Origin of the sequence: Granulicatella balaenopterae, from assembly GCF_900111135.1 — a bacterium.
In the GTDB taxonomy this organism is placed as follows: domain Bacteria; phylum Bacillota; class Bacilli; order Lactobacillales; family Aerococcaceae; genus Granulicatella; species Granulicatella balaenopterae.
In genome coordinates, this window is the sequence record NZ_FOGF01000011.1 from 1 (window position 1) to 56,105 (window position 56,105).

Consider the following 56,105-nt stretch of genomic DNA (forward strand, 5'->3'; position numbering starts at 1 on the left):
TCATATGTATCAATGAACATGTGGGGCTTAACACCAGAGTATATGGACTTATTAGAAGTAGGATTTGAAGACTTCTTCAACCAAGACCACCCAGATATGTTAAAAGTCGAATACTTATTACCGATGCATATTGGCGATTTATTAGAAGCCGATAAAGTATCCGTAAAACTATTAGAAACAAACGATAAATGGTTCGGCATGACTTACCACGAAGACAAAAAAGACGTAGCCCAAGCCTTCGACAAACTAATCTCAGATGGTTTATACCAAAGAGATTTATTTAGTGATTTATAATATTTTGGTGAGGGTTTTTAGCCCTCGCTTTTTTGTATAGAAATTTCCTTAAGTGGTCTTTTTTAGGGTGGTCAGATAATTGTATAAGATAATAGGATTATGAGTCTTTAAATAGCAGTTTTAATAATGTTTTATATATTTTTTACTGTATCTATATTTTTTTGTGGATGATATATTGTTTTATAGCGGTTTTTGTTGAAAAAATGTTTATTTTTTGTTTTTTGGATATTATTAACTAATTTTATCCGTTATTTTTATTTATTTATAGTAAATGATTTTTAGGGAAGTGTATGAATAATTTTGTAAGGCTAGTTTTGGTATTTAATCAGAATTTCCATTAACAAAAAATAGGAATTATGATAGCTTAATAGATATATAGGCTCATTTTAAGAGTTCGTTAGTTAGGTGACATAGATTTTTGGCATAAAGAAGTGAGAGTCTTATTGGGGGTAAGGTTCTTATGGAATATCGTCATTCTTAGATAGTAATCTAATAGAAAGCAAAAATAATATTATAAAAAAGTAGAAGAGGTGAAGGTGAATGGGGAAAATAACTATTCGTGTACCAAATAAAGATTTTTTTGTTAATGAAGCCAATAAATCATTGCGGACTAATTTAGGTTTTTGTGGTAAAGACAAAAAAGTAATTACTTTTACGAGCTATAGTCCTGGTGAAGGGAAGTCGACTACGGTTATTAATTTGGCGTTATCATTAACAGATATTCATCAAAAAGTGCTAATTATCGATGCTGATTTACGTAAATCTTCTTTAATGCATAAATTAAAAGCTGTTGGTATAGAAAAAGGTTTGTCGCATTATTTATCAAGACAAGCAAGAGTTGAGGATGTCATTTATGAAACAAATGTCAAAAATTTAGATATGATGTTTTCTGGTCCTTTCCCACCAAATCCCGCTGAATTATTGGGAAGTCAGTTATTTGGGATGACTGTAACATCGCTTAAGGAATACTATGATTATATCTTAATTGATACTCCGCCTATTGGAAGTGTGATTGACGCAGCGGTCGTTGCTGAAAAAAGTGATGGGGCTATTATTGTGATTGAGTCTGGCGCCATTAGTCATAAATTAGAGCAAGAAAGTATCAAACAATTAGAAAAGACAGGTTGCCCTATCTTAGGTGTGATATTGAATAAAGTTAAAAATATCGGTAAAGCCTATTACGATTAGTGTGCTTGTTTAGAATAACTAGAGGATAGATTTGTTAGCTAGAAGCCATAGATTGATAAGAATCTGTGGCTTTTTTTTGGTGTGGTATGATTTGTTTATTACCTGATTAGCTTGTATACTATTAGTGAATAAATTGAAAGGTCGTGAGTATCGTAATGGTAAAGAAAAAAGAAGAGTATTATGAAGAGGAAGATTCTCTTATGTTAGCAGAGTTTCTAGAGAGGAATGTGGCAGTGGTATCAGTTGCTGAACAAGAAGAAATTGATGCATTAGGCATTGATTTTTCCGATCTAACAGGTGAGGAAATAAGATTAGAAGAGTTATTATAAGATGTGATAGTGATTTTTATAAGCAATCCTTTGAAAAAGCTATTAAAAGAATGATGATAATAGGGACTAGGATTGCAGATGGCGTCTAAAGATAGTAATCATAGTGAGTAAGTTTGCTACATTAATAGAAGATTCTTTAGAAAATATTGTTAGGATGCTCCTTCAGTAGAAAAGGCGATGAACCAGAACTATTGATGGTGGCTTTTTTGTATATTATAGTTCGTTACTATTTTTGTAAGCGGTAAAATAATATATTTTAGCCATTCTATTATAGTGGTACTCTGTGGTATACTTAATTAACAATGCGTTCTTTGTGGCAAGTTTACATAATAAAAAGATTTAGCACCTTATATATCATTTTTTTTTTGATGTTTATCTATTTTTTATTGATTATAGTAGGTTATTTTTAGAAAAAATTTGTTTATGGGTTAGTTTTTAATGGTTTTTGGTATTATCTCTTAAATAATTCTTAAACATGCTTTCAATAAATTGTAATGGTTTTCTTTTTGTGATAAATTATGTTTGTATCTGAAGAAAGGAAGATTTGATGGATAACTATATGAAACAGTTTTTAAGGTATTTAGATGTGGAGCGTCGTTATTCTCCGGAGACTGTTAAGGCCTATCAACGTGATATTTTACAGTTTGTTGGCGAGATGAATGATGCGGGTATTTCTTCCTTTAATCAAGTAGATAGGACTTTTGTGAAGATTTATTTAGGACGATTGCATCGAGCAGAGTATAGTCGTACGAGTATTTCAAGGTTTTTATCATCGATGCGTTCTTTTTATGCATATTTGTATGAGCAGCAAGTAGTGGAGGATAATCCTTTTGCTTCAGTATCATATAAGAAGGGACAGTCCCGTTTGCCGGAGTTCTTTTTTGAGGATGAGTTGCGTCAATTATTGGATGAGTTGCCTGTTAAGACTCCATTAGAATTGCGCAATAAGGCTTTAATGGAGTTGTTATATGCGACGGGGATGCGTGTGAGTGAATTGACTTCTTTGCGCTTGAATCAGTTAAAATGGGATTTAGGTGTTATTTTAGTAATTGGTAAGGGAGATAAGGAGCGATATGTTCCTTTTGGTGAGTTCGCGCATGATGCATTAGAGACGTATCTTAATGAGAGTCGTAGTGAACTAATGGTTAAGAGACATGTGGATCATGATGTTGTTTTTGTGAATTATCTTGGTGAACCATTGACAGCACGAGGCGTTTCGTATATTCTTGACAATATTATTAAGGAAAGTAGTTTGAGTGCGACGATTCATCCGCATATGTTGCGTCATAGTTTTGCGACGCATTTATTGAATAATGGAGCGGATATGCGTACGGTGCAGGAGCTATTAGGACATGCGAGTTTGAGTTCAACGCAGATTTATACGCATGTTACTAAAGATGCTTTACAGCATAATTATGCGCAGTTCTTTCCAAGAGCGAGTCGTAGTAAGAAGCGTGAGAATGGATTAGATTTATCGCAATTCAAGCAATAACCTAGTATACTAGAAGGACGGGTAAGCAGTCTGTCTTTGTCGGATAGTCACATTAGTTTGTTAAGCACTAGAATGATTCAGCATAAGACAGTTATTTATAATAACAAGATAATAACGAATTAGTCGCCTCTTTTGAGAGTGGCTAGATAATAGATAAAGGAGTTTTTTTAATGACTACAATTTGTGCAGTAAAAAAAGGTAATCAAGTTGCGATGGCTGGTGACGGTCAAGTAACAATGGGTGAAAAAGTAATCATGAAAGGGACAGCTCGTAAGATTCGTCGCATTTTTAATGGTGATGTCTTAGTTGGTTTTGCGGGTGGTGTGGCCGATGCAATTACTTTAGAAGATATGTTTGAAGAGAAGTTAAAGCAATATAAAGGTAATTTACAGCGTGCTGCAATTGAGATGGCTAAGGAATGGCGTGTTAATGGGAATCTGCAAAAGTTAGAGGCTTTATTAATTGTAATGAATAAGGAGCAATTATTATTAGTGTCAGGTACGGGTGAAGTGATTGAGCCAGATGATGGTATTTTAACGATTGGATCTGGTGGGAACTTTGCTTTGTCTTCGGCGCGTGCTTTATTGCGTTATGGTTCTAGTGAATTATCAGCGGAAGATATTGCCCGTGAAAGTTTGAAAGTAGCATCAGAAATCGATGTATATACAAATGACTCAATTTTAACTGAGGTATTATAAGGAGCGTATTGGGATGAATGAATTAATTAGTAAAACACCTAGAGAAGTAGTAGCGGAATTGGACCGTTTTATTATTGGTCAAAATTCAGCTAAGCGTGCTGTGGCGGTTGCTTTACGTAATCGTTATCGTCGTTTATTATTAGATGAAGATATGCAAAAGGAAGTAACGCCTAAGAACTTATTAATGATTGGGCCTACTGGTGTGGGTAAGACAGAATTGGCTCGTCGTTTGGCTACAATGGTTCAAGCGCCTTTTGTGAAGGTTGAAGCGACTAAATTTACTGAGGTTGGTTATGTTGGTCGTGATGTGGAATCAATGGTGCGTGATTTGGTGGATAGCGGAATTCGCATTGTTGAAGCGCAAAAGAAAGAGGCTGTCCGAGGCGAAGCATATAATTTAGCAATTAAGAAGTTAGCTGCCATTTTAAAGCCTGGTGTGATGAAGAAGGTTGCTAATTCGCAGGTAGATTATTTTGCGAATATGGCGAAGATGATGGGGTTACCGCAAGATGCTATCGAACCTGAGATGAAGGAAGAAGTGACAGAAGAAGTTAAGTCTAGTCGTCGTGAGATTGAAAAGCAATTGCGTAATGGCGAGTTAATGAATAAAGAAGTGACCATTGAAGTAGTTGAAAAGCCAATCAAAATGGGTAATGGCGGCATGGGTATGGAGCAGATGATGGAGATTCAGTCTATGCTTGATAGTATGAAGCCTAAGAAGAAAATGAAGCGTACGGTTACCGTTCCTGAAGCGATTGAGATTTTAACGCAACAAGAAGCGGATAATTTAGTGAATATGGATGATGTGTATGCTGAAGCTTTAAAATTAGCTGAGACTTCTGGTATTATTTTCATTGATGAGATTGACAAAATTGCTGCCAAGAATCAAAATGGTGGTGAAGTTAGCCGTGAGGGTGTGCAACGTGATATCTTACCGATTGTTGAAGGTAGTGCGGTGAATACGAAATATGGTGTAATTCATACGGATCATATCTTATTTATTGCTTCTGGAGCTTTCCATGTTGCTAAACCAAGTGACTTGATGCCGGAATTACAAGGTCGTTTCCCAATTCGTGTAGAATTAGAAGATTTGACACAGGAAGACTTTGAACGTATCTTAACAGAACCGCATAATGCTTTATTAAAACAATATAAAGCGTTACTTGCGACTGAAAATATTGAAGTTGTCTTTACGAAAGAAGCTGTTTCTAAATTAGCAGAGATTGCTTTTGAGGTGAATAGTACAACTGAAAATATTGGTGCTCGTCGTCTGCATACGATTTTAGAGCGTTTATTAGAGGAACTATTATTTGAAGCGCCTGATATGCATATGGGAAATATTCAAATTACCGAAAGCTATGTTATGAGTAAATTAGGCGATGTGCAACAAGATGAAGATTTAAGTCGTTATATTTTATAATAGCTAGCTGAGTACTCATAATTATCCTTGTGAGCGTGTTGGTTGGTTAATGTGTTATTCCTGAAAGCTTGTTCTTTTGGGAAGCGGGTATAGCGCATGATCCCCTGTTTTAGCGGGGGATTACTTTTATGACATAAATGTAAACGAATTCAAAACAAAAATAGATTAGTAAAGGTGGGAATGCAATGTATTGTATTGAAAATAAATTTTTGAAAGTCCGTATCAAAGAACAAGGTGCGGAACTTTCGTCTATTATTTTAAAGGAGACTGGTGAAGAGTATTTATATCAAGCGGATCCGAAGTATTGGAATAAGCAGTCGCCGGTACTTTTTCCTTGTATAGGCATGATGCATGATGAGGAATTTGAGTATAATGGTAATACGTATCCAATGACGAAGCATGGTTTTTCGCGTGATTATCCATTTACGGTTAGTGAACATGCAGGAGATATGATTGACTTATTCCAATCAAATAAGACTTTAATGAAGAAGGATTATCCATTTCTTTTTGAATTTCATGTACGTTATGAATTAGTTAAAGATCGTTTAAAAGTAACGTATCGTATCTTTTCTCATGCGACTGAGATTTATTTTACAGTTGGGGGACATCCAGCATTTAAAGTTCCAATGGCGGAAGGTTTAGTATTTGATGATTATAAAGTTGAAATTCATAATGCAAATCCTTTAACAAAATATGCTTTAGTGGGACCTTTTGTTGATGAAGAAAATCGTCAATTTGATGCACCTAAAGGTTTTCAATTGAATCATCAACTATTTGCAGAGGATGCACTGGTTTATGAAACTCCAGGCGATACAGTGGTGCGTATTGTGACGGATAAGGACCATCGTGGAGTTGAAGTGAGCTATCAAAATATTCCCTATGTTGGTTTGTGGACTAAGACGAATAATGCGCCTTATCTATGTATTGAACCTTGGGATGGTCTACCAGATCGTGTAGTTGAATCTAAGAAGATTGAAGAGAAGCCAACATTAATGTATTTGGAACCATATTCTGAATATGAAATTAGCTATGATATTCATTGTTTCTAAAATTTGAGGGACTGATTACTAGGAGAAGTGTAGTGCTTTTTCTGGTAGTCAGTTTTTTTGTGGAAAATTTTAGATATTATTACCCCTAAAAATTTAATTAGTGTTATAATAGACTTTACATGAATTTTGGAAAAAGGTATGTGGTGAAAATGGTTAATAAAGATCAAGCGTTACAAGATTTAGTGGAGTCTATTTCAATGCGGTATTTTAGACGGAAATTCAAGCATAAAGCCTTTTATAATCCGCGTTTAAAAACGACTGGAGGCAGGTATCATTTAAGGAGTGGCGATATTGATATTAACCCATTAGTGGAGGAGATGCATGGTAGGGAAGAATTGGTTGGAGTGATAAAGCATGAGTTGTGTCATTATCATTTACATCAACAAGGTATGCCTTACCAGCATAGAGATCAAGAGTTTAAGCTGTTATTGCGTCAGGTGGGTGGTAGTCGCTATGTGAAGGATATGCGTACCAACAAAGAGTATCGTTTGCTCTATCAATGTGTTGAGTGTCAGACGGAATATTTTAGGCAGCGAAAGCTGAATACAAAAAGATATGCCTGCGGGAAGTGTCGTGGGAAGCTAGTCTTAGTTCAAGATGTATTATCATGAGTTCACGGGCTTAGCAGTATTGAAAGAATATAAGAAGAATAGTTGGGGGTTGAAGTAGTGAAAATTATTATGGTTGGCGGCGGTAAAGTCGGCGAGGTATTATGTGCCGAATTAGCAACAGACGCAAATGATATTGTGTTGATTGAGAAGAATCCGGAGAAGTTAGATCGAATGATTAATAAGTTTGATATTACGGGTTTAGTTGGTAATGGTGCAAGTTATGATGCATTGGTGGAAGCTGGTGCGGAGACAGCCGATATGTTTATTGCGGTTACCGAAAAAGATGAGATTAATATTATTGCATCGATTTTGGCTAAAAAGTTAGGAGTGACGTATACAGTTGCTCGTGTACGTAATCCAGAATATTCAATGCAATTGCAGTTTGTACGTGAGAGTTTGGGGATTTCTTTATTGATTAATCCTGATTTATCAGCAGCTCGAGATATTGCACGTAATTTTAATTATTCATCAGCTTTAAGTGTTGAGAGTTTGGCAGGGAATCGAGTAAGCCTGATTGGGTTAGAGATTAAGGGAAATTCGCCTTTAGTTGGGGCTGAGTTAAAAGATTTGCGTACTACTTTTGGAGGTATTTTAGTGTGCGTTATTCAGCGTAATGGTGAGAGTTTTATTCCTGATGGGTCAACAAGTATTGAGTCTGGGGATATTATTTATATTACGGGTGCTTATGAGGATGTATCGCCATTTTTAGATGTGTTGCATAAGCAATCAAAACCCATTAAGTCAACATTTATCGTTGGCGGTGGACGTATTGCCCATTATCTACTAAATCTATTAAATCGTAGTGGCATTAAATCAAAAGTTCTTGAGACAAATTTGGAGCGTTGTGAGAATTTGAGTGTGGATTTCCCTTATGCGGAGATTATTCATGCGGATGGTACGGATCATGATATTTTAGAAGAAGAGATGTTATCAGAGTATGATTCATTTGTGTCTTTAACAGGGATTGATGAGGAAAATATTGTCTTATCGGCTTTTGCTCAGCAGTGTGGTGTCGAAAAAGTAGTTACTAAGATGAGTCGTACAGGCATTTTAAAAGTCTTACGTAATATTGATTTACAGTCGATTGTTTCACCTAAGCAATTAGTGGCTAGTGAGATTATTCAATTTGTGAAATCACGTGCTAATACGGAAGGTTCGAATGTTGAAGCGTTATATCGTATTGCTGATAATCAAGTGGAGGCTTTACAGTTTAGAATTAATCATGGTAGTCGTATTTGTGATAAGCCTTTGTCTGATTTACCCTTAAAATCAGATATGTTAATTGCCTATATTTTACGTGGTCAAGAATTAATCTATCCAGATGGTAGTGATCAACTGCAGCCACATGATCGTGTGATTGTGATTACAACTGATAAAAGTTTAGATGATATTGACGATATTTTAGCGTAATTAATATAGTAGAAATTGGTGGTGGGAAAGTGCAAAGAAAAGTAGTCCGGTTTTTAATCGGTAAAATTTTACAGGTTGAGGCATTGTTATTGATGCTTCCATTTATTGTAAGTGTTATCTATCGTGAGTCATGGCATCAGATGTTGAGTTATGGTAGTGTCGTTCTTTTATTATTAGCAATTGGGACATTATTTAGTTATAAACAGCCAAAGCATTTTAAAATCCTAGCTAAAGATGGTGTTATTACAGTAGCCTTGGGGTGGATATTATTATCATTCTTCGGTGCTTTACCATTTGTCTTTTCAGGAGAAATCCCTAATATTTTTGATGCTTTTTTTGAGGTATCAAGTGGATTTACGACAACGGGGTCAAGTATTTTGGTGGATTTGTCTATTTTGCAGCATTCGTCTTTATTTTGGCGAAGTTTTACCCATTTAATTGGTGGGATGGGAGTATTAGTGTTTACTTTGGCGATTCTGCCTGATTCGGGATCGGATTCGGTGCAGTTAATGCGTGCTGAGGTTCCTGGTCCTGTCTTTGGTAAGTTAGTGTCCAAGTTAAGTAAGACGGCTCGTATTTTGTATGGGATTTATTTAGTGATGGCGGCAATTTTAGCATTTATTTTAGTAGTTTTAAAGGTGCCATTATTTGATGCCATATTGATTGCTTGTGGTACGGCAGGGACTGGTGGTTTTGCGGTTCATAATGCTGGCTTTTCGTTATATGATAATCAAGTATTAGTAGAATGGGTCGTAGCTGTTGGGATGATGTTATTTGGGATTAATTTTAATTTATATTATTTATGTTTATTAGGGAAAGTAAGAGAAGTTTGGAAGGATGAGGAGTTTCGTTATTATATAGGAATTATTGTAGTCGTAACGGCGATGATTATGTTTGCTTTGGTGGGCAATGGGGATACCTTTATGACGAATCTGCGTTATGTCTTCTTTACCGTCTCTTCATTAATGACGACAACCGGTTTTGGCGTATGCGACTTTGGTGAATGGCCAGTTGTAGCGCAGACTTTATTAGTATTATTAATGTTTTGTGGAGGTTCAGCAGGCTCAACAGCTGGTGGGTTAAAGGTATCTCGTGTGGTTATTTTCTTCAAATCAGCCTTAGCAGAGTTCAAACGCATGGCGCATCCTAGACGGGTAATTGTACCGAAGATGTCGGGGAAAGCTTTACCGAAAGATGTTGAGATGAAAGTAACGAATTATTTATTAGTCTATATTTTCGTATTTATTATGATTTTGTTCTCTGTTTCTTGTGAGGCGAATGATTTTACAACGGCATTCACATCAGTAGCGGCAACATTTAATAATATTGGTCCTGGTTTGGGGGATGTAGGTCCTTTAGCGAATTATTCATGGTATTCAAATTGGAATAAATTTGTCTTATCAATTGGGATGATTGCAGGACGTTTAGAGATTTTCCCAATTTTATTATTATTTTCACCAGTAACCTTAAAATCTTTTGTGAAGTCAAGTAGATAAAGAATTGAGTTAGCCGGAAAGATGGTTAGCTTTTTTAGATGGAACCAGTCATATCTATGAAGGATTTGTGCTATAATAAAGACGTAAATACATTTAGAGAATGGAGTGTTGTAAATGGCTGCACCAGTAAAACCGAACGTGACGATGAAAGAAATCGAAAAGTTAGATATTCGTTGTGGAACTATTTTGAAAGTGGAAGATATTCCTAAGTCTAAATCATTAATGAAGTTGACAGTTGATTTAGGGGAAGAAGAAGCACGTACAATTTTAGCCGGGATTAAAGGCGAACGTGAAGATCCAACTGAGATTGAAGGAAAACAAGCATTATTTATCGTGAATTTAGAACCTCGTGAAATGATGGGCTATACTTCTCATGGAATGTTGTTTGATATTGGCTTTGAAGATGGAATAACACCAGTCTTAGCAATGCCTGAAAAAGAAGTTAAAAACGGTGTGCGTGCCGGTTAATGAAGATTTTGGGCTATAGATTCGTCTGTAGCCTTTTTTATTGGTGAATTTTTTCTAGAAAAACGCTTAAAAGATAAGATAAACGGGCTAGTTTTTGCTATAATAGGGATGAATAAGAAATTTGTTAAGGATTGGGCGATGTTTTTTTGCTTAATGGTTTTAACAGAAAAAAGGGGAGTATTATGGCGAATTATAGTTATCCAATAGATATGGATTGGACGCACGAAGAGATGAATAGTGTGATTAAGTTTTTGAATATGGTGGAATTAGCTTATGAAAAGGGTGTTCCAGCCGCAAAAGTAATGGAGGCCTATAAAGCATATAAAAAAGTTGTTCCATCAATAGCCGAAGAAAAAACAATGTGTAAGCAGTTCGAAAGAGAATCTGGCTATTCATTATACCGCGTGGTTAAAGCAGCTAAAGAGAATCCAACAAAAATTATTCGCATGGCATAAAGGAGTGGATTAGATGGATTTGTTAGAGTTACATTTAGAAGTAATGCAGTGGATTGATGAAGCAAAAGCAATTATCCAAGCAGGTTTGAAGAGTGATTTAATTATCGAAGAAAAGACTGGTTATAAGGATTTGGTGACGAATGTTGATAAGCAAGTCGAACAATATTTTGTAGCGAATATTCGTGAATTATACCCTACTCATAAGATTATGGGTGAGGAAGGCTCAGGGGATAAGATTCATTCATTAGATGGTTTTGTCTGGATTATTGATCCGATTGATGGCACTTTGAATTTTGTAACTAAACAGCGTGATTATGGGATTATGATTGCTTTATATAAAGATGGTGTTGGTCAATTAGGATATATTTATGATGTGTCTCGCGACCAATTAATGTACGGGATTCGTGATTATGGGGCATATTGTGACCATAAGCGTTTGGTGAAGCCTTTTGTTAGTGATCTTTCTGAAGGGTTCTTAGATATGAATTGTTATATCTTAATGGATGCTAATGAGCGCTTTAAAAATACCATCAGACACTCAAAAGGAACACGTGCAATCGGTGCATCTTCAATTGAACATATGAATGTCTTTTTAGGTAATTCTTTAGCGTATTTATCAGAACAATTAGCACCTTGGGATGTGGCTTGTGGTATGGTGATTGCTAGAGAATTAGGTTATTTCTATCGTACATTAGATAATAAGAAGATTGACCTACTAAGTAATAAGACAAGTTTATTAGTTTGTCATCCTGCTGTTGCTTTAGAGCTCCTAAATACTTATAATTAACAAAAAATAAAGGAAATCCATGTAAATTATGCTGATTAACATTGAAAGTCAGATAGTAGAATGGTATACTTTATAAGAAATCAGACGAGGATTGATTTCCAGAAAGCTTATTTTAAAGATAAGATATTCTGTCGTGGTATTATATCACGAGATCTTCTTATTGATGGAGGTGAATTCAAACATGGCAAACAAAGCAGAATTAGTCGATCGTATCGCTAAGAAAACAGAATTAACTAAGAAAGATGTAGCTGCTACAGTAGATGCATTATTCGAAACAATTCAAGAAGCTTTACAAGAAGGCGAAAAAGTTCAAATTATCGGTTTTGGTAACTTTGAAGTTCGTGAACGTGCTGCTCGTAAAGGACGTAACCCTCAATCAGGTGAAGAAATCCAAATCGCAGCAAGCAAAGTACCAGCATTCAAAGCAGGTAAAGCATTAAAAGATGCAGTGAAAAAATAATCATTGTAAATGAAAAGTTTTAATCTCTAAGTAATTAGGGGTTAAAGCTTTTTTTGTTTTCATTCAGTCGCAAAACGTGCTATGATAAATAGGAAAACTTATTAGCGGAGGGTATTATGAGTAAAATAATTGAACAGATTGAACAAGCTTTAACAGAACAAGATATTGAAAAAGTATATGAATTATATAATGGATTTTTTGAAGATTTTGATAGTAAGAAGGATTTAGAGGAGTTAATTGAATTAGCAGAATTTTCTTTATCGATTGGCTTTTTAGAAGAATCGCGTCGTGCCTTTTTATTATTAACAGAATTAGAACCATCAGAATCAGCGTGGACAATTCAATTAGCGCAAATTATGATAGAAAATGGCGAATATGATCAAGCTTTATCAGTCTTATATGATATTCCATCAACTGATGTGAATTACCCAGCCGTATTAGTATGTCAGGCTGATTTGTATCAAGAGCAAGGCTATTTAGATGTGGCAGAACGCAAATTAATGGAAGCTAAGAATATTGCTCCTGATGAAGTGAGTTTGGATTATTATTTAGGAGCTCTATTATTTGAGGCGGAATCATTTAGTCGTAGTCAATCATTCTTAGAAAGTTATTTGAAAAAGCAAGAAGATGAATTATTTGTACAACAAGCGAAACGAATGTTAGTAGTAATTGCCATCATGGAGGATGATTTTGAGGTAGTTGAAGCTCATCTTGAGGATATGGAGATGTCTGAATTACCAACACCTTTATTATTAGAATTAGCGACACTTTATACTTATCATCATCATTTCCAAAAGGCGACAGAATTATATGCGGAAGTCTTATTGCGTGATGATGAGCCTTGGGATGCTTATTATGGTTTGGCGCAGATTTTACAAGCAGAAGGTAAGATTGAAGAATCAATTGAGCAGTTAGAAGCGATTTTATCGGCGAATCCATTCTATGTGAAAGCTTATGAATTGCAGTACAATAACTATTTAGCGCAGTCTGATTATAAGGCAGCTTTAGCATTAGCCACAAAAGAAGTTGAGTATGTGCCAGAAAGTACCGATGCGGTGATTCGTTTGGCGACCATTCAAGAGGAATTAGACTTAGATGATGATGCAGTGATGACAATTAATAAGGCGGAATATGAGCAATTATTTGATCCAAAGTTAGTCTATTTAAAAGCACGTTGTTATGATAAGTTAGAAGAATTTGCATTAGCAGCAGAGGCTTATAAAGAAGCTAGTAACTATTATGGCGATTCAATTGACTTTATAATGGATTATGCTAAGTTCTTGCGTGAAGATGGTAAGCGTGAAGAAGCATTAAAAGTGATTGATAAAGGCTTAACAATTGATCCATTGAATATGATGTTAGTTGAATTAAAATCAACTTTTGATTAAGTTTTTTGATATGAGAGACCTTAAGGAATAAATAATAGAAAGTTGTGATAAGATGTTATTTTCACCATCATTAGAAACAAAGAAACAATTTGTAGCTTGGTTAGTTAAGAATTATTCATTGCCAAGACGTGAAACATTATGGATTTTGAATTATTTATTGAATCATGATTTGATGTTGAAGCATGTACATTTTGTAGAAGATGCATTAGAGACGCCTCGTGGAATGGTATTGGTGAGTAATGTGCCAGCAGATGAATCATTTATTTTTTGTAAGGATGGCCATACATATACTAATCCAGAACAAGCTTTTCATGATTTACGGTTAAGAGGACAAGGAGAATGTTATATTAGTTTGGGATGTGCTGAAGCTTATCGTTTAATGTTGGCTTTTGGTGTATTAGAAGATAATCCCTATGCCAATAAAGAGATTGAAGTTTCTAGGGAAGTAGAAGATGAATTATCAAACTTTGAAGTAGAATTATTAGCCTTATCAATTGAAAGAGCGATTGATAAAGCGTTAGAGACTGGCGATAAAGAAACATTTTATCGCTTGAGTAAGAAGTTGGAAGAATTGTAGATTAGAGCAGGTATTAAGAGACTGCCCATAATCAGACAAAATAAAAATAACAAGCAAGGAGCAATTACATGATTGAATCTCATAAACCATTTCAAACAGCAAAACCAGTACTAGAAAAAATTATCCAAGCAGGCTTTGAGGCTTATTTTGTGGGGGGGAGTGTGCGGGATGTCTTATTACATAAAGAAATTTCGGATGTTGATATTGCATCTAGTGCGACACCTTATGAAATTAAGGAAATTTTTTCAAATACGGTTGATTTAGGGATTGAGCATGGTACGGTCCTTGTCTTAGAAGGCGGAGAAGGTTATGAGATTACGACTTTCCGTACGGAGGCTGAATATGAAGATTTTCGTCATCCGTCTGCTGTGACATTTGTACGCTCATTAGAAGAGGATTTAAAGCGTCGTGACTTTACGATTAATGCTTTAGCTTTAGGGATTGATAATCAGGTGATTGATTATTTTGAAGGGAAAGAAGACTTAGAGCGTCAAGTGATTCGATGTGTCGGTAATCCTTTAGAGCGCTTTAATGAGGATGCTTTGCGTATGTTTCGTGCGGTGCGTTTTATTAGTCAATTGAATTTCCAAATTGATCCAGCGACCAAAGAAGCCATTACGAAGCTTCACCAAAATATGGCAAATGTGGCTGTTGAGCGCATGCGTGTGGAATGGGTGAAGACTATGATGGGGATTGGTCGTAAGGCTGGTATTCATGAATTGTTGGATACCAATCTTTATACGGTCTGTCCGCACTTTAACGAGATGCGTGAGGCTTTAGTGGGATTAGGCGATAATCAGATGACGCGCTTAACGGAATTGCAAGGTTGGATTTTATTGGCTTATTATGCTGACTTATCAGACAAGCAAGTTAAGAAATTAATGCGTGATTGGAAATGTTCGAATCAATTAATGAATAACGTGGCAACAGGTCTTATGACTTTACGCAAACGACTCGAACAAGATTATGACTTCTTTATGGCCTATGACTGTCAAAAAGAGTTAGCGATGGAAGTAGAAGCAATCTTACCTTCTCTTGGTGGCACAAGTGATCAAAGGAATTTAGAGGCGGTCTACAAGGATTTGCCAATTCATCAAGTGAATGAGTTAGCCTTGAATGGCCATGATATTATCGAAATTTTAAAATTAGAGAAAAAAGGTCCAATAATTGGTAAAGCGATGAACTTAATGAAGGAAGAGGTATTAAGAGCCAAAGTAGACAACACAAAAGAAGCGTTAACAGACTTATTATTGGCGGCTGATTTTGTATAGTAATACAGATTGAGGGGGCTGTTCAGAGATAACAATGGGCGTTATGATGCAGATATAGTCTGTTTATAATTGAAATAATTCAAACAGAAAAAGCCACTTGTTAATTGAAAGAAAGCCCTTTATTATGGTACAATCTAGCTTGAAGGGATACCCTTTGAAAAGATTATTTACGAGGAGTGTTTTAGATGAAAAAAGTAATGACAGGCTTACGTTTTATTTTTAGAAATGGCGAAACATGGACTATCGATCGCAAAATGATTGGTGATTTATGGATTAAGCAAGTAACAACTTCTTTTGGTCGCATTAATGGCAGTGAATTTCAAGAAATCCACCCATGCGAATCTTTACGTATTGAAATTTTCCCAGAAGCTGATCATGTCATGTCTGAGGATATTAACTTAGGTGGCTTAGAATTAGGGATGTTTGATCGTGTACAAAAATACCGTGATATTGAAATGATGGATATTTTATACTCACGTCCCGAAGCTGAAAATACTGGTCATGAAGATCGTATTTACTTCCCATACAAACCAATTGATGAAGATGGTAATGATAATCACTACCAAAGTTCAAAAGTTGGCGTCAGAGGACATTTGTTTATTGTGATTGATCCACAACAAGGGGTAGATGATTTATACCCTAATAATTAGATAAAAGATTGAATTAGTAGTGATAGGTAATATTGCTACTAATTTTTTTAGTTTTTTATGTTTAGAACGTTTTTTAGTTTTTAATAGAAAAAATTAATGAATTTCAAGGTGTTTTCACTTTTCTTGAAAATAAATTCTTTATAAATGGACTAAATTTTAGTAGAATAGTATCTGATAGATGGGAAGTGAAAACATGAAGCAAATATATGCTGTTGTTGATATTGAGACAACAGGCCCTAAGTTTGAGTCGGGGGACCGTATTATTCAACTTGGATGTACATTAATTGAAAATAAAAAGATTGTTGCTGAATATAGCTTTGATATCAATCCAGGTCGCTCAATACCTTCATCGATTTCCAAATTAACAGGCATTACCAATGAGCAAGTAGTTGATGCTCCTTATTTTGAAGATATAGCACCAACGATTGAATCATTGCTAGAGGGGGCTGTTTTTGTAGCTCATAATATTGGCTTTGATTACCCGTTTTTAGTGAAGTCTTTTGATGAATTAGCAGGGACTACTTATGAAGCTAGAGGAATTGATACGGTTCAATTGGCTCAGATTTTGCTACCAACTCAAGCAAGTTATCGTTTATCGGATTTATCACAGGATTTAGGTTTACGTCATGAACATGCACATTCAGCTGGTAGTGATGCTTATGCTACGGCAGAATTACTACTACAACTATTAACGATTATTAATGAATTGCCATTAGTCACACTAGAAAAGTGTTTGCCTTATAGTGACTATCTTATTGGTGATACGGGGGCATTATTTGAGGTTGCCTTTGAGAAGCAAAAAAAGGCAAAGCGTCCATTAAATAAGCAGTTAGTAATTGTTGATGGAATTGCGATAAAGCAGCCACAAATAGTCCAAAAGTCTTTATCAGATAATACCGAAGATGTGACGGCACTTGATTTATATAAACGTTTGCAATGTCAACGCAAATTACATTTTAGAGCAGAACAATTTGAGTTATTACAACAATTAAGTGAGGAATTTGGGGAATCAGACCAAAAAGTAGTCTTTTATGAAGCTTCAACTGGTGTGGGTAAGACAATGGCTTATTTATTAGCAAGCTTACCTTTAGTATTTACGAATCATCAGATTTGGATTAGTAGTTCGACTTTATTATTACAAGAGCAATTACTAGAACAAGAGATTAAGCCAATCTGTGAGCAGTTAGGCTTAGAGGTGCCGATTTGTTCGTTAAAAGGACAATCGCATTTTGTGAAGTTAGATAAAATGTCACGCCTATTAAAGGAAGAACCTTTTACGATTACACAACGTACGGCGATTTCGGTGATGGGTTTATTAGTTTGGTTAACGCAAACAACGACCGGAGATATCACAGAATGTAATCGTGCGATTTATCATCCGGAAGTGTGGGAATTTATTACGCAAAGAAGTATCGACAAAGATGGTAAGCTATTGCCAGTTTCTGAGTATGATTTTTATCAGCGTTTAGTGCAAGAGGTTGCCATTAGTTCGATTGTCGTTACAAATCATGCTTATTTGTACCAGCATAGTTGTTTAACCAAAGATTTGGTGGCGGAGACAAACTTGAAGAAGGTCTTAATTATTGATGAATGTCATAAGTTAGATAGTGTGGTTCAGCAAGCGACGACGCAAGTATTTTCATTGAAGTATTTGAATATTTTACAAGAGCAGTTAATGGAGGAGCAATTCCAACGAATGACGCCGCTTGATTTTAATGAGTTACCAGTTGGATTATATAAAGTGAATCAATTATTAACAACTTTAATGATGATTCATCAAGAGATAATCGCTCACCTTGAGGATATTTTAGTTAAGCATGAAGATAGTTATTTAATGACACACAAAGAATGGGAGAATTCACCAATTAGTGGGGACTTTTCTCAGATGTTATCATTAGCTAATGAGATAGAAGAGGTTTTAGAAGAAGATAAACGTTTGGTGACGCCTAGTTCGAAGCATTATTTGAATGAAGTCTTAATGCAGCGTTTAACGAATTATTTAGCAAAGTTGGTTCGTTTTTGTCAGATACTAGAAGGTCAAGATGGAAAAGCATATTTTGGTTTAACACTAACAAAAATGACAGAGAATATGGCTTATGTAACAGTGGAGGTTCTTCACTTGCCAACGGATGAATTAGTTCAGATGATGGCACCTTTTATGAAGACCATAGGGATATCAGCAACGATACCAAGACATTCATTACTATTAGAAAATAGTGGCCTACATTTTCCGATTATATCAATGGATAAAGCACTACATCCTGAAGATAAGTCGCGTATTTATTTTATTAATGATGCTCCGACACCTAATTTTAGACAGCCAATGCGTTATGCTAATCACTTAGCTGGTGCGATTGTTGATATCGTTGAGGTAACAGAAGGAAGAGTCTTAGTTTTATTATCTTCTAAGGAAATCTTGGAATTAGTCTATCAACAATTAACCAGTTATAAGGAATTCAAGCGTACTGTATTAGCACAGGGAATTACGGCTAATAATCGTAAGTTACAGCGTCGTTATGCGGCAGATGAGAAAGCTGTGTTATTAGGTTTATCATCATTTTGGGAAGGGTTTGATATGGGTAATATTCCGATTTCACAAGTGATTATTACCAAATTACCTTTTTCTAATCCATCCTCATTGCAAGAACAATTAACTAAAAAGGCTGTTAATCAAGCTAAGAATAATTACTTTAAAAGTTATGCCTTACCGCAAATGTTACAATCTCTAAAACAAGGAATTGGACGTATGCGATATGATAAACATCAGCATAAATCAGCAGTATGGTTACTAGATAGTCGTTCAAAAACAGCTAATTATGCGCAAAAGATTGAGCGTGACGTTAGCCAATATATGGATATCTATCAAGCAAATTTAGAGGAATGTTTAGTAGCGCAAAGATATCGTAAAGAGTAAAAATAAGGAAATAGACTAGATAGATGAATTTTCTAGTCTATTTTAGTTAGAAATTTAAATCAATTTGATGAATTAGGTGGGTAAATGTGATAGAATACTATTATTGCATAAATCTTTTAGAATAAGAGATAAGATAAGGAGATGACCATGAAACGAGGAACTGTTTTTGGGATTGTTTGTATTTTATTGGCCATTATTTTTACAGCTGCTCGCGTGTTTTATGTTACAGAAGAACCAAAGATTTTAGCACAAAAAGAAGCTGTATCACTAATGAAAGAAGAAGTTCAATTCCAAGAAATAACGGATTTTTATTGGTTTAATACGAGTGAAACGTTTTACTCAATAGCCGGAACAACCATTGAAGGCAATAAGGTCTATGCGATTGTTTCACCTGAGACAAAAAAAGTAGTAGTTGTTGATCAAGCGAAGTATATTAGTGAAGAAGATGCTAAATCAATCACATTACAAGAAAAAGAACCACAAGCCGTTAAGCAAGCGCGATTAGGCATGATAGGCGAGGAACCTGTTTGGGAAGTGAATTATCAAATTTCTGAACACTCAATTGGCTATTACTATATCCTTGCTAAAAATGGTCAATGGATTAAAGATATTGAAAATATTTAATGTAGAGGTGGAGTAAAATGGTAAAAATTGCTGAGCGTGTCCAAAAGATTATGCCTTCAGGAACTTTAGGTATGGCACAAAAAGCAAAAGAATTACAAAGCATGGGGCGTGATATTATTAGTTTATCACTAGGGGAACCAGATTTTAGTGCACCTGAAAATGTAACGGCTGCTGCTATAAAAGCAATCAATCAAAGGCAATGTGACCACTATACAATGGCGTCTGGATTACCAGAGTTACGTCAAGCGATTTGTGATTATCATTTGAAAAAAGATGGCTTACAAGTAGAACCAAATAATGTAGCTGTGTATACGGGAGCAAAATTTGCTTTATTTACAGCTTTTCAAACATTAGTAGAAGCAGGCGATGAAGTATTAATCCCAGCACCATATTGGGTAAGTTATACCGAACAAATCGCTCTAGCACAAGGAAAAGCCGTGATTATTGAGACTGAATTTGAACAAGAATTTAAAGTGACAGTTGATTTGTTAGAACAATACATAACTGATAAGACAAAAATCTTATTACTAACATCACCATCTAATCCAACTGGAACTACTTATAGTCGCCAAGAACTAACAGCAATTGCAGAGTGGGCGGTAGAAAAAGGAATTTTTATTATTTCAGATGAGATTTACTATGAATTAGTATATGATGGAGCGGAATCTGTTTGTGTGGCTAGTCTTTCAGAAGAGATAAAAGCTCAGACATTAGTGATTAATGGCTTATCAAAATCTTGCGCTATGACTGGTTGGCGAATGGGCTATGCGATTGGTCCTGCAGTAGTGATTCAGGCAATGAATAAATTAACCGCTCATACAACAAGTAATCCAACTGTTGTGAGTCAATATGCAGCAATTGAAGCCTTAAGCGATCGCACTTTAGCTAGTAAACAACAAATGAAACAATTATTTGAGAAAAGAATTGGTCTTTTTGAACCATTAATGAATCAAATACCTGGTTTCAAGTGTCATAAGCCTAAGGGAGCATTTTATTTGTTTGTGAATATTTCTCAAGCAATGAATGATTGCAATTACCAAACTGCTAGTGAATTCTGTTTAGATTTATTAGAAGAAGCTGGAGTTGCATGCGTATCAGGAGATAATTTTGGTGTGGAAGGCTTTATCCGTTTAAGTTGTGCAACCAATGAGCAAGTGCTAACTGAAGCGGCTAGACGTATGCACCAATTTGTATTATCAAAAAAGCAAAATAAATAAGAATATGAAGATAGTGAGGGAATTATAGTGGAAAGAATTACAATGCGCCAAGCAAAAGATTATGTTGGGCAAACTGTCCAAATCGGAGCGTGGGTAACCAATAAACGTTCAAGCGGAAAAATCGCTTTTTTACAATTACGTGATGGGGATTGCTATTTCCAAGGTGTTGTATTAAAAGCAGATGTATCTGAAGAAGTATTTACATTATGCAAAAACTTACAACAAGAATCATCAGTAGTAGTAACTGGTGTGATTCAAGAAGATACTCGTAGCAAATTAGGTTATGAAATGCTAGTTCAATCAGTTGAATTAGTAGGTGAAAGCCATGATTACCCAATTACACCAAAAGAACACGGAACTGATTTCTTAATGGATCACCGTCATTTATGGTTACGTTCTAAAAAACAACATGCTATTATGACTGTTCGTAACGAAATTATTCGTGCAACTTATGAATTCTTCAATAAAGAAGGCTTCTTAAAAGTTGACCCACCAATCTTAACAGGCTCAGCACCAGAAGGAACAACAGAACTATTCCATACTAAATACTTTGATCGTGATGCTTTCTTATCACAATCAGGACAATTATATATGGAAGCTGGCGCTATGGCATTTGGTAAAGTATTCTCATTTGGACCTACTTTCCGTGCCGAAAAATCTAAAACTCGTCGTCATTTAATCGAGTTCTGGATGATTGAACCAGAAATGGCCTTTATGCACCAAGATGAATCATTAGAAATTCAAGAACAATATGTTGCTTTCTTAGTCCGTAATGTATTAGATAATTGTGATATCGCATTAGATATTTTAGAAAGAGATCGTGAAGTATTAGAAAAATATACACAATTACCATTCCCACGTATCTCATATGATGATGCTATCGAATTATTAAATGCCAATGGTTTTGACGATATTACTTGGGGTGAAGACTTCGGTTCACCACACGAAACATTTATCGCTAACCACTTTGACAAACCAGTCTTCATTATGAACTATCCAAAAGGTATCAAACCATTCTACATGCCACTTGCGGAAGGACGCGATGATGTAGTTGTTTGTGCTGACTTAATTGCTCCAGAAGGTTATGGAGAAATTATCGGTGGATCTGAACGTGAAGTTGACTATGCGCAATTAGAAGAAAATATTAAAAACTTTGGCTTAGATACAGCTGATTTACAATGGTATTTAGACTTACGTAAATATGGTTCTGTCTACCATTCAGGATTTGGTTTAGGATTAGAACGTACAGTAACATGGATCTGTGGTACTGAACATATTCGTGAAGCTATTCCATTCCCACGTTTATTAAACCGTATTTACCCATAAAGACAATTTTTGGAGGATGCATCAGTCTTGGTGCATCCTTGTTTTTGTATTATAATAGAAAAGAGTGAAGTAATTTAGATGAAGTTATTTCAAAATTTAGGAGGGATTTTTTTGCATCAAACATTTCAAGAATCATGGATGTATGCTGGCAGTATGGCGGCGCCTAAGTATTTGATGGCGCATTATCGTGATTTACAATTAACGGGGGATGAGGTTATCTTTGTGATTGCTTTATTAGAGCAAGGGCAGGCAAATCATTTTTCTTTAGATTATAGCCAATTAAGTGATACTTTAGAGTTAAGTGATGAAGAGATTTTCGATTACATTCAAAAGTTAGTACAGAAAAAATGTCTAGCCATCACACAAATTGAAAATAGTGAACATAAGCGTGAAGATAGTTATTCATTGAAGCCGATGTTTGAGCAATTAGACTTATATTATCGCTCAAGATCTGCAAAACATGAAGAGATGCAAGGAACTAATGTATTAAGAATGATTGAACATGAATTCGGTCGTCCATTAAAATCAATGGAGATCCAAACATTAACAAGCTGGATTGATGAAGATCACTATTCTTTTGAGCTGATTCAAGCCGCTTTAAAAGAAGCAGTTCTAAACCAAGTCTTCGCACTGAATTATATGGACAAAATCTTATTAACATGGCAGCGAAAAGGCTATACAACGGCTGCACAAGTAATTGCTGAGAAGAATCAGATGAAGAATCGTTATAAAGCACCAAAAATGCCAGAAAATAACTCTCAACCGAAAATTGAAGTACCATTAACTAATTGGATTAAAAAGTAGGTGAATGAATGCTGTCAAAAGTAAAAACAATCGAAGCATTAGACCGCATGCAGGAATTATTTCCGCAGGCTGAATGTGAATTAGTCCATCAAACCCCTTTTCAATTACTGATTGCGACTATTTTAAGTGCTCAAGCGACCGATGTTTCAGTGAATAAGGTAACGCCAGCCTTATTTCAGGCCTATCCTAATGCCGAAAAAATGGCCGAGGCGACACAAGAAGAATTAATTCACTATATTAAGACATTGGGTTTATATCGTAATAAAGCAAAAAGTATTTCTAATTGTGCTAAGCAATTGGTCGAAAAATATAATGGTCAAGTGCCTCAGACAAGGGAAGAATTAGTCGAGTTACCTGGAGTGGGGAGAAAGACGGCGAATGTAGTCTTAAGTGTGGCTTTTGGCGAACCGGCATTTGCGGTAGATACCCATGTGGAACGGATCGCTAAGAGATTACATATTGTCCGTCAAAAGGATTCTGTCTTAGAAGTAGAAAAGACTTTATGCCGAAAGATTCCACGTGAACGATGGAGTAAGGCGCACCATACGATGATTTTCTTTGGGAGATATCATTGCATAGCTCGTGCGCCAAAATGTGATAGTTGTCCATTAATAGATTTATGCGTGTTTGGACAGCGAAAAATGGAGTATTAGACCACCTAGCCAAAACTAAGCTAGGTGTTTTTTGTGTAGTTAACACCCAAAGTCTCCCTCTCTCTAGAAAGTGTCGCTAGATAAAAGCGCGTTCTTATTTTTTTAGGCTCGAAAATATGATAAGATAGTAGAGGAGTCTGGTATTTTTTGTAAGTATTAGACAGTGTAAAAAGAAGATATTAAAATTCGGAGGTTTACTTACATTATGATTACACGCTACACACGTCCAGAAATGGCAAAAGTTTGGTCTGATGAAACTCGCTATAATTGTTGGTTAGAAGTGGAGATTTTAGCTGATGAAGCTTGGGCAAATTTAGGGGAAATTCCCAAAGAAGATGTTAAAAAAATTAGAGAAAATGCTAGTTTTTCAATTGAACGTATCTTAGAAATTGAACAAGAAACACGTCACGATGTTGTAGCATTTACACGTGCAGTATCAGAGTCTTTGGGTGAAGAACGTAAATGGGTTCACTATGGCTTAACGAGTACCGATGTGGTTGATACGGCATATGGTTATCAATTAAAGCAAGCAAATGATATTTTACGTAAAGATTTACAAAACTTTTTAGAGATTATTCGTGTGAAAGCTTTAGAACACAAGGATACAGTTTGTATGGGGCGTACGCATGGTGTTCATGCTGAGCCGACTACATTTGGTTTGAAATTAGCTTTATGGTATTCAGAAATGAAGCGTCATATTGAGCGTTTTGAAGCAGCTGCTAAAGGTGTTGAAGCTGGTAAAATCAGTGGAGCTGTTGGTACTTTTGCTAATATCTCACCTGAAGTTGAAGCTTATGTTTGTGATAAATTAGGAATTCGTGCGCAAGAAATTTCTACACAAGTATTGCCACGTGATTTGCATGCGGAATATGTAGCGACTATCGCTTTAATTGCGACTAGTATCGAGAAGTTTGCGACTGAGATTCGTGGTCTACAAAAATCTGAAACTCGTGAAGTAGAAGAATTCTTTGCGAAAGGTCAAAAAGGATCATCTGCAATGCCACATAAACGCAATCCAATTGGTTCAGAAAATATGGCCGGTTTAGCACGTGTGATTCGTGGCTATATGGTCACTTCTTATGAGAATGTTACTTTATGGCATGAGCGTGATATTTCTCATTCATCTGCGGAACGTATTATTTTACCTGATGCGACAACATTATTGAATTATATGTTAAATCGTTTTGGAAATATCGTTAAAAACTTAACAGTCTTCCCAGAGAATATGTTACGTAATATGGATGCGACTTTTGGCTTGATTTATAGCCAACGAGTGCTATTAAAATTAATTGACAAGGGTATGAGCCGTGAGAAAGCTTATGATTTAGTGCAACCTTGTACAGCTCGTGCTTGGGATGAACAGCGCCAATTCCGTCCATTATTAGAAGCAGAAGCTGAGATTATGGCTGTCTTAACGGCTAGTGATTTGGATGATGCTTTTGACTATCATTATCACTTGAAGAATGTTGATACGATTTTTGAGCGTGTGGGCATTACGAAATAGATTTTTTGAGAGTAGGGTTAGCCTTTGTGGTTAGCTCTATTTTTTATACTTATAAGGGAAACAGGAGGCGACCTGGTAGATGATTTTGTAGGTAGTGAGGATTTGTGATAGGTTACAGGATTTGTGATACGCCTACAACAGTTGCAAGACGATTACAGAATTTGTAACAGGCGGTTAATATGACTTGTCTAATGCCGATTTACATTTTCCAACAAAAAAACTCACACCCTCTAGCTAGTAGTTGATGTGAGTAATAAGTATGATATTAATAATCTGTGTCTTTTGAATAAGATGTTTGAGCATTCCATAATAGGTATTCTTTTACGCCAGCATCTTCAAGGGCATCAATTTGTTCACGGACTTGTTCTGGACCGTATGCTTGATAGGTTCCAGGAGTTAAATAGCTCGCCGTAAAATCTTGTAACCAAGGTCTTGAAATTGGGGAAGGATTCACATTGGCTAAGCGTTCATTTTCTAATTGCATATAACCATAGACAATCTCATATGGATGCAAGTCAGGATTAATAACACCAAAGCTACCATCTCCCCAGTGACTAGGGTAGATCATCGCTGAAATAACATCAACATTTTGGGCGATTTTTGAGAAGTTTTGGCCAATACCACCAGCTTCGTCAATCGTTGTAGCATATCCGAATAAATCTACTGATAACTTCACACCAAAAGGTTTTAAGGCTTCATGGACATATTGGACAAAATCAGTAATAACTGCTACACGTGCAGCATTATCGTCTTCATAATCGGCATAGTCGCCCTTATCATATGTTAAATATTGTTCAAAGTTTTCAAAGCCTTCTGGGAAACGCACATAGTCAAGTTGGATTTCTTTAAAGCCGATTTTTGCTGCACCAATTGCGACATCAACGGCATACTTCCAAGTCTCTTTATTGAAAGGATTCACAAAGGCCTCACCACCATGATTCGTCCAGACGGTACCATTTTGTCGAATAAAGGATAGTTCTGGATGTTGGAAAGCTAGTCGTGAATCTTTAAAGGAAACAATACGAGCAATTGGATAAATCTGATGCTCTTCAAAGCTCTTCATCATTGCTTGGGTATCACTAACTTGTAGTGTCATATTTGGCTTAATGTAGGGATTTTCAACTGGCAAATCAACAGTAATCTTACCGTAATCATCACGAACATCTAAGACAATCGCATTAAGGTTCGTACTCGTTAATAAATTGGTAATCGTTGATAGTCCTTCGTCAATCGCATTCGCTTGTGTGTAGATTCCTTTGACACCATCAATTGGATAATCAATATGAATCCCACTATCGTAAAAATATTCTTGTGGTAAGTTCTTAGGAATTCGTAATAAGCCAGATTTTCTAAGAGTAATCTTTTGACTTTCGGCTTGTTCCTTATATTCTTCGGCATGGATATCTAGATTTGTTGTGTGATAATAACTAAAGCCAATACCGGTAAGTAGGGTTGTTAGTAATAGTAATTTTTTGTGATAAGTCTTCATTTTGGCCTCCTTTATTCATTTTGGCTGCTTGTTAGGCGAGCTTTTGCAATACGGATTGGTTTATCAATTGTCATTAGTTGCTCATTAATTTGTTCGACGCAATCTTGTCTTTCCATCGCTGCGTCATTAATGGCAATGATTTTGTTGTTTAAGGCATCATAATTTAGACTAGTGGTACCTAATGATTTGAAAAAATCTGTCTCTTGTTGTAATTGAGGTTCTGCTAGGCGAATATATTCATTAGAAGCATCAATTATTTGTTCCAATGTATTGGTAATAATTTGTATTTCGGCTAGGGGGTGATCTTTGTCCATATTTTTTATTAATGTTGTATTTTCATGTTCTAATAAATGAACTTCTTTTTTAAAGCCGGCCATAATTTCTTGACGATTTTTAATGTTTTCAAAGACTTTACCATTACCTTCTGCATATTGGCTCATATCGGAATTAGTGGTTAGTTCTTGTTCCCATTCGGTTTGTAAGCTTGTTTCTAGTTCTTGAATGGCATTGAGCTGTACCGTTATTTTCGGCAGGATTTCTTGAATGGCTTCTAAGCTAGCCGAAAGTTTGGGTGCTCGTTTGCCACATGCTAGTAATACTAAACTACAACCCATCAAGGCTAAGATAAACTTTATCTTTTTCATGAGGTTCTCCTTTTCTTTTTGTGAATAATCTTATGTGATAAATACTAAATAGCCACAATTTATAGCCATTATAATGTTTTTTTTTAAAATATACAAATTTACAGGCAAAATATAACGGTTTTGTGCCACAATTGTAAAGAGAATGCAAAAAAAGGCTATTCATTTACCTAATTGTGTTATAATAGAAAGGCAATTAAAAAAATGATAAAATTGTTCAACAAAATTGTATATAGGAAAGGAATCGCAGAGAATGTGGATTTATATTTTAGTAGTAATTTTAGGAGTTGTTATTGATCAATTAGTAAAATTTTGGACAGTCGCAAATTTTGAAGTTTTTGCTGGTCAAGGCTTTATTCCAGGGGTAGTCGATATTTTTTATATTCGTAACCAAGGTGCTGCTTGGGGAATCCTTGAAGGTAAGATGTTTTTCTTTTATGTTATTACTGCTGTTGCGATTGGAGCATTAGCATATTTAATGTATCATGAGCGTAATCATTCAAAGTTAGCTTTATTAGCGTACAGTTTAATGTTATCGGGGGCGGTTGGTAATTTTATTGATCGTATTCGTTTGGGCTATGTGATTGATATGTTTCGCTTAGAGTTTGTACATTTTCCTATTTTTAATGTGGCAGATGCATTATTATCAATAGGAGTAGCAATTTTATTTATCTATATTTTATTTATGGATAATCATAATGGAGGTCAAAATGGAAAATAAACAATTAAAAATGACGATAAGTGAAGAAAAAGGGCGTATTGATAAAGTATTAGCGAATCAGTTTACAGATTATACGCGTACAGTCATCCAACAATGGTTAAAAGAAAAGGCTGTAACGGTCAATGGAGAGGTCGTTAAGGCGAATTATAAAGTGAAGCAAGGAGATATGATTCATATTACAATCCCTGAAGAAGAAGTATTAGAGATTATTGCAGAAGATATTCCCTTAGATATTGTCTATGAAGATCAAGATGTCTTAGTGGTGAATAAGCCTTCCGGAATGGTGGTTCATCCATCGATTGGTCATACACATGGGACTTTAGTGAATGCTTTATTATTCCACTTGAAGGGGGACTTTGAACCAGCTGGCGAAAGTTTCCGTCCAGGGATTGTTCATCGTATTGATAAGGATACTTCTGGTTTGTTAGTGATTGCTAAGAATCCTAAAGCTCACTTAGGTTTAAGCGAACAATTAATGGACCATAGTATGCAACGCTCATATGTAGCTTTAGTAGAAGGAAACTTTCCGCATGAGACAGGGACCATTAATGCACCATTAAAACGCTCACCCCAAAATCGCTTAAAACGCATGGTCGATAAAGAAGGCAAACGTGCTGTCACTCACTTTGAAGTGTTAGAACAATTTAATGGCGCAACTTTATTAAGCTTACAATTAGAAACAGGACGCACTCACCAAATTCGTGCCCATATGGAATATATTAATCATCCAATTATCAATGACCCAATGTATCATCCAAAAGCAAATGTGGCAACAGAATATGGTCAATTCTTACATGCGCAAACATTAGGATTTATCCAACCAGTAACAGGTGAAGAGTTATTCTTTACAAGTGAAGTACCAACAGAATTTATCGAACGTTCAAAAGAATACCAAAATGAATTATAAAAGAGGTGTGATGATGAAAGAAGTAGTGATTGTTGATGAAGCGGCTATGAACCGTGCTTTAACACGAATTAGTTATGAAATCATCGAGCAAAATAAAGGAATTGATGATTTAGTAATCGTAGGGATTAAGTCACGTGGAATTTATTTAGCGAAAAGAATTGCCGAAAAGATTAAAAAAATTGAAAAAGTGGATTTACCAGTGGGGGAATTAGATATTACTTTATATCGTGATGATTGCCATAAGTCACAGTTAGATCAAGAAGTTGTGGTAAATGGTTCAATGATGCCTGTTGATATTCAAGGGAAGACCATTATTTTAGTAGATGATGTTTTATATACCGGTAGAACCGTTCGTGCGGCATTGGATGCGATTATGGATTTTGGTCGTCCTAAACGTATTAAATTAGCAATTTTAGTCGATCGAGGTCATCGTGAACTACCGATTCGCCCTGATTATATTGGGAAAAACATTCCAACTGCTAACACAGAAGAAGTCAGTGTACATGTAATAGAAATGGATGGAAAAGACGATATCGCACTTAAAAAAATGAATTAAACGACTATTTTTTAGTTTATCAATAAGTAAATTTCGTTTTTTATCGTGCAATTCGTGTGAAAATATGGTATATATTTATATGTGAGAAATTTTATGAAAACATAAGGAGAGATACAATGATTAACGTAAATGATTTAAAAGCTGGTATGACTTTTATTTTAGATGGAAAATTATTAAAAGTATTAGAAATCAGCCACCACAAACCAGGTAAAGGTAATACTGTAATGCGTATGAAAATCCGTGACGTACGTACAGGTTCAACAGTAGATACAACAATGCGTCCTGATGAAAAAGTTGAAAAAGCACATATTGATACTAAAACAGTTCAATATTTATATAGCCAAGACGAAACGGCAGTATTTATGGATTTAGAAACATATGAACAATATGAAATTCCTGAATCAACTATTGAATTAGAATTAAAATATATTTTAGAAAACATGGAAGTTAAAATCCAATTCTACGGTTCAGAAGTTATTGGAGTATCATTACCAACAACTGTAGTATTACAAGTTACTGAGACTCAACCATCTATTAAAGGTGCAACAGTTACAGGTTCTGGCAAACCAGCTACAATGGAAACTGGTTTAGTAGTAAGTGTTCCTGACTTTATCGAAGCAGGCGAATACTTAGAAGTTAATACTGCTGAAGGTACTTACGTTAAACGCGCAAGCAAATAATTCAGTCAATTTTAGAGGCGGGCATAAGCTCGTCTTTTTTTGTGCTTATTTTAGAAGAGTTGGGAGGCTTTTTTGCTAGGAATTTGCTTATTCCGCCGATTTTGGACTTGATTTTCCAAAAAAATAGCGATTTCTACTGTCTCATATTGCACTAAAGTCTTAAGTATATTATAGTTAAAATAAGTTTCTATTTAGGTTAGGGAAATTTTTCGAGTAAACAAATTATTATTAAAGGGGATTCGTTATGGAATGGATTGAAGTATCAGTAGTAACACATTCTGAAAGTGTAGAAGCAATTTCAGAATTATTAACAAATTTAGGTTCACAAGGGGTATCAATTGAAGATCCAGCCGATTTCTATCAATTAAGTCAAGAACAATTAGAATGGTTAAAAGTCAATCAAAAACAATTATTCTCAACAGATGACGTCATTATCAAAGCATACTTTACAGATGAAGAATATTCACAAGATATGTTAAGTAAGATTAAAGCTAAGATTCACGAATTAAAAGATTTTGGTTTACAATTAGGTAAGGAAGAAGTTCACGTTGGTAAAGTTGGCCAACAAGACTGGGCAGAAGCTTGGAAGAGTTATTATTTCCCAGTACGTGTAACTAGAAACTTAACAGTTGTACCTAGTTGGTTAGACTATACACCAGAACAAGCTAATGAGTTGTTAATCTTTTTAGATCCAGGTCTAGCATTTGGGACAGGAACACATCCAACGACACAATTATCATTAGCGGCATTAGAGCAATATGTCCGTGGTGGTGAGCGTATGCTTGATGTGGGGACTGGTTCAGGTGTCTTAAGTATTGCAGCTAAGTTATTAGGCGTAGGTGAGATTACAGCTTATGATATTGATGAGATGGCAACACGTATTTCAAAAGAGAATATTCGCTTAAATCCATCTATTTCAGATATTACTGTTAAAGAAAATAATTTATTAGTGGGTGTTCGTGAAGAAGCAGATCTAATCGTAGCGAATATCTTAGCCGAAATTTTAATGCAAATGCCAACAGATGCTTACAATAACTTAAAAGAAGGCGGACATTTAATCTTATCAGGAATTATCGATACAAAATTCGAAGATGTGAAAGCATTATACGAAGACGCTGGCTTTATCTTTAAGCAATCAATGCGCATGAAAGAATGGAATTGTATTATCTTTACAAAAGTAGGTGAAGAGGACTAATGCAACGTTATTTTATTGAAGAAGCCTTAACTCTTGGTACAGAAATTGAAGTGACAGATGATATTTATCACCATATGATTCGTGTTATGCGTATGAAAGAAGGTGAAAAATGTTGGTTTGTCGATACAAATCACGAATTATTCCAAATTAGCGTCAAAAAAATTAAAGAAAAATTAGTAATTGTGTCAATCGACGAACAAGTAGCTCAAAACGTTGAAATGCCCATCAATGTAGCGATTGCGTGTGGCTTACCTAAAGGCGATAAATTGGATTTAATTGTCCAAAAATCAACTGAATTAGGGGTAAATAAAATTATACCGATGACAATCGTGAGAAATGTGGTAAAATGGAAACAAGACAAGATGGTTAAGAAAGTTAGTCGCTTACAAAAGATTGCTAAAGAGGCAGCTGAACAATCACATCGCTTGCAGATTCCTGAAGTGACAAGCGTGATGTCTATTAAAGAGATTATTGCTTTATCCAAAGATTATGATGCAACGATTGTGGCTTATGAAGAAGAAGCAAAAGTAGGTGAAGCATCAGCCTTTGCTAAGACACTTGCAAGCCTTTCACCCGGTCAGTCCATTTTAATGATTTTTGGCTCTGAAGGTGGTTTGACCCCTGAAGAAGTCGAACAAATGACACAAGCTGGAATAATTGCTTGCGGCTTAGGGCCACGTATTTTACGTACTGAAACAGCACCATTGTATGCCTTGGCTGCTATTTCTTATCATTTTGAATTACAAAAATAAATTTATTTAAAGAAAAGGAGATTTTTTATTATGACAAAATTATCAAAATATATCGACCACACATTATTAAAACCTCAAGCTACAAAGGAACAAATTTTAGCATTATGTGAAGAAGCTAAAAAATACGATTTCAAATCTGTATGTGTGAATCCTTTCTGGGTAGCTACTGCTAAAAAAGCTTTAGAAGGTTCAGATGTGTTAGTTTGTACAGTAATTGGTTTCCCTTTAGGAGCGAATACTGCTGAGGTTAAAGCTTTTGAAACAAAAGAAGCGATTGCCCAAGGTGCGGGTGAAGTAGATATGGTTATTAATGTTGGCGCATTAAAATCTAATGACTTACAAACAGTTAAAGAAGATATCAAAGCAGTTGTCAATGAAGCAAAAGGTAAAGCTACTTCTAAAGTAATTATCGAAACTTGTTTATTAACTGACGAAGAAAAAGTAACAGCTTGCGAACTAGCTAAAGAAGCAGGTGCTGATTTTGTTAAGACTTCAACTGGTTTCTCAACTGGTGGAGCTACAGTAGAAGATATCGCTTTAATGAGAAAAACAGTAGGACCAGACATGGGCGTTAAAGCTAGTGGCGGTGTACGCTCATACGAAGATGCAATGGCAATGATTGAAGCAGGCGCAACTCGTTTAGGCGCATCAAGTGGTGTTGCAATCGTTACTAACCAAGCAGCAGACCCATCACTTGACTACTAAGATAAACTAACTATAAAAAATAATAAACCAACCCAAACTTGAAAGGAGGGAAAAGCATGCCCCAAAGAAAAACGTATAAGGCGGAAGAAGTTATTGAGATGTGTCGTCAATATATGGACGATGATAGTATTTTATTTATTGAAAAAGCATTAGAATATGCAACCTTTGCCCATCGTGATCAGATTCGCAAATCTGGGGAACCTTATATTATCCATCCTATTCAAGTTGCGGGTATTTTAGCTGAATTACGATTAGATCCAGATACAATTGCGACTGGTTTTTTACATGATGTTGTGGAAGATACAGGTTTTACAATTGATGATATTGAATATGTATTCGGCAAGGATGTTGCTTTTTTAGTAGATGGTGTCACAAAATTAGGTAAAATCAAGTATAAGTCTCACGAGGAACAACAAGCGGAGAATCACCGTAAGATGTTACTAGCGATGGCTAATGATTTGCGCGTCATTATGGTCAAATTAGCTGACCGTGTGCATAATATTCGTACACTTAATTTCCATAAGCCGGAAAAACAACGCATTATTGCCAATGAGACTTTAGAAATCTATGCACCATTAGCTCATCGTTTAGGGATGAACCGCATTAAATGGGAATTAGAAGACACTTCGCTTCGTTATTTGAATCCGCAACAATATTACCGTATCGTGAATTTAATGAATGAAAAGCGTGAAGAGCGTGAAGAATACATTCATACAACGATTGCACAAATTGAAGAAGCGACACAGGATTTAGAGATTCATTCAGAAATCTATGGACGTCCAAAGCATATTTATTCGATTTACCGCAAGATGAAGGATCAAAAGAAACAATTCAGTGAGATATATGATTTACTAGCTATTCGTGTATTAGTTGACAGTATCCGTGATTGTTATGCTGTCTTAGGAAGTATCCATACTAAGTGGAAGCCAATGCCGGGACGTTTTAAAGATTATATCGCCATGCCAAAAGAAAATATGTATCAGTCCATCCATACAACTGTGATTGGGCCAGGAGGTAAGCCGGTCGAGATTCAGATTCGTACATTTGAAATGCATGAAGTTGCTGAATTCGGGGTTGCTGCTCACTGGGCATATAAAAAAGGCAATAAAAAACAAGTAAAAGATGATCCATTAAAGAATCAATTGAAATGGTTTAAAGATTTAATTGAATTACAAAATGAATCAAATGATGCGCATGATTTCGTTGAGAGTGTTAAAGAAGATATCTTTAAAGATAAAGTGTATGTCTTTACTCCAAAAGGTGATGTTTCAGAATTACCATTAGGCTCAGGACCATTAGATTTTGCATATAATATTCATACTGAAATTGGCCATAAGACAACTGGTGCAAAGGTTAATAATAAGATTGTACCATTGAATTATAAGCTTCAAACAGGGGATATTGTTGAAGTAATGACCTCACCGAACTCATTCGGGCCATCACGTGACTGGATTAACTTAGTAGCAACAAATCGCGCTAAAAATAAAATTCGTCGTTTCTTTAAATTACAAGACCGTGAAAAAATGATTATTCGTGGACGCGAGATGCTTGAAAAACAATTAATCGAAATGGAATTTACTCCAAAAGAACTGATGAATAAGCAAGCAATCAAAGACTTAGCAGCGAGATTTAATTTTGGAACTGAGGACGATATGTTTGCAGCAATTGGCTTTAATGAATTATCCGTCCAAACAGCAGCCAATCGCATGACCGAAAAATTACGTCGTGAAATGGAACAACAAAAAGTTCAAGAAGAAGCTTTTGAACAGACCGTAACTGAGACAAAACAGAAGAAAGATTCTCAAAAAATGAAAATCCGTCATGAAGGTGGCGTCATTATTGAAGGAGTCGATAATCTATTAATTCGTCTGAGTCGTTGTTGTAATCCAGTCCCAGGCGATGAGATTATTGGTTATATTACAAAAGGGCGTGGTATTTCGGTTCACCGTAAGGACTGTCCGAATGTCCAAGTACCAGAAGACCAAGAGAATCGTTTGATTGATGTTGGTTGGGAAGATGAATCGAATTCTACTTTACAATATGATACGGAGTTGATTATTGAAGGATTTAATCGCAATGGCTTATTGAATGAAGTCTTAAATGTTATCAATAGTGTTACCAAATCATTGAATTCCGTGAATGGTAAGATTGATGCGAATAAGATGGCGGTCATAACAGTCAAAATAGGAATCGCTAATACTGAACAACTAGATTTTATTGTTGATAAGATTAAACAAATTCCAGATGTATATAGTGTTAGACGTGTGATTTCTTAAAGGAGATGAATCGATGAAATTAGTAATCCAACGTGTAAAAGAATCATCAGTAGCAATCGATGGCCAAGTTGTTGGCGCAATTGATAAAGGCTTTATGATTTTGGTGGGTGTGACTCATGAAGATACTTCAGCAGATGTTGATTATTTAGTGAAGAAGACTAGCCAATTACGTATCTTTGAAGATGAGAATGGTAAGATGAACTTAGATATTAAACAAGTCGGTGGTTCGATTCTTTCTATTTCACAATTTACTTTATTAGCCAATACGAAAAAGGGTAATCGACCAAGTTTTATTGAAGCAGCTAAGCCAGAATTAGGTGAGGCTTTATATCAAGAATTTAATGATAAGTTACGTCAAGAAGGACTAACTGTTGAAACAGGTCAGTTTGGTGCTGATATGAAGGTATCCTTAATCAATGATGGTCCGGTAACCATTATCTTAGATTCAAAAAATCGATAATAGGTTAAAAGGCAAAAGAAAGTTATCTTTTGTCTTTTTCTATGCGATTCTTTACAATAGAAAGATAGGAAAATGAAAGAAGGGTTATATTAGTGAATTATTTAGATCATGCAGCAACAACACCAATTCATCCGGAAGTACAAAAAGCGATTTTTGAAGCGATGAATCATTTTGGGAATCCATCAAGCTTGTATAAGATTGGACGCCTTGAAAAAAAGGTCTTAGCCGATTGTAAGCAAGTCATTAAAGATGAATTACATGCAGAGAATAGCGATAGCATTATTTTTACAGCTTCAGGATCAGAGGCAAATAATTTAGCAATCAAATCTATTATTGCTGAATTTTTTGAAGAAAAGGGGCATTTAATCACATCAAATATCGAACATCCTTCTGTTCGAAAAGTCTTTGAATGGGCAGAGACACAAGGATTTGATGTAACATATTTACCCGTTAACGAAGAAGGTTTGCTAAGTGCAGATGAAGTAGCAGCTGCTTTACGTCCGGATACACGCTTAGTCTCAATCATGACGGTCAATAATGAAGTCGGCTCAATGCAACCGATTAAAGAAGTGGGCGAAGTATTAGTTAAGCACACTGCACGCTTTCATACGGATGCAGTACAAGCTTTTGGTCAAGAAGCACTAGATGTTAGTGAATTACAAGTAGATTATCTATCTGCATCTGGTCATAAGATTAATGCGCCAAAAGGAATTGGTTTTTTATACAAAAAATCGTCTGCACCATTATTGCCACTAATTGCGGGTGGAGGACAAGAAGAAGGTTTGCGTGCTGGAACAGAAAATATGCCCTATATTGTTGGCCTTACTGAAGCTATCAAGCAAATGGCTGCAAGACGCCCAGAACAAACCACTTTAAATAAAGAATTATTAGCGTATTTACAAGAGCAATTGACTGCAAATGGGATTTCTTTTGAGATGAATGGCTATAGCGAGTCAAATAGTTCGCATGTATGTAATCTATGGTTAAAAGGTTTAAAAGCAAGTCAATTAATTATTTTATCAGATTTAAAAGATGTGATGATTTCTGCAGGTTCTGCTTGCTCAGCAGGTAGTTTAAAGCCAAGTCCGGTCTTAACAGCATTATTCGGCGAAGAGTCTGAGCGGTTACAAGAATCAGTTCGAATTTCTTTTGGATTAGGTAGCAAACGCGAAGATATTGATGAATTTATTGCAATTGTTAAGAATTTAGCCAAAAGACAAAAGTAGCACCTTCTCTAGGTTCAAAAAGTGTCCTAAATATGCTACACTAAACAATATAACTTAAAAGAGATGAGGGATTATCAATGGCATTTACACAAACAGCAACACTAAAAGGCTCAGGTAAAGTCTTTAAAGTATCACCAACAGTTAAAAAATATACATTACGTGATAATGGTTTTACAGAAACTAAGACAGGGAACTTCTTATTTATTCGCAACTTAGACGATACAATTGAAGATCACCGTGGCCTAAAATTAAAAATCATGGTCAATAAAGATATGACTCAACTAAAAATGTCAACAGTCACTAAAAATGGTCTACAAGCCGTTCAATTATATGGCTTAGAACATACTGCAGTAGCAATTGAAAAAACAGAATTCTTATTAGCAGGCTTAGTGGAACGTGGCGTATTAGAAGAAGCTTAAGCTTAATAAATACAAGCACAAAAAAAGTTCTATATTAGAATTTCTAATATAGAACTTTATTTTTTGATTTTAGCTCCCACTAAAACACTAAAATGACATTATAATTCTGGTAATGGTTTGAAGTGAGCTACAAATGTATTCACATCACCAAAGAATAAGTTCTCTGCCGGTACCTCGTATAATTCTTGCATTCTCTTACTTAATGAGTAAGGAATGTCGCTTGAGTCACGTTCATATTTGGTTAACGTATCTTTGTTAATCTTCAAATATTTTGATGCCTCCAATAATGTCATATTACGATTTACTCGAGCTGCTCTCAAAGTAATAATCATTATATTCCCCTCCCTTTTGCTTAATTATAACTAGAAACACTAAAACTGTCAAAGGATTTATGACATATATTGTAGAAAAAATGGTATTAATTGTTCGTGTTAGTTGATAAAAGTAATGTTTTTAGCAAAAATAAATATTTTTATTCAATTTAGAATAGAAATCATGTATAATAGATTGAAAATGCATATATTGATATTGGAGGATATTATGGATAAATTACCAATGAATCAAAAAATTAGCAATAGAAAAAAACGTGAGAAAGAGAAGTCAATTGTTAGTAAGATTGTGACTCGTTTTATATTATTTGGTTTATTACTTATTTTAATTGTCGTTATAATTGGTTCAATGTTTGTTAGCAATGCACTTAAGCCTGTTGATCCTAATCAGACAGATACAGTCGAGGTGCAAATTCCTACTGGAGCATCGGTATCGCAAATTAGTCAGATTTTAAAAGATGGCGATTTAGTTCATAACGCTTCAGTCTTTAAGTATTATGTAAAAATGAAGAATGTTCCTGGATTTAAAGCGGGATATTATCAATTAAGTCCATCGATGTCTGTTGATGAGATTATAACAAGCTTTATTGATGGGGGAACCGATCAGTCCAGTGCCGCCAAAAAATTATTAGTGCGTGAAGGCGAACAAATAGTCGATATTGCTAATGAAGTAAGTAAAGTAACGGATTATACAGCAGAAGAATTCTTAGCTAAGGTAAATGATCAAGATTTTTATCAATTATTAGTGAAAGAATTCCCACAATTATTAGGAGATTCTGTTAAGTATCCTAATGTACGTTATCGTTTAGAAGGGTATCTATTCCCAGCAACATATGATATCGATCGTGATAAGACTTTACAAATGATTATTACGGAGATGGTACAAAAGACCAATCAAGTAATGAGTAAGTATTATGAAAAAATTGCTGAAGGTAACTTAGATGTTCACCAAATCCTAACATTAGCCTCATTAGTTGAAAAAGAGGGAACTGATTTAGACGATCGCAAAAAAATTGCTAGTGTCTTCTATAATCGTTTAAATGCAGATATGATGTTACAAACAGACGTTGCTGTATCCTATGCATTAGAAGAACATAAAGAAGCTCTAACATATGAAGATTTAGAAGTAGATTCGCCTTATAATTTATACAAATATAAAGGCTTAGGACCTGGACCATTTAATAATCCTGGCGAACAAGCAATTGCGGCAACAATTAATCCCGATAATACGGATTATTATTATTTCTTAGCAGATATTAATACTAAAAAAGTATATTTTGCTAAAACATATGAAGAACATTTAGAATTAAAAAAACAATATATAGATTAGGGGTTTAGGATAATAATGAAAAGACCGATTGTAATTGGAGTAACAGGTGGATCAGGTAGTGGAAAAACAAGTGTCAGTAGAAAGATTTTGGAGCATTTCCCAGAATTATCAATTGTAAAAATTGACCAGGATTACTATTACAAAGATCAATCAGACCTACCATTCGAAGAAAGATTAAAGACGAACTATGATCATCCGTTCGCATTTGACTCAGATTTATTGGTGGAGCATTTAAAAAAATTAATTAATTTTGAATCAATTGAAGAACCAGTATATGATTATGAACGCCATACTCGAAGCGATAAAACAATCCACCAAGAACCAAAAGATGTTATCTTAATTGAAGGGATTCTAATTTTGGAAGATGAACGCTTAAGAGATTTAATGGATATTAAAGTATATGTCGATACGGATGATGATTTACGTATTTTGCGTCGTATTAAACGCGATATGGAGGAACGTGGCCGTACACTTGATTCTGTTATTAATCAATACTTATCAGTTGTTAAGCCAATGCATCATCAATTTATTGAACCAACTAAAAAATATGCCGATATAATTATTCCAGAAGGTGGTTCAAATGTGGTTGCAATTGATTTAATGACAACAAAAATCGCATCTATTCTAAATTCTTAGACAGAAGGTATTGCAAAGTTATATATAACGTGGTATCTTTGAATCATTGTACATTTACGTGTATGAAAATACTCGATTTAAAGGTAACCAAAAGGAGATAATGAAGATGAATGAAAAGACATACCCAATGACTCTTGAAGGTAAAGCAAAAATTGAAGCAGAGTTAGAAGAATTAAAAGTAGTAAAACGTAAAGAAATCGTAGAACGTATTAAAATTGCACGTAGCTATGGTGACTTATCAGAAAATTCAGAATATGAATCAGCTAAAGATGAACAAGCTTTTGTAGAAGGCCGTATTTCAACTTTAGAAAAAATGATTCGTTTCGCTGAAATTATTGACGATAATGATGTAGAAAAAGATATTGCTTCTTTAGGACGTAAAGTTACGTTTATTGAATTACCTGATGGAGAAGAAGAAACATATACAATCGTTGGTAGCGCAGAAGCTGATCCAATCGAAGGTAAAATTTCAAATGATTCTCCAATTGCTAAAGGTCTAATTGGTAAAAAAATCGGTGATGAAGTTATTATTTCAACACCTGGTGGAGATATGTCTGTTAAAATTACAGATGTACAATCTGCTTAATTGTAAGTATTAAGCCATAAGGAATCATCCTTATGGCTTATTTTTATAAATGAATAGGGCTGGATTTGTTTTCATCTTAGCAGATTGATGAGCGTTTCGGCTGATTTATCATAAAATTAAACATTTCATTGGCTAGAATGGTAGAATTTTCAGTAAAAATATTGTACTCTAACAAAGAGAGTAATTAGAAATGCAGAAAGTAGGAAAATAGAAAATATGAAACGTTTAAAAGGATCGAGTATGACTTTAGCAGAAAGGTTAGAGTCTAAGCAATCTTCCCATGAAAAAATGGTAGAAGGTTCAAGTTGGTTAACTGCGGGAAGTATGCTATCCAGATTAATGGGTGCATTATATATTATTCCGTGGGGCGCTATGATGGGAGCCAATCGTGATGCAGCGAATGCTTTATTTGCAGTTGGGTATAGTATTTATGCTTTATTTATCCAATTATCGACGGCCGGTTTTCCAGCTGCTATTTCTAAGTTAGTGGCCAATTATAATTCTAAGAAGGAGTATAAGACTGCTTGGGAGTTATTTATTAAGAGTTTGTGGTTTATGATTGGAGCAGGAATTATCTTTGGTGGCATTATGTATGCGATTGCCCCAACAGTTGCAGCTTGGAGTCCAGAAACTAATATTGAATATGGGGTAAAAGTTATTCGTTCGCTAGTACCGGCTGTGATGATTATTCCAGCAATGAGCTTGGTGAGAGGTTTTTATCAAGGATATAATGATATGGCGCCGTCTGCCATTTCGCAATTATTAGAACAATTTGTACGTATTATCTATATGATTGTGATGACCTTTATTATTATGAAGATGTTATCAGGAGATTATAGTACTGCTGTGGCTCATTCAACTTTTGCGGCCGTTGTTGGTGCGATTGTCTCGATGATGTACTTAGTCTACAAATTATGGCGTGATAAGCCTGGATTAGATGAATTAATGGAAAAAGACGAAAATCCACACAAAATTTCTTCAATTAGTCTATTTGCAGAATTAATTCGTGAATCTATTCCATTTGTTATTATTACATCAGGAATTCAGTTCGCTTCATTAATTGATATGTTTAGTTATAGTCAATTGCGTGGTTGGTTTGAATCTTTTAATGTAGACTCAAGTGTAACTGCTGAAATGATTAAGACTGAATATGCGATTTTTAGTTTTAATGCGAATAAGATTATTATGATTATTATTTCTTTGGCAGTAAGTATAGCAGCGACAGCACTACCATTATTAGCATCTCATTTTGTGGCAGAAGATCATGATGAGGTAAAAGAGATTATTCGCAAAAATACTGGTCTTTATGCCTTTATTATGTTCCCTGCAGCAATTGGAATGGCGGTTGTTGCAGCTCCAATGTATAATATTTTTTATTCACCAGATACGATTGGGACGCAAGCTTTAGTAGTTTCTTGTATTATGAGTATTATTTTAGGAGCTTATACCGTCTTTAGCGCGATGTTACAAGCCGTTCAACAAAATAATGAAGCGATTAAAGCATTAATGATTGGACTATTTGCTAAAGTATTATGGCAACCAGTCTGTATTTATTATTTTGCTGTGTCAGGTCCATTATGGTCGACCACATTTGGATTTGCGGTAGCGAGCTACTATTTAGTCTATCGTTTAAAACAAGTAACAGATTTCGATATTATGGGTACTTTAAAAGATTTAGTACATATTTCAGCGATAACTTTAGCGATGTTTGTGACCTCATTTGCGACATTGAAGTTAGTCTCATTAGTCTTAAATGTTGATCGTAAATTCCCAGCATTAATAGCCGTCTTAATCGTGGCAGCTGTTGGTGGGGGAACATATGCTGGTTTAGCTCTAAAAACAAAAATTGCTGATGAAATGCTTGGAAGTAAAGTAGATGGCATTCGTCGCAAACTAAGATTACATAAAGGATAGGATAACAAATGAGAATTGATAAATTTTTAGCTAATTGTGGATTAGGGTCTAGATCTGATGTGAAAATCCTTCTAAAACAAAAGCGTGTAGCCATTAATCACAAAAAAGTCTCATCTGCTAAGATTCAAATCCAAGAAGAACAAGACCTAGTTACCGTCGATGGAGAAGTCATAAAATACGAAAAGTTTGTTTATTATTTATTAAACAAACCAAAAGGCGTTATTAGTGCAACCGAAGATTCCAGTCATGCGACGGTACTCGATTTATTAGATGAGACAGCAAAACAAAAAGAAGCTTTTCCAGTCGGACGTTTGGATATTGATACGCATGGATTATTATTAATTACTAATAATGGGGCTTTAAGTCATGCCTTATTATCACCCAAAAAACATGTCGATAAGACGTATATCGCAAAAGTAAAAGGGATTATGACCAAGGAAGATATCGAAAGTTTTGAAAAAGGGATTGTTTTTCGTGATGGAACCAAGTGTTTACCAGCTTCTTTAACAGTTTTATCAACTGAGCCAAGTCAAGATACTAGCTTAGTAAAGATTGTGATTAAAGAAGGCAAATTCCATCAAGTAAAGAAAATGGTCTTAGCTTGTGGTAAGGAAGTCGTTGATTTGCAAAGAGTTAAGATGGGACCATTAGAATTGGATGAAAATCTAGAAAAAGGAGAATTTCGCCGATTAACAAAACAGGAACTAGAACTATTTAGTGGTTTTGGTGTAGAATTATAATGAATAACTAGCAGCAATGCTAGTTTTTCTCATTTAGTTGTAAATTTATGAAATTTATTTAAAAATATTCAAATTTTTTTGCTTTATGCTTAACTTACATGATATACTAACTAATGATATATTAACTATATAGGAACAAAAAATACAAATAAATAAGTTGGAGGAATCGTGATGGAAGTCGTTTACTTCTTTTTAACAGTAGTAGTAATTGGATTAATTATTTATGGAGCAATTTATTATTTTAGTCATCAACAGACTAAAGAGATTGAAGAGATCAATCAGAAAAAGCAAAAGTTGATGGGGGTACCAATTGCGGATACCTTATATACTTTAAAGAATTTAAGTTTAACAGGACAAACAAAGCGTTCATATGAATCATGGCAAGCATCTTGGCAAACAATTACCAGATTCCGCTTCCCAGAGATTGAAGCAACAATCGTGGCAGCAGAACAATATATTACAAAATATAACTTTGTGAAGGCAAAACAAACCATCAAAGAAGCTAATGAGTTAATTGATGAAACAAAAAAAGATGTTGATAAAGTCTATTCAGCATTACAAAAATTATTAGAAAGCGAAAAACAAAATAGAGCAGAACAAGAAGCTTTACAAGAACGCTATACAGCATTACGTAAAGAATTATTAGCTCATAGCGTTATATTTGGCGATGCATTAGAAAGCCTAGAAAAACGCTTATCGTATTTAGAATTAGATTTTACAAAATTCAATACATTAACGAATGAAGGCGACCACTTAGAAGCTAAAGAAGTCTTAACTCGCATTCAACATGAAATGGATGAATTTGAACATATTATTGAAGAAGTTCCTAAGTTATTAAAAGAATTAGAGACAGAATTGGATGAAGAGATTTTAGACTTACAAGATGGATATACTCGCATGGTAGAAGAAAACTATCCATTCGGTAAGACTGATGTTGCAGGTAAGATTCGTGATGTGATGGCCATTGTTGAAAAAGCTAGAAAATTAGTGATTACTACTGATTTAGAAGATGCTCGTCAACAAATGGATAAAGCCAGTCGTGAAATCGAGACCCTATACAGTATTATGGAAGCAGAATTAGCAGCCAAACAATATGTTGTAGCCAACCAAAAAACAATCGCAATGCAATTAAAACGTATTATCGATGCTAATCGTTATGTCAGCATTGAAATTGATCGTGTCTCACAAAATTATATCCTATCGCATAACGAGACTGCCCAAGTGAATGAATTCGAAGCACAATTAACTCGTGAACAAGAATCATTAAATCACTACACAGAAGAAATGGAAAATGCGACAGTACCATTTACAACAGTGGAAGAATACTACCACTTAATAATGAACAAATTGCAAGAAATCGATGGTAAACAACGTGCTTTAGTTGCCGAACTAGCTGACTTGAAGAACCAAGAAAGACAAGTTCGTGATAACTTAGATGACTATGAATTATCATTACGTAATATGAAACGTACTATAGAAAAATATCACTTACCAGGTTTGCCAAAAGAATATTTACAAATGTTCTTTGCTACAACGAATAAAATTGAGCAATTAGCCCAACACTTTAATCGCGTTAAAATTGATATGCGTGAAATTAATCAAATCGATGCCAAAATTAAAGATGACATTGAGCAATTAGAAGATGAAACACAATCAATTATTGATAATGCTCGCTTAACAGAGTATATGATTCAACACGCTAATAGATACCGCTTATCAAATCCTGAAATTGAACAAGCCATTAATAGCGCGTTAGAACAATTCAATAGTCATTTCTATTATGCAGAAGCTTTAAGAACAATTGAAACAGCACTTAATGCGGTTGAACCAGAAGCTGGCAAACGTGTTAGAAATGCTTATGCATATGATAAAAACAACCAATTATTTTAGTTAGGATAATGGTCATCTGGAATATCGTATTTCAGGTGACTTTTTTTATTAGTATAGTGAGGAGAGATAGGATGAAAGATTTACGTGTAGATCATTTACATAAGACATATGGCGAGAAGACTATTTTAGAGGATGTCTCATTTTTAATCAATGAAGGCGATCGTGTGGGGTTAATCGGTAAGAATGGTACCGGAAAGACGACACTCTTAGATATTCTATCGGGAGTTGATTTTCCAGAAGGAGGCACGATGAAAGCTTCCAATGATTACCGTATCGGTTATTTGCGCCAGAATCCATTATTAGATGATGATAAGTCAGTATTTGATGTATTATACCAAGGTGACCACCCAACTTTAGCCACCGTCAGAAACTATGAACAAATCGTATTACAATTATCACAAAATCCAACCGATGCGACTTTAATGAAGCGCTTTGAAGCACTTGAAGAGGAAATGAATCAAATCGATGGTTGGCAATTTGAAGTAAAGATTAAATCAATTTTAAATAAAGTTGGTATTATAGATATTACTAAACGTGTCGGCGACTTATCAGGCGGACAAAAGCGTCGTGTGGCACTGGCTAAAGTCTTAATTGATGAGCCTGATTTATTATTATTAGATGAACCAACGAACCACCTTGATATGGAAGCTATTCAATGGTTAGAGACTTACTTAGCGAATTATAAAGGCTCTTTATTACTAGTAACTCATGACCGTTATTTCTTAGAACGTGTAGTGAATCATATGTTCGAATTAGTACATGGACGAATTGAGGCATATGAAGGTAATTATCAAACCTATTTAGAAGAGCGTGCTGCACGTGAAGCCATCCAAAGTAAGATGGATCACAAACAAGAACGCTTGTACCAACAAGAATTGCACTGGATGCGTCAAGGTGCCAAAGCTAGAACAACTAAGCAACAAGCCCGTATCCAACGCTTTGAAACATTAGAAAAAGACGTTAAAAATAAAACAACTGAACAAGAATTAGAAATTACCGTCGACCAAAAACGCATCGGTAAACGTGTCTTTCAATTAGAAGATATTGACCTATCAATTGCTGGTCACCAAGTCTTAAAGGATTTTGAATTAATTATCCAATCCAACGCTCGTATTGGGATTATCGGACAGAATGGTATCGGGAAATCAACCCTCTTACATACTTTAGCAGGCTTATATCATTTTGATAAAGGGACATTCATTACCGGTGAGACCGTTCATATCGCATATTACAAGCAAAATGATATCGATATCCCAATGGACAAACAAGTTGTACAATATTTACGTGAATATGCTGAAGAAGTTCGTCAAAAGAATGGTGAGGTTGCTTCTATCTCTGAATTATTGGAAACATTTTTATTCCCACGTCATATGCATGGGGCGTATATTTCTACTTTATCTGGTGGTGAGCGTCGTCGTTTATACTTATTGAAGCTATTAATGACTAAGCCGAATGTATTATTATTAGATGAACCAACGAATGATTTGGATATTGATACATTAACAGTGTTAGAGAAGTTTATTAGCGAATTTAATGGTGCGGTAATTACGGTATCCCATGACCGTTACTTCTTAGATAAGACATCGGATATTTTACTAGAGATTAAAGGACAAGGCGCATGGGATCTCTTCTATGGTTCGATGAGTGAATATTTGGATGAACAAAAAATCTTAAAAGAACAAATGATGGAAGAAGCAAAAGAATTAAAAAAAGTAGAAGAAGTAGCTATCGAAGCAGTAAAAGTTGAAAAGAAACGCCGCTTAACGTATCATGAACAAAAAGAATGGGATACATTGGAAGATGATATCGCAGCAATTGAAGAAAAGATTAGTACCATTGAAGAAGAAATGCAGACAGTTGGTAGTGATTTTGCAAAATTACAAGAATTACAAGAAGCACTAGACGCAGCTTCCCTTAACCTCGAAGAAAAATACAATCGCTGGGAAGAATTAGCACCAATTGCCAACGATTAAGGATAACAAGTTGTTCACTGGAAATGAAGCAATATGGAAAAGGAAGGATAAACAATGACAAAACAATATTTAGATTTTGCAAGACATGTCCTAGAACAGGGCGCTGTAAAAGATGATCGAACAGGAACGGGAACAAAGAGTGTATTTGGTTATCAGATGCGCTTTGATTTACAAGAGGGATTCCCAATATTAACAACTAAACGTGTCCCATTTGGTTTAATTAAAAGTGAATTACTATGGTTTTTAAGAGGGGATACCAATATTCGCTTCTTATTACAACATAATAATCACATCTGGGATGAATGGGCTTTTGAACGCTATATCAAGTCTTCTGATTATACAGGACCTGATATGACGAATTTTGGCATCCGTGCACAAAAAGATGAAGACTTTAATCGTATCTATCAAGAGCAGAAATTACAATTTTGTGAGAATATCTTAGTTGATGAAGAATTCGCTGAAAAATATGGTGAATTAGGTAATATTTACGGTTCACAATGGCGTCATTGGCAAGGAGCAAATGGTGAAGTCATTGACCAGATTAAAGATGTGATTGCGACCTTAAAGACGAATCCTGATTCACGTCGTTTAGTGGTCTCTGCTTGGAATCCAGTTGATGTGCCAACGATGGCTTTACCACCTTGTCATACATTATTCCAGTTCTATGTAGTTGATGGTAAGTTAAGTTGCCAATTATATCAAAGAAGTGCCGATATCTTTTTGGGTGTACCATTCAATATTGCTAGCTACGCCTTATTAACGCATTTGATTGCCAATGAAGTTGGTTTGGAAGTGGGCGAATTTATTCATACGATTGGCGATGCTCATTTGTACTTAAATCATCTAGAACAAATCGAACGCCAATTGAATCGTGAACCATATGAATTACCACAATTACACTTAAAAGACCCAGAGAAATCTATTTTCGAGGTGGAGTCAGAAGATATTGAATTACTTCATTATCAATCACACCCAGGGATTAAAGCACCAATTGCGGTATAGAGATTCTAGATTCTGGCAAGATAAGATACAGATAAAGATTGCTAAATGAGATGAAAAAGCGCTAGATAAATGGCTTTCTAAAAGATAAAAAGAAGAATACGAATGAATTCGAACTAAACAGCGCATAATATTTTGGGATAATGAAAGAAGAGGAGGCGAAGAAATGTTAGCTTTTGTATGGGCAGAAGATCAGAATCATCTAATCGGTAAAGCTGGCAAATTGCCGTGGTATTTACCGAATGATTTACAATTTTTTAAGGATTTGACTAGTTATCAGACAATTGTCATGGGGCGTAAGACTTTTGAAGGGATGGGCAAGCGCTTATTACCAAACCGCCACACAATTATTTTAACGCATGATAAAGATTACGAGGTTCCGGGGGCAGAAGTTGTAACGGACTATCAAGATATTATATTAGATGCGGCCGAAGAGGATATCTATATCGTTGGTGGGAGTCAGATTTATCAATTGTTTGCTGGGGATGTAGATGTCTTATATCGTACAGTTATTGAAGCGGAATTTAGTGGGGATAGCTATTTTCCAGAATTGGATTGGGAGCAATTCTCTTTAGTGAAGACCATTGAAGGGATTGTAGATAGCAAGAACTTATTCCCACACCGATTTGAAATGTATCATAGAATGGAAAGTTAGGGGATTAGATGACAGACTGGCAAGAATTATTACAAGAAGAACAAGCAAAAGATTATTATCATGAATTACAAAACTTTATTGCACATGAGCGACTAACTAAGACTATTTTCCCGCCTGAAGAAGAGGTCTTTAATGCATTTCATTATACGCCATATCAAGATGTGAAAGTGGTGATTCTAGGACAAGACCCCTATCACGGAGAACGGCAATCACATGGCTTAAGCTTTTCTGTTAAAAAAGGAGTCAAAATCCCACCCTCATTGCGTAATATCTATCAAGAATTAGAAGCAGATCTTGGGATTAAAGCTCCCAATCATGGTGAGTTAACGTCTTGGGCACAGCAAGGAGTCTTATTACTGAATACGGTCTTAACCGTTGAAAAAGCAAAGGCGAATAGCCATCGAGGAAAGGGCTGGGAAAAGTTTACTGATCAAGTTATTCGTCTCTTGAATGAGCGTGAAGAGCCGATTATATTCGTCTTATGGGGCAATCCCGCCAAAACGAAAAAAGCCTTTATCGATACTACTAAACATAAGATTATTGAATCTACTCACCCAAGTCCTTTATCAGCTTATCGAGGATTTCTCGGTAGCAAACCCTTTAGCCAAATTAATCAACAATTAATAAAATGGGATAAAGAACCGATAAACTGGGAAATAAAATAAAAGCTTGTGAATAAATTTGAAAAATTAATTTAGTAAAATAATGATTATATGCTATAATAAGAGAATAGTATGAGGAGGAATCAGATGAATACTAAGAAGAAAAATCCTTGGAAAGTCGCTTTTTTCACTTTAACAGCAACAATCTTTGTGATACCGATTGGCTTTTATGCAGGGCTAGCCTATTTAAATGCTAGTCATTCACAAAAAGAAGATCAAAGTACAACGAATATAAAAGCGCCAAGTGAAGAATATATTCAAACGGACCTTAGTCTAACGAAGGAAGCCTTCCAAAAAATGATGCAAACATATCTAGGTGACAAATTAGCTAATGGGAAAGTTGAAGTCTCTGACGACATCAAGATTTCTGGCACACAAAAAATATTAGGAATTGATGTGGCGTATGCATTAACGACTCAGCCCTATGTTACTGAGGCAGGGGATTTGCAGTTGAAGATAACGTCTATTAATTTGTCTCATATTGAATTGCCAAAAACTATCGTACTATCACTATTGTCAACGCAAGTCGAGTTACCGGACTTTGTGGAAGTAGACGCCAATAACAAATTGGTCGAACTAAAGCTATCTGAACTAACTTTGCCAAAAGACATTAAAATATTGGCGAAAACTTGCCAACTTCAGGATGATAAGATTGTCTTTACGATTTTCTTTAAGCCTGAATTACTAAAAAACTAATTGGAAAAGGGGAATAATAACATGAGTGTACACATTGCAGCAGAAAAAGGACAAGTAGCAGAATCAGTATTAATGCCGGGAGATCCATTACGTGCGAAATATATTGCTGAGACTTACTTAACAGATGTAGAACAATATAATACAGTTCGTAATATGTTTGGTTATACTGGATACTACAAAGGTAAACGCGTGTCAGTTCAAGGATCAGGAATGGGTATTCCTTCAATGATGATTTATGCGAATGAATTATATACAGAATATGATGTAAAACGTATCTTCCGTGTAGGTTCAGCTGGCGCAATCCAAAAAGATGTTCATGTACGTGACGTTGTCTTAGCACAAGGCGCAACTACTGACTCTTCAGTAATCAATAACATCTTCCAAAACCAAGTAACATATGCACCAATCGCAACATTTGAATTATTAGACAAATCATATCACATTGCTAAAGAACGCAACCTAAACGTTCACGTAGGTAATGTATTATCAGCAGACCGTTTTTATAATGCTGAATTAGATAAACAAAAATTAGCTGACTATGGTGTCTTAGCTGTAGAAATGGAAGCAGCAGGATTATATGCTTTAGCTGCACAACATAATCGTCAAGCATTATCAATCTTAACAATCAGTGACCATATCTTAACTGGTGAAGAAACAACATCAGAAGAACGTGAAAAAACATTTAATGATATGATGGAGATTGCATTAGATACTATTATTGCTTGTGACTAGAAGGCGGATTTATAGATGGATAAATTTAACAAAGAGCATACCACACCCCAAGATAGTAAAAAGGAAGTATCAGAAGAACTTACTGAAGGACCGATCACAACAGAAGAGTCACAAAATTCCAAAGAATCAAGCTATATTCACATGAAGAAGTCGACTTTTAATTCAATCATTGCTGCCTTAATTGTGGTGATTGCTTTTATGACGGCTTTTGTTACGGTATTTGTCGATCATCAAGTCATTCAGAAAAAGATGACGAATGAGGCAGAATATAGTATCGGTTTACCACCAAAAGACTTTAAACGCTTTGAAGTCGTCTACTCTTACTTGAAAAATGGCTATGTTGACGAAACTGTCACATCCCAACAACTAATAGATGGAGCGATTCGTGGGATGACCGATTCACTAGAAGATCCTTATACCGTCTATCTTATGAACGAAGAAACAGAAGCTATCGATGAGACCATTACAGGTTCTTTTGCCGGGATTGGTTCCGAATTAAAAAATGAGAATGGCATGGTTGTAATTAGTACACCAATTGAAGGCACACCTTCACAAAAAGCGGGTCTACAACCAAATGATGTCATTTATAAGGTTGATGGTAAAGATGTTACAGGATGGCCTGTCTCTGATGTTGTGAAGATTGTTCGTGGTGAAGTGGGAACAGATGTCACATTAACCATTATTCGTCAAGGACAAGAATTAGACATTACCATTACCCGTGAAGAGATTCCAGTCATTACCGTTCGAGGAGAACTTGATCAACAAGTCCCATCGATTGGACGAGTAACGATTTCTAACTTTTCGTTGAATACGGATCAAGAATTAGAAAAAGTCGTTAGTGATTTACGTCAGCAAGGGGCAACCTCATTTGTATTTGATGTGCGATATAATCCGGGAGGTTTACTCAACCAAGCATTACGTATCGCCAATATGTTCTTATTAGAGCAAGAACCCATTATGCAAATTGAAGACCGCCAAGGTAAAATCACTGAATACCATGCCGAAAAGACTAAGATGGGCGACTTTAAAATTACTGAACCTTATGTCTTATTAGTCAATAAAGGAAGCGCAAGTGCTGCCGAAATCTTAACAGGTGCATTACAAGAATCAGCCAATGCAACGATTATCGGAACTAAAACATATGGTAAAGGAACCGTTCAAACAGTGATTGATGTGACGGATAATAGCGAACTAAAATATACCAATGCCAAATGGTTAACCCCAAATGGCAACTGGATTCATAAAGAAGGGATTACTCCAACAATTGAAGTAGCATTACCAGATTATGCCTTTTTATCGATATTGGATACAAGTGTTGAACCGCAATCTGGTGATGTATCAGCAAATGTGCGTAATCTTGAATTAATGTTAGAAGCCTTTGGGTATCCAGTAGTCGTTGATGGATATTTTGATGAAGCAACAACAAAAGCAGTGACACAGTATCAATCAAGTAAGGAATTAGACCCAACAGGAATTGTCGATGAAAAAACAGCCAATGCCCTAATGGATGACATTCGCCAATTGATTGAACAAAATGATACCCAGTACAAAAAAGCAGTTGACTATCTAACTACAAAAGAATAGGAGGGTGGAGTTTTTGCGATATAGTAAAGAACCGATTGAAGAAGTCGCGCAGGAATTTGTTCCACGTAATGACCTCTATCGTGTAAAACGTTCCAAAAAGAAAAAACATAAAAAGAAAGGCCCTAATAGTCGTCATAATAAATACCATCAAGAAAAAGAGAAAAAATCTCTTCTTCACGAAATTTATGATTATATCATATCAATTGTGATAGCATTAGGTGTCTTATTCTTATTATATACTTATGTGGGATATCCCTTTACGATTAGTGGAGATTCTATGTATCCTACATTACATGATGGCGACAAAATGATTATGAGTAAGTTAAATTCGATTGATCGTTTTGATATTGTTGTCGTGGATTCTCCTGATGAGACCGAAAAATACATCAAACGAGTTATCGGCATGCCTGGTGATGAGATTTCAGTATTCCAAGGTCAATTATTTATTAATAATGAATTAGTAGAACAACCATTCATTAACCAAGACTTACCACCAGATGAAAAGACTGTGACGATTGACGACTTTTCATTATATGGCTTGACTGGTGAACGAGTGGTACCTGAAGGGAAATATTTTGTAATGGGAGATAATCGTGGCGTATCTAAGGATAGTCGTATGATCGGCTTTATCTCAAAAGAACATATCTTAGGAGAAGCCGTCTTTACTTTCTGGCCAATATTTCCTGATAATCGCGTAGGAATGGTTAAAAAATATCCCGATCTATATGTCGAGCAAACAGAATAATATAAAAAGCAGTTAGCGCCATAGTGGTGTTAGCTGCTTTTTTTTGCTTCAAACATGATTAAAACCATGATGAAAATAAAAACTTTTTTAACCCCATTGATGGCTAGGCGGGGCTTAGTTTTCAGTGGGTTTTCTTTTTGATGTAAATACAAAAATCGTCATTTTCATGAAAAATCTTTCTCGCTATGGGTGTTGATGATATTTGATTTACATTTATATAAAGATGATTTTTATTGCAATTAAATAACTTATTTTCTTCTTTTAGCTACTTTTTCACATTAGACAAGCCTTTTACTATTTTATATCTTATAGGCGAACAAGGCCTTGTATCTTTTTTGGGTAGCGCGCCCAAGGAAGGCAAATAAGATGGAACAACAGCAACACCAATTAACAATGATGGAAGAAGAATGGGTAGTAGAACAGTTTGAAGGGATGGTAAGGAAGCAATTATTCCGCATGAATATCTCGTATTATCATGCCGATTATGAGGATTTATTGCAAGAAGGCCGATTAGTCGTATTGAAGACTGCCAGTGAATTTGTGGTGGATTGGAATGATGAAGTGGATGTTGGACGCTTTATGTGTCTAGCAGGCAAGCGTATTCGTTGGCGTTTGCTTGACTTTTTACGACATAACCAAAGAGAAGCCGCAGTATCTTGTGATGATGAAGAATTTTATTATTTGGAGGATGAAGACATCGCACTAGACCAAGAGCTAGAACAAGTTACCTTAATGAAAGAAGTTAGAAAAGCCCTTAACGATGAAGAATGGCAGTTAGTAGTAGCTTTAATGGATGCAGACAGACCACGAACACAAATAGCAAAAGATTTCCATATGAGTCGCAAGATATTATATACCAAACGAAAAGAATTACAGAAAAAATTAAAAAAAGTTCTAAAAAACTGGAACACATCCAAACCTAATAACGCTATTAAGATGTAGAGGTCATGACACTACAAAAAACAAACAAAGGAGAGAATAAACATGGCAAAAGTATTTGAGAAAGCAGCGATTGAATTATATCACGACGACTTAGAAAAAGGACGTACACTAAAATTCAAAACATTAGGAGATGTAAAAGAAGGCGTCAGCGAAGAAGCCATTAAAAAAGTCGCAAAAGCCGTTGACCGTATCGCCAAAGAAGATATGACTTATGCAATGCATGTAACACGTGAACGTTGCCTAATGGATGACTAACAAACAACTTAACACAAACAAAATAAGGAGGAAGAACAATGAGTGAAACAAAAGTAGTCGCAAAATTAAGCTTTATCGATGGAGAAAATAAGAAAAAATCATTAAGCATCAATAACCCAGTACCAGAATTCAACCAAGAAATGGCCCAACAAGCAATGGAAGACATTATCCAAGCAGATGCCTTTGAAGTTGAAGGAGTCGCAAAATACGTCAAAAAAGACAGCGCAGAATTAATTGAAACAACCCGCACATCGATTTTTGATGCAAAACCATAAATAAATAGCAGAAGGTTGAATCTAGCACTATTACGCTAGGTTCGACCTATTAATAAAAGCTGAATTCAAAAAAGAAAGGTGAGGGGCATGGGAAATATTGAAAAGTCATTGGATTGGTTTGAAGATAGAATAGGAAAGGTTAGTTATTCAATGGCTCGTCGTAATGGGCCACGAAGCTATGATTGTTCCAGTGCACTATATACCGCATTACGAGCAGGCGGATTCCCACTGAGAATTACATGGAATGGCAATACCGAGAACTTATTCAAGGAAGCAGGTTATCTATTAGAAGAAATCTCGTACTTTGAGCGCAAACGAGGCGACATCTTTATTGCAGGAGTAGAAGGTAACAGTGCCGGCTCATTCGGTCACACAGGAATGGTCTGGAGTCGCCATCAGATTATTCACTGTAATGCCACCGACAATGGGATTCGCATCACACCAATCTTTGCTAGAACAGGCCAACCGTGCAGATGGTTCAGAATCAAACACTGCTACATTGATCACCCAACATCGACTCCAATAGTCAATCACGTCGGTCAATTAGCACAAGTCAAAAAGGATGCCAAACGCTATCAAACCGGAGAAAAAATCGCACCATTCGTCAAGGGAAAAAGCTATATGGTCATCCAACAAAGACATGATCAAAAGAGCAACCAACAAGCCTATCTATTAAGCGGTATCTATAGTTGGGTATTAGAAAAAGATATCAGATGGTAGAACTAAAATCCGTATTAAATTTTTCGATTAATACAAGATAGCCATCAGGAATAACAATTATCAGATAACTAATCCAAGATATTCATAACGTAAGAAGTAGCGAAGAGCAAAATTTGAGCTTTTCGCTGCTTTTTTGTGCGTCTATAATAAGAAGTTCATCCGAAAATTATATGCTATAATAAATAAGAAACTCACAAGAAAAATCCATATCGTGAACCAACTAAAAATCCCAAAAGAGGTGAAGCAAATGATTCCTAAAAATAAATTAAACCTTACCAATCCAATCGAATTAGCACAACAAGAAGAAAAGCTAACTAAAAAAAGGGCAGTCGCATTATGGGGTGATCCTCAGCTAGCCACATATGCAGCGGGAAGCGTTCAAAGATTAACCGCCATCCATCACTACTTGTTCCAGGATATTTACGACTTTGCTGGAGAACTTAGAACGATTAATATCGTGAAAGGACATTTCCGATTTGCGCCAGTCATTTATTTGAGCCAAGCATTACAAGCAATTGAACAGATGCCACAAGCGACTTTTGATGAAATTGTCGAAAAGTATGTTGAAATGAATGTGGCTCATCCTTTTAGAGAAGGTAATGGGCGTAGTATGTGTATTTGGCTGGATGATATCTTAAAGCAGGAATTAGGCTATATTATAAATTGGACAAAAATTGATAAGACTGATTATTTATTAGCAATGGAAAGAAGCCCCATCAAAGATCTAGAACTAAAGCACCTACTAAAAGAAGCCTTAACAGATGAGATGAACAATCGAGAACTCTATCTAAAAGGAATTGACAGTAGTTACGATTACGAAGGATTGAACCAATATAAAGCCAGTGAATTATAATAATAAAATGGGGATTATGATGCACCTCTCATAAGATAGAAATGTCTTGTGGGAGGTGTGTTTTTAATGGAAACTTAAACTAAAATGATAATATATGTAAAAATGTCTATATTGTCTTCATCATCGAAAGCCTGTTTTAGTGATTTTTAAATTGATGGAGGGATTTTTTATGGCTATTCATGAAGGTGCAAATGAATTGTTTTATCAATATTACAAACGTTGGATTACGATTTATAAGGAAGGTGCGATTCGTGATGTGACGATGCAAAAGTACAGAATGACTTATGTTTGGGTGAGAAAATTGGCGCCTGAGTTGAAGGTGTGTGATTTGAATCGGATTTCTTATCAGCAATTATTAAATGATTATGCCCAAGAACATGAACGTCAGACTACGATGGATTTTCATCATCAGTTGAAGGCGGCGGTGTTGGATGCGGTTGATGAGGGGTATATTAAGCGTGATCCTACGAGAAAGGC

58 protein-coding genes and 1 pseudogene are annotated in these 56,105 nt (G+C 35.4%); 56 read left to right on the top strand and 3 right to left on the bottom strand.

What is annotated here, in order from left to right; genetic code table 11:
• The 25 genes and pseudogenes from BMX09_RS10065 to purB all read left to right on the top strand — a co-directional run.
• Window positions 1-294 (top strand): annotated as a pseudogene (locus BMX09_RS10065) (nucleotidyltransferase); the annotation flags it as partial.
• A gap of 540 nt (window positions 295-834) precedes the next feature.
• Window positions 835-1,482 carry a CpsD/CapB family tyrosine-protein kinase gene (locus tag BMX09_RS03715; RefSeq protein WP_089746359.1) on the top strand — a complete coding sequence of 216 codons (648 nt, stop codon included), beginning with the start codon at window positions 835-837 and terminating at the stop codon, window positions 1,480-1,482.
• A 143-nt stretch (window positions 1,483-1,625) separates the two neighbouring features.
• Window positions 1,626-1,811: a hypothetical protein gene (locus BMX09_RS09965; protein ID WP_143054369.1), complete on the top strand. Its 186-nt coding sequence runs from the start codon at window positions 1,626-1,628 to the stop codon at window positions 1,809-1,811.
• A gap of 559 nt (window positions 1,812-2,370) precedes the next feature.
• Window positions 2,371-3,303 (top strand): tyrosine recombinase XerC, encoded by a 933-nt coding sequence (xerC, locus tag BMX09_RS03720; RefSeq protein WP_245711121.1) that lies wholly within the window; start codon window positions 2,371-2,373, stop codon window positions 3,301-3,303.
• 170 nt (window positions 3,304-3,473) lie between these two features.
• The gene (gene hslV / locus BMX09_RS03725; protein ID WP_089746361.1) at window positions 3,474-4,001 is read left to right on the top strand and encodes an HslVU peptidase proteolytic subunit; all 528 of its coding nucleotides are present in this window, start codon (window positions 3,474-3,476) and stop codon (window positions 3,999-4,001) included.
• A 13-nt stretch (window positions 4,002-4,014) separates the two neighbouring features.
• On the top strand, window positions 4,015-5,421 hold the full coding sequence (gene hslU, locus BMX09_RS03730; RefSeq protein WP_089746362.1) for an ATP-dependent protease ATPase subunit HslU: 1,407 nt from the start codon (window positions 4,015-4,017) through the stop codon (window positions 5,419-5,421).
• 185 nt (window positions 5,422-5,606) lie between these two features.
• Complete coding sequence (locus BMX09_RS03735; RefSeq protein ID WP_089746363.1) at window positions 5,607-6,470, top strand: aldose 1-epimerase family protein; 864 nt, start codon at window positions 5,607-5,609, stop codon at window positions 6,468-6,470.
• A gap of 149 nt (window positions 6,471-6,619) precedes the next feature.
• Complete coding sequence (locus BMX09_RS03740; RefSeq protein WP_089746410.1) at window positions 6,620-7,081, top strand: SprT family protein; 462 nt, start codon at window positions 6,620-6,622, stop codon at window positions 7,079-7,081.
• 57 nt (window positions 7,082-7,138) lie between these two features.
• Window positions 7,139-8,491 carry a Trk system potassium transporter TrkA gene (trkA, locus tag BMX09_RS03745; protein ID WP_089746364.1) on the top strand — a complete coding sequence of 451 codons (1,353 nt, stop codon included), beginning with the start codon at window positions 7,139-7,141 and terminating at the stop codon, window positions 8,489-8,491.
• 29 nt (window positions 8,492-8,520) lie between these two features.
• Window positions 8,521-9,987, top strand: a complete 1,467-nt coding sequence (locus tag BMX09_RS03750) for a TrkH family potassium uptake protein (RefSeq protein WP_089746365.1) — start codon at window positions 8,521-8,523, stop codon at window positions 9,985-9,987.
• Between the two features lie 114 nt (window positions 9,988-10,101).
• Entirely contained in the window at window positions 10,102-10,455 is a 354-nt protein-coding gene (locus BMX09_RS03755; RefSeq protein WP_089746366.1) for a tRNA-binding protein, read from the top strand.
• 182 nt (window positions 10,456-10,637) lie between these two features.
• Window positions 10,638-10,910, top strand: coding sequence for a UPF0223 family protein (locus BMX09_RS03760; RefSeq protein WP_177159521.1), 273 nt, complete (start codon window positions 10,638-10,640; stop codon window positions 10,908-10,910).
• A 13-nt stretch (window positions 10,911-10,923) separates the two neighbouring features.
• Window positions 10,924-11,697, top strand: coding sequence for an inositol monophosphatase family protein (locus BMX09_RS03765; protein ID WP_089746367.1), 774 nt, complete (start codon window positions 10,924-10,926; stop codon window positions 11,695-11,697).
• Between the two features lie 181 nt (window positions 11,698-11,878).
• Window positions 11,879-12,157 carry an HU family DNA-binding protein gene (locus BMX09_RS03770; protein ID WP_089746368.1) on the top strand — a complete coding sequence of 93 codons (279 nt, stop codon included), beginning with the start codon at window positions 11,879-11,881 and terminating at the stop codon, window positions 12,155-12,157.
• A gap of 116 nt (window positions 12,158-12,273) precedes the next feature.
• The gene (locus tag BMX09_RS03775; protein WP_089746369.1) at window positions 12,274-13,545 is read left to right on the top strand and encodes a tetratricopeptide repeat protein; all 1,272 of its coding nucleotides are present in this window, start codon (window positions 12,274-12,276) and stop codon (window positions 13,543-13,545) included.
• Between the two features lie 52 nt (window positions 13,546-13,597).
• Window positions 13,598-14,122: a YpiB family protein gene (locus BMX09_RS03780; RefSeq protein WP_089746370.1), complete on the top strand. Its 525-nt coding sequence runs from the start codon at window positions 13,598-13,600 to the stop codon at window positions 14,120-14,122.
• A gap of 68 nt (window positions 14,123-14,190) precedes the next feature.
• Window positions 14,191-15,393, top strand: coding sequence for a CCA tRNA nucleotidyltransferase (locus tag BMX09_RS03785; RefSeq protein ID WP_089746371.1), 1,203 nt, complete (start codon window positions 14,191-14,193; stop codon window positions 15,391-15,393).
• A gap of 185 nt (window positions 15,394-15,578) precedes the next feature.
• Window positions 15,579-16,043 carry a hypothetical protein gene (locus BMX09_RS03790; protein ID WP_089746372.1) on the top strand — a complete coding sequence of 155 codons (465 nt, stop codon included), beginning with the start codon at window positions 15,579-15,581 and terminating at the stop codon, window positions 16,041-16,043.
• A gap of 193 nt (window positions 16,044-16,236) precedes the next feature.
• Window positions 16,237-18,957 carry a helicase C-terminal domain-containing protein gene (locus BMX09_RS03795; protein WP_177159522.1) on the top strand — a complete coding sequence of 907 codons (2,721 nt, stop codon included), beginning with the start codon at window positions 16,237-16,239 and terminating at the stop codon, window positions 18,955-18,957.
• A 147-nt stretch (window positions 18,958-19,104) separates the two neighbouring features.
• The gene (locus BMX09_RS03800) at window positions 19,105-19,581 is read left to right on the top strand and encodes a cell wall elongation regulator TseB-like domain-containing protein (RefSeq protein WP_089746374.1); all 477 of its coding nucleotides are present in this window, start codon (window positions 19,105-19,107) and stop codon (window positions 19,579-19,581) included.
• Between the two features lie 17 nt (window positions 19,582-19,598).
• The gene (locus BMX09_RS03805; RefSeq protein ID WP_089746375.1) at window positions 19,599-20,798 is read left to right on the top strand and encodes a pyridoxal phosphate-dependent aminotransferase; all 1,200 of its coding nucleotides are present in this window, start codon (window positions 19,599-19,601) and stop codon (window positions 20,796-20,798) included.
• Window positions 20,799-20,840: 42 nt separating this feature from the next.
• Window positions 20,841-22,124: an asparagine--tRNA ligase gene (gene asnS / locus BMX09_RS03810; protein WP_407645249.1), complete on the top strand. Its 1,284-nt coding sequence runs from the start codon at window positions 20,841-20,843 to the stop codon at window positions 22,122-22,124.
• A gap of 111 nt (window positions 22,125-22,235) precedes the next feature.
• Window positions 22,236-22,928 (top strand): DnaD domain-containing protein, encoded by a 693-nt coding sequence (locus BMX09_RS03815; protein WP_177159523.1) that lies wholly within the window; start codon window positions 22,236-22,238, stop codon window positions 22,926-22,928.
• A gap of 8 nt (window positions 22,929-22,936) precedes the next feature.
• A complete protein-coding gene (gene nth / locus BMX09_RS03820) occupies window positions 22,937-23,581 on the top strand; it encodes an endonuclease III (RefSeq protein ID WP_089746378.1) in 645 nt (214 codons plus the stop codon).
• A 205-nt stretch (window positions 23,582-23,786) separates the two neighbouring features.
• Entirely contained in the window at window positions 23,787-25,085 is a 1,299-nt protein-coding gene (gene purB, locus BMX09_RS03825) for an adenylosuccinate lyase (protein WP_089746379.1), read from the top strand.
• A 265-nt stretch (window positions 25,086-25,350) separates the two neighbouring features.
• Here the strand turns inward: purB and BMX09_RS03830 are convergent, their stop codons facing one another.
• Window positions 25,351-26,574, bottom strand: coding sequence for a putative glycoside hydrolase (locus BMX09_RS03830; RefSeq protein ID WP_089746380.1), 1,224 nt, complete (start codon window positions 26,572-26,574; stop codon window positions 25,351-25,353).
• Window positions 26,575-26,585: 11 nt separating this feature from the next.
• Entirely contained in the window at window positions 26,586-27,218 is a 633-nt protein-coding gene (locus tag BMX09_RS03835) for a YkyA family protein (protein ID WP_089746381.1), read from the bottom strand.
• A 250-nt stretch (window positions 27,219-27,468) separates the two neighbouring features.
• Between BMX09_RS03835 and lspA the strand changes: the two genes are divergently transcribed.
• The 11 genes from lspA (at window position 27,469) to BMX09_RS03890 (ending at window position 37,112) form a co-directional block, all read left to right on the top strand.
• Entirely contained in the window at window positions 27,469-27,936 is a 468-nt protein-coding gene (lspA, locus tag BMX09_RS03840) for a signal peptidase II (protein WP_089746382.1), read from the top strand.
• The gene (locus BMX09_RS03845) at window positions 27,926-28,843 is read left to right on the top strand and encodes an RluA family pseudouridine synthase (RefSeq protein ID WP_089746383.1); all 918 of its coding nucleotides are present in this window, start codon (window positions 27,926-27,928) and stop codon (window positions 28,841-28,843) included. The genes lspA and BMX09_RS03845 overlap by 11 nt, the downstream gene beginning before the upstream one ends.
• Window positions 28,844-28,853: 10 nt before the next feature.
• Window positions 28,854-29,399, top strand: a complete 546-nt coding sequence (pyrR, locus tag BMX09_RS03850; protein ID WP_089746412.1) for a bifunctional pyr operon transcriptional regulator/uracil phosphoribosyltransferase PyrR — start codon at window positions 28,854-28,856, stop codon at window positions 29,397-29,399.
• Between the two features lie 116 nt (window positions 29,400-29,515).
• Entirely contained in the window at window positions 29,516-30,079 is a 564-nt protein-coding gene (gene efp / locus BMX09_RS03855) for an elongation factor P (RefSeq protein WP_089746384.1), read from the top strand.
• A gap of 244 nt (window positions 30,080-30,323) precedes the next feature.
• On the top strand, window positions 30,324-31,274 hold the full coding sequence (prmA, locus tag BMX09_RS03860; RefSeq protein ID WP_089746385.1) for a 50S ribosomal protein L11 methyltransferase: 951 nt from the start codon (window positions 30,324-30,326) through the stop codon (window positions 31,272-31,274).
• Window positions 31,274-32,026, top strand: coding sequence for a 16S rRNA (uracil(1498)-N(3))-methyltransferase (locus BMX09_RS03865; RefSeq protein ID WP_089746386.1), 753 nt, complete (start codon window positions 31,274-31,276; stop codon window positions 32,024-32,026). Before prmA ends, BMX09_RS03865 begins: the two co-directional genes overlap by 1 nt.
• A 30-nt stretch (window positions 32,027-32,056) precedes the next feature.
• Window positions 32,057-32,731, top strand: a complete 675-nt coding sequence (deoC, locus tag BMX09_RS03870) for a deoxyribose-phosphate aldolase (protein ID WP_089746387.1) — start codon at window positions 32,057-32,059, stop codon at window positions 32,729-32,731.
• Between the two features lie 56 nt (window positions 32,732-32,787).
• A complete protein-coding gene (locus BMX09_RS03875) occupies window positions 32,788-35,007 on the top strand; it encodes a RelA/SpoT family protein (RefSeq protein ID WP_089746388.1) in 2,220 nt (739 codons plus the stop codon).
• 13 nt (window positions 35,008-35,020) lie between these two features.
• On the top strand, window positions 35,021-35,467 hold the full coding sequence (gene dtd / locus BMX09_RS03880) for a D-aminoacyl-tRNA deacylase (RefSeq protein WP_089746389.1): 447 nt from the start codon (window positions 35,021-35,023) through the stop codon (window positions 35,465-35,467).
• 92 nt (window positions 35,468-35,559) lie between these two features.
• A complete protein-coding gene (locus BMX09_RS03885) occupies window positions 35,560-36,693 on the top strand; it encodes a cysteine desulfurase family protein (protein WP_089746390.1) in 1,134 nt (377 codons plus the stop codon).
• A gap of 77 nt (window positions 36,694-36,770) precedes the next feature.
• Window positions 36,771-37,112, top strand: coding sequence for a cysteine desulfurase (locus tag BMX09_RS03890; RefSeq protein WP_089746391.1), 342 nt, complete (start codon window positions 36,771-36,773; stop codon window positions 37,110-37,112).
• A 98-nt stretch (window positions 37,113-37,210) separates the two neighbouring features.
• Here BMX09_RS03890 and BMX09_RS03895 read toward each other — a convergent pair whose 3' ends face one another.
• Window positions 37,211-37,444 (bottom strand): helix-turn-helix domain-containing protein, encoded by a 234-nt coding sequence (locus BMX09_RS03895; RefSeq protein WP_089746392.1) that lies wholly within the window; start codon window positions 37,442-37,444, stop codon window positions 37,211-37,213.
• Window positions 37,445-37,652: 208 nt separating this feature from the next.
• On the opposite strand from BMX09_RS03895, the gene mltG reads away from it, so the two are divergent.
• From mltG to BMX09_RS03995, 20 genes are all read left to right on the top strand, one after another.
• A complete protein-coding gene (mltG, locus tag BMX09_RS03900) occupies window positions 37,653-38,771 on the top strand; it encodes an endolytic transglycosylase MltG (RefSeq protein ID WP_245711122.1) in 1,119 nt (372 codons plus the stop codon).
• Window positions 38,772-38,780: 9 nt separating this feature from the next.
• The gene (udk, locus tag BMX09_RS03905) at window positions 38,781-39,407 is read left to right on the top strand and encodes a uridine kinase (RefSeq protein ID WP_089746394.1); all 627 of its coding nucleotides are present in this window, start codon (window positions 38,781-38,783) and stop codon (window positions 39,405-39,407) included.
• A 106-nt stretch (window positions 39,408-39,513) separates the two neighbouring features.
• Window positions 39,514-39,993, top strand: coding sequence for a transcription elongation factor GreA (gene greA / locus BMX09_RS03910; protein ID WP_089746395.1), 480 nt, complete (start codon window positions 39,514-39,516; stop codon window positions 39,991-39,993).
• A 216-nt stretch (window positions 39,994-40,209) separates the two neighbouring features.
• Window positions 40,210-41,907, top strand: a complete 1,698-nt coding sequence (locus tag BMX09_RS03915; protein WP_245711123.1) for a putative polysaccharide biosynthesis protein — start codon at window positions 40,210-40,212, stop codon at window positions 41,905-41,907.
• Between the two features lie 8 nt (window positions 41,908-41,915).
• Window positions 41,916-42,647 carry a pseudouridine synthase gene (locus tag BMX09_RS03920; RefSeq protein WP_089746396.1) on the top strand — a complete coding sequence of 244 codons (732 nt, stop codon included), beginning with the start codon at window positions 41,916-41,918 and terminating at the stop codon, window positions 42,645-42,647.
• Window positions 42,648-42,818: 171 nt separating this feature from the next.
• The gene (locus BMX09_RS03925) at window positions 42,819-44,537 is read left to right on the top strand and encodes a septation ring formation regulator EzrA (RefSeq protein ID WP_089746397.1); all 1,719 of its coding nucleotides are present in this window, start codon (window positions 42,819-42,821) and stop codon (window positions 44,535-44,537) included.
• Window positions 44,538-44,608: 71 nt separating this feature from the next.
• Complete coding sequence (locus BMX09_RS03930) at window positions 44,609-46,510, top strand: ABC-F family ATP-binding cassette domain-containing protein (RefSeq protein WP_089746398.1); 1,902 nt, start codon at window positions 44,609-44,611, stop codon at window positions 46,508-46,510.
• A 54-nt stretch (window positions 46,511-46,564) separates the two neighbouring features.
• The gene (locus BMX09_RS03935; RefSeq protein WP_089746399.1) at window positions 46,565-47,512 is read left to right on the top strand and encodes a thymidylate synthase; all 948 of its coding nucleotides are present in this window, start codon (window positions 46,565-46,567) and stop codon (window positions 47,510-47,512) included.
• A 163-nt stretch (window positions 47,513-47,675) separates the two neighbouring features.
• Window positions 47,676-48,164 carry a dihydrofolate reductase gene (locus BMX09_RS03940; protein ID WP_089746400.1) on the top strand — a complete coding sequence of 163 codons (489 nt, stop codon included), beginning with the start codon at window positions 47,676-47,678 and terminating at the stop codon, window positions 48,162-48,164.
• Between the two features lie 8 nt (window positions 48,165-48,172).
• Window positions 48,173-48,829 carry a uracil-DNA glycosylase gene (gene ung / locus BMX09_RS03945; RefSeq protein WP_089746401.1) on the top strand — a complete coding sequence of 219 codons (657 nt, stop codon included), beginning with the start codon at window positions 48,173-48,175 and terminating at the stop codon, window positions 48,827-48,829.
• A gap of 84 nt (window positions 48,830-48,913) precedes the next feature.
• Window positions 48,914-49,522 carry a YpmS family protein gene (locus tag BMX09_RS03950; protein WP_177159524.1) on the top strand — a complete coding sequence of 203 codons (609 nt, stop codon included), beginning with the start codon at window positions 48,914-48,916 and terminating at the stop codon, window positions 49,520-49,522.
• 21 nt (window positions 49,523-49,543) lie between these two features.
• Entirely contained in the window at window positions 49,544-50,254 is a 711-nt protein-coding gene (gene deoD, locus BMX09_RS03955; protein ID WP_089746403.1) for a purine-nucleoside phosphorylase, read from the top strand.
• 15 nt (window positions 50,255-50,269) lie between these two features.
• Window positions 50,270-51,838: a S41 family peptidase gene (locus BMX09_RS03960; RefSeq protein WP_089746404.1), complete on the top strand. Its 1,569-nt coding sequence runs from the start codon at window positions 50,270-50,272 to the stop codon at window positions 51,836-51,838.
• 13 nt (window positions 51,839-51,851) lie between these two features.
• Window positions 51,852-52,583: a signal peptidase I gene (gene lepB / locus BMX09_RS03965; protein WP_245711124.1), complete on the top strand. Its 732-nt coding sequence runs from the start codon at window positions 51,852-51,854 to the stop codon at window positions 52,581-52,583.
• 366 nt (window positions 52,584-52,949) lie between these two features.
• On the top strand, window positions 52,950-53,525 hold the full coding sequence (locus BMX09_RS03970) for a sigma-70 family RNA polymerase sigma factor (RefSeq protein ID WP_089746405.1): 576 nt from the start codon (window positions 52,950-52,952) through the stop codon (window positions 53,523-53,525).
• A 42-nt stretch (window positions 53,526-53,567) separates the two neighbouring features.
• Complete coding sequence (locus BMX09_RS03975; RefSeq protein WP_089746406.1) at window positions 53,568-53,780, top strand: hypothetical protein; 213 nt, start codon at window positions 53,568-53,570, stop codon at window positions 53,778-53,780.
• Between the two features lie 38 nt (window positions 53,781-53,818).
• Window positions 53,819-54,055: a DUF2922 domain-containing protein gene (locus tag BMX09_RS03980; RefSeq protein WP_089746407.1), complete on the top strand. Its 237-nt coding sequence runs from the start codon at window positions 53,819-53,821 to the stop codon at window positions 54,053-54,055.
• 87 nt (window positions 54,056-54,142) lie between these two features.
• The gene (locus tag BMX09_RS03985; protein ID WP_089746408.1) at window positions 54,143-54,775 is read left to right on the top strand and encodes a peptidoglycan amidohydrolase family protein; all 633 of its coding nucleotides are present in this window, start codon (window positions 54,143-54,145) and stop codon (window positions 54,773-54,775) included.
• Window positions 54,776-55,022: 247 nt separating this feature from the next.
• Window positions 55,023-55,628: a protein adenylyltransferase Fic gene (gene fic, locus BMX09_RS03990; RefSeq protein ID WP_089746409.1), complete on the top strand. Its 606-nt coding sequence runs from the start codon at window positions 55,023-55,025 to the stop codon at window positions 55,626-55,628.
• A 169-nt stretch (window positions 55,629-55,797) separates the two neighbouring features.
• Window positions 55,798-56,105: phage integrase SAM-like domain-containing protein (locus BMX09_RS03995; protein ID WP_177159465.1), on the top strand; the 308-nt coding region annotated here is incomplete at its 3' end.

Bases quoted from the DNA above. Each gene is read 5' to 3' on its own strand.
- BMX09_RS03715 (WP_089746359.1), top strand. From the start codon at position 835: ATGGGGAAAATAACTATTCGTGTACCAAATAAAGATTTTTTTGTTAAT.
- xerC (WP_245711121.1), top strand. From the start codon at position 2,371: ATGAAACAGTTTTTAAGGTATTTAGATGTGGAGCGTCGTTATTCTCCG.
- hslV (WP_089746361.1), top strand. From the start codon at position 3,474: ATGACTACAATTTGTGCAGTAAAAAAAGGTAATCAAGTTGCGATGGCT.
- hslU (WP_089746362.1), top strand. From the start codon at position 4,015: ATGAATGAATTAATTAGTAAAACACCTAGAGAAGTAGTAGCGGAATTG.
- BMX09_RS03735 (WP_089746363.1), top strand. From the start codon at position 5,607: ATGTATTGTATTGAAAATAAATTTTTGAAAGTCCGTATCAAAGAACAA.
- BMX09_RS03740 (WP_089746410.1), top strand. From the start codon at position 6,620: ATGGTTAATAAAGATCAAGCGTTACAAGATTTAGTGGAGTCTATTTCA.
- BMX09_RS03755 (WP_089746366.1), top strand. From the start codon at position 10,102: ATGGCTGCACCAGTAAAACCGAACGTGACGATGAAAGAAATCGAAAAG.
- BMX09_RS03760 (WP_177159521.1), top strand. From the start codon at position 10,638: ATGGCGAATTATAGTTATCCAATAGATATGGATTGGACGCACGAAGAG.
- BMX09_RS03765 (WP_089746367.1), top strand. From the start codon at position 10,924: ATGGATTTGTTAGAGTTACATTTAGAAGTAATGCAGTGGATTGATGAA.
- BMX09_RS03770 (WP_089746368.1), top strand. From the start codon at position 11,879: ATGGCAAACAAAGCAGAATTAGTCGATCGTATCGCTAAGAAAACAGAA.
- BMX09_RS03775 (WP_089746369.1), top strand. From the start codon at position 12,274: ATGAGTAAAATAATTGAACAGATTGAACAAGCTTTAACAGAACAAGAT.
- BMX09_RS03780 (WP_089746370.1), top strand. From the start codon at position 13,598: ATGTTATTTTCACCATCATTAGAAACAAAGAAACAATTTGTAGCTTGG.
- BMX09_RS03785 (WP_089746371.1), top strand. From the start codon at position 14,191: ATGATTGAATCTCATAAACCATTTCAAACAGCAAAACCAGTACTAGAA.
- BMX09_RS03790 (WP_089746372.1), top strand. From the start codon at position 15,579: ATGAAAAAAGTAATGACAGGCTTACGTTTTATTTTTAGAAATGGCGAA.
- BMX09_RS03795 (WP_177159522.1), top strand. From the start codon at position 16,237: ATGAAGCAAATATATGCTGTTGTTGATATTGAGACAACAGGCCCTAAG.
- BMX09_RS03800 (WP_089746374.1), top strand. From the start codon at position 19,105: ATGAAACGAGGAACTGTTTTTGGGATTGTTTGTATTTTATTGGCCATT.
- BMX09_RS03805 (WP_089746375.1), top strand. From the start codon at position 19,599: ATGGTAAAAATTGCTGAGCGTGTCCAAAAGATTATGCCTTCAGGAACT.
- asnS (WP_407645249.1), top strand. From the start codon at position 20,841: ATGCGCCAAGCAAAAGATTATGTTGGGCAAACTGTCCAAATCGGAGCG.
- nth (WP_089746378.1), top strand. From the start codon at position 22,937: ATGCTGTCAAAAGTAAAAACAATCGAAGCATTAGACCGCATGCAGGAA.
- purB (WP_089746379.1), top strand. From the start codon at position 23,787: ATGATTACACGCTACACACGTCCAGAAATGGCAAAAGTTTGGTCTGAT.
- BMX09_RS03830 (WP_089746380.1), bottom strand. From the start codon at position 26,574: ATGAAGACTTATCACAAAAAATTACTATTACTAACAACCCTACTTACC.
- BMX09_RS03835 (WP_089746381.1), bottom strand. From the start codon at position 27,218: ATGAAAAAGATAAAGTTTATCTTAGCCTTGATGGGTTGTAGTTTAGTA.
- lspA (WP_089746382.1), top strand. From the start codon at position 27,469: ATGTGGATTTATATTTTAGTAGTAATTTTAGGAGTTGTTATTGATCAA.
- BMX09_RS03845 (WP_089746383.1), top strand. From the start codon at position 27,926: ATGGAAAATAAACAATTAAAAATGACGATAAGTGAAGAAAAAGGGCGT.
- pyrR (WP_089746412.1), top strand. From the start codon at position 28,854: ATGATGAAAGAAGTAGTGATTGTTGATGAAGCGGCTATGAACCGTGCT.
- efp (WP_089746384.1), top strand. From the start codon at position 29,516: ATGATTAACGTAAATGATTTAAAAGCTGGTATGACTTTTATTTTAGAT.
- prmA (WP_089746385.1), top strand. From the start codon at position 30,324: ATGGAATGGATTGAAGTATCAGTAGTAACACATTCTGAAAGTGTAGAA.
- BMX09_RS03865 (WP_089746386.1), top strand. From the start codon at position 31,274: ATGCAACGTTATTTTATTGAAGAAGCCTTAACTCTTGGTACAGAAATT.
- deoC (WP_089746387.1), top strand. From the start codon at position 32,057: ATGACAAAATTATCAAAATATATCGACCACACATTATTAAAACCTCAA.
- BMX09_RS03875 (WP_089746388.1), top strand. From the start codon at position 32,788: ATGCCCCAAAGAAAAACGTATAAGGCGGAAGAAGTTATTGAGATGTGT.
- dtd (WP_089746389.1), top strand. From the start codon at position 35,021: ATGAAATTAGTAATCCAACGTGTAAAAGAATCATCAGTAGCAATCGAT.
- BMX09_RS03890 (WP_089746391.1), top strand. From the start codon at position 36,771: ATGGCATTTACACAAACAGCAACACTAAAAGGCTCAGGTAAAGTCTTT.
- BMX09_RS03895 (WP_089746392.1), bottom strand. From the start codon at position 37,444: ATGATTATTACTTTGAGAGCAGCTCGAGTAAATCGTAATATGACATTA.
- mltG (WP_245711122.1), top strand. From the start codon at position 37,653: ATGGATAAATTACCAATGAATCAAAAAATTAGCAATAGAAAAAAACGT.
- greA (WP_089746395.1), top strand. From the start codon at position 39,514: ATGAATGAAAAGACATACCCAATGACTCTTGAAGGTAAAGCAAAAATT.
- BMX09_RS03915 (WP_245711123.1), top strand. From the start codon at position 40,210: ATGAAACGTTTAAAAGGATCGAGTATGACTTTAGCAGAAAGGTTAGAG.
- BMX09_RS03920 (WP_089746396.1), top strand. From the start codon at position 41,916: ATGAGAATTGATAAATTTTTAGCTAATTGTGGATTAGGGTCTAGATCT.
- BMX09_RS03925 (WP_089746397.1), top strand. From the start codon at position 42,819: ATGGAAGTCGTTTACTTCTTTTTAACAGTAGTAGTAATTGGATTAATT.
- BMX09_RS03930 (WP_089746398.1), top strand. From the start codon at position 44,609: ATGAAAGATTTACGTGTAGATCATTTACATAAGACATATGGCGAGAAG.
- BMX09_RS03935 (WP_089746399.1), top strand. From the start codon at position 46,565: ATGACAAAACAATATTTAGATTTTGCAAGACATGTCCTAGAACAGGGC.
- BMX09_RS03940 (WP_089746400.1), top strand. From the start codon at position 47,676: ATGTTAGCTTTTGTATGGGCAGAAGATCAGAATCATCTAATCGGTAAA.
- ung (WP_089746401.1), top strand. From the start codon at position 48,173: ATGACAGACTGGCAAGAATTATTACAAGAAGAACAAGCAAAAGATTAT.
- BMX09_RS03950 (WP_177159524.1), top strand. From the start codon at position 48,914: ATGAATACTAAGAAGAAAAATCCTTGGAAAGTCGCTTTTTTCACTTTA.
- deoD (WP_089746403.1), top strand. From the start codon at position 49,544: ATGAGTGTACACATTGCAGCAGAAAAAGGACAAGTAGCAGAATCAGTA.
- BMX09_RS03960 (WP_089746404.1), top strand. From the start codon at position 50,270: ATGGATAAATTTAACAAAGAGCATACCACACCCCAAGATAGTAAAAAG.
- BMX09_RS03970 (WP_089746405.1), top strand. From the start codon at position 52,950: ATGGAACAACAGCAACACCAATTAACAATGATGGAAGAAGAATGGGTA.
- BMX09_RS03975 (WP_089746406.1), top strand. From the start codon at position 53,568: ATGGCAAAAGTATTTGAGAAAGCAGCGATTGAATTATATCACGACGAC.
- BMX09_RS03980 (WP_089746407.1), top strand. From the start codon at position 53,819: ATGAGTGAAACAAAAGTAGTCGCAAAATTAAGCTTTATCGATGGAGAA.
- BMX09_RS03985 (WP_089746408.1), top strand. From the start codon at position 54,143: ATGGGAAATATTGAAAAGTCATTGGATTGGTTTGAAGATAGAATAGGA.
- fic (WP_089746409.1), top strand. From the start codon at position 55,023: ATGATTCCTAAAAATAAATTAAACCTTACCAATCCAATCGAATTAGCA.